This window comes from Gibbsiella greigii, assembly GCF_039540155.1.
Classification (GTDB): domain Bacteria; phylum Pseudomonadota; class Gammaproteobacteria; order Enterobacterales; family Enterobacteriaceae; genus Gibbsiella; species Gibbsiella quercinecans.
The window spans coordinates 115344-173014 of record NZ_BAABEM010000049.1; the positions used below are offsets into that span (position 1 = coordinate 115344).

At 58.7% G+C, this 57671-nt stretch carries 48 protein-coding genes (1 of these 48 only partly in view); 22 read left to right on the top strand and 26 right to left on the bottom strand.

The genetic code is table 11. The features are described from left to right. Positions 1-115: 115 nt before the first annotated feature. The 3 genes from msrQ to acuI all read right to left on the bottom strand — a co-directional run bounded on the left by msrQ (position 116) and on the right by acuI (position 2839). A complete protein-coding gene (gene msrQ / locus AC559G_RS21565) occupies positions 116-715 on the bottom strand; it encodes a protein-methionine-sulfoxide reductase heme-binding subunit MsrQ (protein WP_498914594.1) in 600 nt (199 codons plus the stop codon). A 1-nt stretch (position 716) separates the two neighbouring features. Then, entirely contained in the window at positions 717-1718 is a 1002-nt protein-coding gene (msrP, locus tag AC559G_RS21570; protein ID WP_438597686.1) for a protein-methionine-sulfoxide reductase catalytic subunit MsrP, read from the bottom strand. Positions 1719-1861: 143 nt separating this feature from the next. Beyond that, positions 1862-2839, bottom strand: a complete 978-nt coding sequence (gene acuI / locus AC559G_RS21575; RefSeq protein WP_498914597.1) for an MDR family oxidoreductase — start codon at positions 2837-2839, stop codon at positions 1862-1864. Between the two features lie 336 nt (positions 2840-3175). On the opposite strand from acuI, the gene csrD reads away from it, so the two are divergent. From csrD to tldD, 9 genes are all read left to right on the top strand, one after another. Next, positions 3176-5107: an RNase E specificity factor CsrD gene (csrD, locus tag AC559G_RS21580; RefSeq protein WP_498914599.1), complete on the top strand. Its 1932-nt coding sequence runs from the start codon at positions 3176-3178 to the stop codon at positions 5105-5107. A 321-nt stretch (positions 5108-5428) separates the two neighbouring features. Continuing rightward, positions 5429-6472, top strand: a complete 1044-nt coding sequence (mreB, locus tag AC559G_RS21585; protein WP_003855260.1) for a rod shape-determining protein MreB — start codon at positions 5429-5431, stop codon at positions 6470-6472. Between the two features lie 94 nt (positions 6473-6566). After that, a complete protein-coding gene (gene mreC, locus AC559G_RS21590) occupies positions 6567-7550 on the top strand; it encodes a rod shape-determining protein MreC (RefSeq protein WP_095846938.1) in 984 nt (327 codons plus the stop codon). Continuing rightward, complete coding sequence (gene mreD / locus AC559G_RS21595; protein ID WP_095846939.1) at positions 7547-8035, top strand: rod shape-determining protein MreD; 489 nt, start codon at positions 7547-7549, stop codon at positions 8033-8035. The genes mreC and mreD overlap by 4 nt, the downstream gene beginning before the upstream one ends. A gap of 8 nt (positions 8036-8043) precedes the next feature. Further along, positions 8044-8628, top strand: a complete 585-nt coding sequence (locus AC559G_RS21600) for a Maf family protein (protein ID WP_438597713.1) — start codon at positions 8044-8046, stop codon at positions 8626-8628. A gap of 33 nt (positions 8629-8661) precedes the next feature. Then, a complete protein-coding gene (gene rng / locus AC559G_RS21605) occupies positions 8662-10131 on the top strand; it encodes a ribonuclease G (RefSeq protein ID WP_438597712.1) in 1470 nt (489 codons plus the stop codon). Positions 10132-10247: 116 nt separating this feature from the next. Next, a complete protein-coding gene (gene yhdP, locus AC559G_RS21610) occupies positions 10248-14063 on the top strand; it encodes a YhdP family protein (RefSeq protein WP_498914603.1) in 3816 nt (1271 codons plus the stop codon). Then, complete coding sequence (nit1, locus tag AC559G_RS21615; RefSeq protein ID WP_498914605.1) at positions 14060-14920, top strand: carbon-nitrogen hydrolase family protein; 861 nt, start codon at positions 14060-14062, stop codon at positions 14918-14920. Before yhdP ends, nit1 begins: the two co-directional genes overlap by 4 nt. A gap of 7 nt (positions 14921-14927) precedes the next feature. Beyond that, positions 14928-16373, top strand: coding sequence for a metalloprotease TldD (tldD, locus tag AC559G_RS21620; RefSeq protein WP_438598252.1), 1446 nt, complete (start codon positions 14928-14930; stop codon positions 16371-16373). Positions 16374-16520: 147 nt separating this feature from the next. On the opposite strand, the gene treC is transcribed toward tldD, so the two are convergent. From treC to treR, 3 genes are all read right to left on the bottom strand, one after another. Next, positions 16521-18185 carry an alpha,alpha-phosphotrehalase gene (gene treC, locus AC559G_RS21625; protein WP_498914607.1) on the bottom strand — a complete coding sequence of 555 codons (1665 nt, stop codon included), beginning with the start codon at positions 18183-18185 and terminating at the stop codon, positions 16521-16523. Positions 18186-18255: 70 nt separating this feature from the next. Further along, positions 18256-19671: a PTS trehalose transporter subunit IIBC gene (treB, locus tag AC559G_RS21630; RefSeq protein ID WP_498914609.1), complete on the bottom strand. Its 1416-nt coding sequence runs from the start codon at positions 19669-19671 to the stop codon at positions 18256-18258. A 133-nt stretch (positions 19672-19804) separates the two neighbouring features. Then, positions 19805-20752, bottom strand: coding sequence for a trehalose operon repressor TreR (treR, locus tag AC559G_RS21635; protein WP_498914611.1), 948 nt, complete (start codon positions 20750-20752; stop codon positions 19805-19807). Between the two features lie 403 nt (positions 20753-21155). Here treR and mgtA point away from each other — a divergent pair, with 403 nt between their 5' ends. Next, positions 21156-23864 carry a magnesium-translocating P-type ATPase gene (gene mgtA / locus AC559G_RS21640; RefSeq protein ID WP_498914613.1) on the top strand — a complete coding sequence of 903 codons (2709 nt, stop codon included), beginning with the start codon at positions 21156-21158 and terminating at the stop codon, positions 23862-23864. A 20-nt stretch (positions 23865-23884) separates the two neighbouring features. On the opposite strand, the gene AC559G_RS21645 is transcribed toward mgtA, so the two are convergent. Genes AC559G_RS21645 through dtnK form a run of 3 tightly spaced genes read right to left on the bottom strand, consistent with a single transcriptional unit; the run spans position 23885 to position 26889 of the window. Next, a complete protein-coding gene (locus AC559G_RS21645) occupies positions 23885-24649 on the bottom strand; it encodes a DeoR/GlpR family DNA-binding transcription regulator (protein WP_438596483.1) in 765 nt (254 codons plus the stop codon). A gap of 7 nt (positions 24650-24656) precedes the next feature. Beyond that, positions 24657-25637 (bottom strand): D-threonate 4-phosphate dehydrogenase, encoded by a 981-nt coding sequence (locus AC559G_RS21650; RefSeq protein WP_498914614.1) that lies wholly within the window; start codon positions 25635-25637, stop codon positions 24657-24659. Beyond that, positions 25630-26889 (bottom strand): four-carbon acid sugar kinase family protein, encoded by a 1260-nt coding sequence (gene dtnK / locus AC559G_RS21655; RefSeq protein ID WP_498914615.1) that lies wholly within the window; start codon positions 26887-26889, stop codon positions 25630-25632. Before dtnK ends, AC559G_RS21650 begins: the two co-directional genes overlap by 8 nt. A gap of 190 nt (positions 26890-27079) precedes the next feature. Here dtnK and AC559G_RS21660 point away from each other — a divergent pair, with 190 nt between their 5' ends. The 4 genes from AC559G_RS21660 to AC559G_RS21675 all read left to right on the top strand — a co-directional run bounded on the left by AC559G_RS21660 (position 27080) and on the right by AC559G_RS21675 (position 31619). Further along, positions 27080-28228 (top strand): iron-containing alcohol dehydrogenase, encoded by a 1149-nt coding sequence (locus AC559G_RS21660; protein ID WP_498914617.1) that lies wholly within the window; start codon positions 27080-27082, stop codon positions 28226-28228. Positions 28229-28246: 18 nt separating this feature from the next. Further along, entirely contained in the window at positions 28247-29131 is an 885-nt protein-coding gene (locus AC559G_RS21665; RefSeq protein ID WP_498914619.1) for a dihydrodipicolinate synthase family protein, read from the top strand. 49 nt (positions 29132-29180) lie between these two features. Further along, positions 29181-30131: a phosphoglycerate dehydrogenase gene (locus AC559G_RS21670; protein ID WP_498914621.1), complete on the top strand. Its 951-nt coding sequence runs from the start codon at positions 29181-29183 to the stop codon at positions 30129-30131. 168 nt (positions 30132-30299) lie between these two features. Beyond that, positions 30300-31619 (top strand): MFS transporter, encoded by a 1320-nt coding sequence (locus AC559G_RS21675; RefSeq protein WP_438597031.1) that lies wholly within the window; start codon positions 30300-30302, stop codon positions 31617-31619. Between the two features lie 45 nt (positions 31620-31664). Here the strand turns inward: AC559G_RS21675 and AC559G_RS21680 are convergent, their stop codons facing one another. Further along, positions 31665-32393, bottom strand: a complete 729-nt coding sequence (locus AC559G_RS21680) for a proteasome-type protease (RefSeq protein WP_279027318.1) — start codon at positions 32391-32393, stop codon at positions 31665-31667. A 313-nt stretch (positions 32394-32706) separates the two neighbouring features. Between AC559G_RS21680 and dalD the strand changes: the two genes are divergently transcribed. Together dalD and AC559G_RS21690 are read left to right on the top strand one after the other, a co-directional pair. After that, on the top strand, positions 32707-34098 hold the full coding sequence (gene dalD, locus AC559G_RS21685) for a D-arabinitol 4-dehydrogenase (protein ID WP_498914623.1): 1392 nt from the start codon (positions 32707-32709) through the stop codon (positions 34096-34098). 12 nt (positions 34099-34110) lie between these two features. Further along, positions 34111-34560, top strand: coding sequence for a SemiSWEET family sugar transporter (locus AC559G_RS21690; protein WP_438597028.1), 450 nt, complete (start codon positions 34111-34113; stop codon positions 34558-34560). A gap of 44 nt (positions 34561-34604) precedes the next feature. Here AC559G_RS21690 and AC559G_RS21695 read toward each other — a convergent pair whose 3' ends face one another. From AC559G_RS21695 to pyrB, 6 genes are all read right to left on the bottom strand, one after another. Further along, positions 34605-35405 (bottom strand): transglutaminase family protein, encoded by an 801-nt coding sequence (locus AC559G_RS21695; protein ID WP_498914625.1) that lies wholly within the window; start codon positions 35403-35405, stop codon positions 34605-34607. Next, positions 35402-36331 carry an alpha-E domain-containing protein gene (locus AC559G_RS21700; RefSeq protein WP_498914627.1) on the bottom strand — a complete coding sequence of 310 codons (930 nt, stop codon included), beginning with the start codon at positions 36329-36331 and terminating at the stop codon, positions 35402-35404. Before AC559G_RS21700 ends, AC559G_RS21695 begins: the two co-directional genes overlap by 4 nt. After that, positions 36325-37761 carry a circularly permuted type 2 ATP-grasp protein gene (locus tag AC559G_RS21705; protein ID WP_279025966.1) on the bottom strand — a complete coding sequence of 479 codons (1437 nt, stop codon included), beginning with the start codon at positions 37759-37761 and terminating at the stop codon, positions 36325-36327. Before AC559G_RS21705 ends, AC559G_RS21700 begins: the two co-directional genes overlap by 7 nt. A 308-nt stretch (positions 37762-38069) precedes the next feature. Beyond that, on the bottom strand, positions 38070-38456 hold the full coding sequence (ridA, locus tag AC559G_RS21710) for a 2-iminobutanoate/2-iminopropanoate deaminase (protein ID WP_095846960.1): 387 nt from the start codon (positions 38454-38456) through the stop codon (positions 38070-38072). Positions 38457-38581: 125 nt separating this feature from the next. Then, positions 38582-39046 carry an aspartate carbamoyltransferase regulatory subunit gene (pyrI, locus tag AC559G_RS21715; protein WP_095846961.1) on the bottom strand — a complete coding sequence of 155 codons (465 nt, stop codon included), beginning with the start codon at positions 39044-39046 and terminating at the stop codon, positions 38582-38584. Positions 39047-39059: 13 nt separating this feature from the next. Beyond that, positions 39060-39995, bottom strand: a complete 936-nt coding sequence (gene pyrB / locus AC559G_RS21720) for an aspartate carbamoyltransferase (protein WP_346082451.1) — start codon at positions 39993-39995, stop codon at positions 39060-39062. 36 nt (positions 39996-40031) lie between these two features. Here pyrB and AC559G_RS21725 point away from each other — a divergent pair, with 36 nt between their 5' ends. Beyond that, positions 40032-40178, top strand: coding sequence for a hypothetical protein (locus tag AC559G_RS21725; RefSeq protein ID WP_165907062.1), 147 nt, complete (start codon positions 40032-40034; stop codon positions 40176-40178). 152 nt (positions 40179-40330) lie between these two features. Here the strand turns inward: AC559G_RS21725 and AC559G_RS21730 are convergent, their stop codons facing one another. Both AC559G_RS21730 and argF read right to left on the bottom strand, forming a co-directional pair. Further along, positions 40331-41899 (bottom strand): ABC transporter substrate-binding protein, encoded by a 1569-nt coding sequence (locus AC559G_RS21730; RefSeq protein ID WP_498914630.1) that lies wholly within the window; start codon positions 41897-41899, stop codon positions 40331-40333. A gap of 227 nt (positions 41900-42126) precedes the next feature. Then, positions 42127-43146, bottom strand: coding sequence for an ornithine carbamoyltransferase (argF, locus tag AC559G_RS21735; RefSeq protein ID WP_498914632.1), 1020 nt, complete (start codon positions 43144-43146; stop codon positions 42127-42129). A gap of 162 nt (positions 43147-43308) precedes the next feature. Here argF and rraB point away from each other — a divergent pair, with 162 nt between their 5' ends. The 3 genes from rraB (at position 43309) to AC559G_RS21750 (ending at position 45949) form a co-directional block, all read left to right on the top strand. Next, positions 43309-43734 carry a ribonuclease E inhibitor RraB gene (gene rraB / locus AC559G_RS21740; RefSeq protein ID WP_498914633.1) on the top strand — a complete coding sequence of 142 codons (426 nt, stop codon included), beginning with the start codon at positions 43309-43311 and terminating at the stop codon, positions 43732-43734. A 98-nt stretch (positions 43735-43832) separates the two neighbouring features. Continuing rightward, positions 43833-44615, top strand: a complete 783-nt coding sequence (miaE, locus tag AC559G_RS21745) for a tRNA isopentenyl-2-thiomethyl-A-37 hydroxylase MiaE (protein WP_498914634.1) — start codon at positions 43833-43835, stop codon at positions 44613-44615. Positions 44616-44929: 314 nt separating this feature from the next. Then, positions 44930-45949: an acyltransferase family protein gene (locus AC559G_RS21750; protein ID WP_498914636.1), complete on the top strand. Its 1020-nt coding sequence runs from the start codon at positions 44930-44932 to the stop codon at positions 45947-45949. Between the two features lie 119 nt (positions 45950-46068). Here the strand turns inward: AC559G_RS21750 and AC559G_RS21755 are convergent, their stop codons facing one another. The 4 genes from AC559G_RS21755 to pepA form a co-directional block, all read right to left on the bottom strand. Next, complete coding sequence (locus AC559G_RS21755) at positions 46069-46542, bottom strand: GNAT family N-acetyltransferase (protein ID WP_498914654.1); 474 nt, start codon at positions 46540-46542, stop codon at positions 46069-46071. Between the two features lie 249 nt (positions 46543-46791). Beyond that, a complete protein-coding gene (locus tag AC559G_RS21760) occupies positions 46792-49668 on the bottom strand; it encodes a valine--tRNA ligase (protein ID WP_498914638.1) in 2877 nt (958 codons plus the stop codon). A gap of 13 nt (positions 49669-49681) precedes the next feature. Further along, positions 49682-50134, bottom strand: coding sequence for a DNA polymerase III subunit chi (locus tag AC559G_RS21765; RefSeq protein WP_095846970.1), 453 nt, complete (start codon positions 50132-50134; stop codon positions 49682-49684). A gap of 262 nt (positions 50135-50396) precedes the next feature. Further along, positions 50397-51908 carry a leucyl aminopeptidase gene (pepA, locus tag AC559G_RS21770; RefSeq protein WP_095846971.1) on the bottom strand — a complete coding sequence of 504 codons (1512 nt, stop codon included), beginning with the start codon at positions 51906-51908 and terminating at the stop codon, positions 50397-50399. A gap of 281 nt (positions 51909-52189) precedes the next feature. Between pepA and lptF the strand changes: the two genes are divergently transcribed. Further along, positions 52190-53284 carry an LPS export ABC transporter permease LptF gene (gene lptF / locus AC559G_RS21775; RefSeq protein WP_498914640.1) on the top strand — a complete coding sequence of 365 codons (1095 nt, stop codon included), beginning with the start codon at positions 52190-52192 and terminating at the stop codon, positions 53282-53284. Next, positions 53284-54354, top strand: a complete 1071-nt coding sequence (lptG, locus tag AC559G_RS21780; protein WP_279025947.1) for an LPS export ABC transporter permease LptG — start codon at positions 53284-53286, stop codon at positions 54352-54354. The genes lptF and lptG overlap by 1 nt, the downstream gene beginning before the upstream one ends. A 71-nt stretch (positions 54355-54425) precedes the next feature. Here the strand turns inward: lptG and AC559G_RS21785 are convergent, their stop codons facing one another. From AC559G_RS21785 to AC559G_RS21800, 4 genes are all read right to left on the bottom strand, one after another. Continuing rightward, complete coding sequence (locus AC559G_RS21785; protein ID WP_095846974.1) at positions 54426-55190, bottom strand: DeoR/GlpR family DNA-binding transcription regulator; 765 nt, start codon at positions 55188-55190, stop codon at positions 54426-54428. Between the two features lie 165 nt (positions 55191-55355). Next, complete coding sequence (locus AC559G_RS21790) at positions 55356-55757, bottom strand: VOC family protein (protein WP_498914643.1); 402 nt, start codon at positions 55755-55757, stop codon at positions 55356-55358. A gap of 1 nt (position 55758) precedes the next feature. Then, positions 55759-57090, bottom strand: coding sequence for a sugar MFS transporter (fucP, locus tag AC559G_RS21795; protein WP_498914644.1), 1332 nt, complete (start codon positions 57088-57090; stop codon positions 55759-55761). Then, positions 57087-57671, bottom strand: partial view of a xylulokinase gene (locus AC559G_RS21800; RefSeq protein ID WP_498914646.1) — the 3' end only. It continues 945 nt past the right edge of the window; the window shows 585 of its 1530 coding nt (coding positions 946-1530); the start codon falls outside the window, past its right edge; it ends in the stop codon at positions 57087-57089. Before AC559G_RS21800 ends, fucP begins: the two co-directional genes overlap by 4 nt.

Genomic DNA, 57671 nt, shown 5'->3' on the forward strand with positions numbered 1-57671 from the left:
ACCCCCTTGGATACAAGAGGATTGAGAACTATTGGATTATGAGGGATAGAACACAGAAAAGTTCCCATGGCAAAACGGGAATTTTTACCGTCAACAAAGCAGGCCCATAAAGGGTTTACCGTAGCCAGCCTGTGAATTTGCGGTAACGCAGCAGGAGTAACCCCAGCGCGAACAGGGCGTAAATCACCGGTTGCGGCGAGAGGATTTTCACCGACCATAAATAGTGAACCGGCGCCAGGATCGCGGCAAGATAGACGAAGTTATGCAGTTTCTGCCAACGCGGTCCCAGTCTGCGTATGGCCCACTGTGTCGAAGTGGCGGCCAGCGCCAGCAGGATTAACCAACCGATCATACCCAGCGTCAGGTAAGGCCGGCGCACCAGTTCACTGCCGAGCATGGCGACATTGCTCAGCCCCAATTCAAGAGCCGCATAACACGCCAGGTGCAGCGTGGCCCAGGCAAAACACCACAGGCCGACCAGCCGGCGGCAGCGCATCAGCAGCGGCTGGCGGCTATAGCGCGCCAGCGGGGCGATCAACAAGGCCGCCAGTAGCAGTTTCAACGCCATTCGGCCGGTAAAATGCTGGATATCCTTGGCCGGATCGGCGCTGAAGCCGCCCTGATTCACCGCCAGCAGCAGCCAGAAAAACGGCAGCAACGCCGCCAGGTGAATGGCGGCCTTAATCCATTTGATGTGGGTTGGGGTTAAACGCACGTTAGAAATTCTCCCGCAGATCCATACCGCGATACAGCGCCGCCACCTGGTCGGCATAGCCGTTGAACAGCAGCGTCGGCTGGCGTTTGACGTCCAGAATGCCGCCGGCGCCGATAAAACGCTCGGTGGCCTGCGACCAGCGGGGATGATCAACGTGTGGGTTCACGTTGGCGTAAAAGCCGTATTCATTCGGTGCAGACAAGTTCCAGGTGCTGGGCGGCCGATCGCGCGTCAGGCTGATGCGTACGATCGATTTTATGCCTTTAAAGCCGTATTTCCACGGTGTTACCAGGCGCAGCGGGGCGCCGTTTTGCGGCGGCAGCGTTTTGCCGTAGACGCCTACGGCCAATAACGCCAGCGGATGCATCGCTTCATCCAGGCGCAGCCCTTCAACGTAGGGATATGGCAAGCCGCCGCCGATAAAGCGGTCTTTCTGCCCCGGCATTTGCTGCGGATCGTACAGCGTCTGGAAGGCCACATAGCGGGCATGGCCGTTCGGTTCGGCCAGTTGCAGCAGTTTGCCCAGTTCAAAACCGATCCACGGCACCACCATCGACCAGGCTTCCACGCAGCGCATACGGTAAATGCGCTGTTCCAGCGGGAAACGGGCGATTAGCCCGTCAATGTCCAGCGTCATCGGTTTGCCGACTTCACCGTCGATCTTTACCTGCCAGCCGGCGGTTTTCAGTTCGCCGGCGTTGGCCGCTGGATCGGCCTTGTCCAGGCCAAATTCGTAGAAATTGTTGTAGCCGGTCACCTTGTCTTCCGGCGTTAACGCCAACTGGGCCTGCCATTCGGGCGGTTGGCTGAACGCCAGCGCTTTGCCGGGCGGCGCTTTTGGCCGATCGTGGCCTTTGAACCACGATCGCCAATCCGCCCGCGCACTGTTGGGCAACGCCAGCGCCGCGGCGGAAATGCCGAGCGCCTTGAGCACCTTGCGCCGTTGTTGGAACACGCTTTCCGGTGTGACATCCTTTTCCGTCAAGATACGCGGTTTGTTCATGGAATTTCCTCCTGATATCCCATAAGCATGGTGTGAAAACCGGGCTTCTGCGAGCCGCCTGGCGAAAAATTCCGCCTGACGTTCGGGGTAAACAGGGGAGAGTGCAGGGCGCATAGGTTCTGCGCCCTGCTGGGAGGGGCAATCTAGCGGATGTTAACCAGCGTGCGGCCGGTGACCTTATTGGCCAGCAGATCGGCCGCGGTGGCAGGCACTTGGTCAAGTGAGATTTCCCGGGTGGCCTGCTGGTAGAAACTTTCCGGCAGGATACCGGCCAGGCGCTCCCAGGCGGTCTGGCGGCGGTGCAGCGGCGTATGCACGGAATCCACACCCTGCAGGCGCACATTACGCAGGATGAACGGCATCACCGTGGTGGGCAGTTGATAACCGCCGGCCAAGCCACAGGCGGCAACGGTGCCGTTATAGTTCATCTGCGCCAGCACGCAGGCCAGGAGCTTATCGCCGACGGTATCAATTGCCCCGGCCCACAGCTGTTTTTCCAGCGGGCGTGGGGCTTCAATGTAGCCGCTGCGTGCCAGCACTTCTTTGGCGCCGAGGGCTTTCAGGTAATCGGTATTGCTGTCGCGGCCGCTGATGGCGGTAACGTGGTAGCCCAGCGCGGCCAGAATGGCGATCGCCGTGCTGCCCACGCCGCCGCTGGCGCCGGTGACCAGCACATCGCCGCTGTCGGGGTGGACGCCGCCTTCTTCCAGCGCCATCACGCACAGCATCGCGGTGAAGCCGGCGGTGCCGATAATCATCGCCTTGCGTTCATCCAGCCCCTGCGGCAGCGGCACCAGCCATTCGCCCGAAACCCGCGCCTGCTCCGCCAGGCCGCCCCAGTGGTTTTCCCCCACGCCCCAGCCGGTGAGCACGACACTCTGGCCTTCTTTAAAGCGCGGATCCTTACTGCTATGAACCGTACCGGCAAAATCAATGCCCGGCACCATCGGGAAGTGGCGAACGATTTTGCCCTTGCCGGTGATGGCCAGTGCGTCTTTATAGTTTAAGCTGGACCAATTAACGTCGACCGTTACATCGCCTTCCGGTAGTTGATCGCTGCTGATATCCCGAATGTGCGCCAGCGTTTGATCGTTTTGTTGCTCTAATAATAGTGCACGCATGTCACGCTTCCTCTTGGTGTGCGTTCCTGAATGAATGACCGAATTTGATTTATCGACTATATGCATCTAGCTAACGGATACTCTGATTAAGAACAAAGAAAGGCACATGCGCAAAGTCTAAAAAATAGGCTATTGTCAGCTCATCAGGGTATCTATCCAAAATAATTCGAGTTGCAGGCAGGCGGCAACGCAGCGAAACCCCAGGAGCTTACTGGCGTAAGTGACTGGGGTGAGCCAGGAAAGCCAACACACCTGCAACTTGAAGTATGAAGGATATAAGCGTTATGTGCCTTAACGGCTGCATACTTCATAAACCATAGTGGATAGGGCACAGGGATGCGATTTACCACCAAACTTTCGGCATTGATCACCTTGCTGGTTGCGCTGGCGATGTTGCTGATGCTGATTGGCTGTTCATACAGCTTTTTTTACGTTACCCAGGATCGGCTGGCGCGGCGTTTCGACGCGCTGGTGACGGCGCTCGATCAGAAAATGCTGCTTGAGCCGCCGAACGAACAGGCGTACTGGCTGCCGTTGGTGATGCGGCCGCTGGGCGTAGTGGCGATCAGCATCGACACCGCCAAAGGCAACCTGTTGTCGTATCATCTGCCGGCGTTCGATGACGCCCCGCTGCCGCTCAGCGGCTATCGGCAGGCCGCCCTGGCGCTGATGCATTACCCCGGCGCCACCCTGCATATCTCCTACCTCGATCCCTACGACAGCGATGTTCGCAATTTACAATCCACCACCGCAGTGACGTTGGCGATTATCACCATGATTATTATCCTGCTGTTCAGCCTGCGCTGGCTAGGGGCGCAGGCCGAAGGGGAAGACCGCCTGGAGCGGCGCGCGCGCCGCATCCTCAACGGCGAGCGGGAAACGGTGATGCGTGGGCAGGAGGGGGAATGGCCGTCCAGCGTCAGTGGGGCGCTCGATCGCCTGCTGGCGGATTTGATGGAATCACGTGAAGAGCGCAGCCGCGTCGATACCCTGATCCGCGCCTTTGCCGCCAGAGATGCCATGACCGGCCTGAATAATCGGTTGTTTTTCGATAACCAATTGGCGACCCAGTTGGAGGTAGACAATGCCTACGGCGTGGTGATGATGATCCGGCTGCCGGATTTTGAAACGCTGCGGGAAACCTACGGTAACACCCAGGTTCAGGAATTGATCTATTCGGTGGTCAATCTGTTGTCGACGTTTGTGCTGCGTTATCCGGCGGCGCTGTTGGCGCGCTATTTTCACAGCGATTTCACCGTGCTGTTGCCCCACTGCACATTAAAAGACGCCGGCGGCATTGCCGCTCAGTTGGTGCATGCCACCGATGCGTTGCCGGCCACAGAGATTATTGATCGCCAGGCGTTTATGCATATCGGTATCGTCGCCTACGGCAGCGGCCAGGCGGCCGAACAGGTGATTGATCGTGCCGAACAGGCGGCGCGTAACGCCACGTTACGCGGCGGCAACGGTTGGTTTGTCTACGACAGTCAGGTGCCGGAAAAAGGCCGCGGCAGCGTTAAGTGGCGCACCTTATTGGCCCAGGCGCTGGCGCAGCAGAGCGCCCGGTTTTACCAGCAGCCGGCGATCACGCTGGCAGGCAAGGTGGATCACCGCGAAATCGTCAGCCGGATCCATGATGGCGATCAGGCGCTGTTACCCGCCGAATATATGCCAATGGTGCAGCAGTTTGGGCTAACGGAAAGTTACGATCGCCAATTTCTCAGCCGCATTATGGCGCTGTTGAGCCGCTGGCCGGATGAAACGCTGGCGTTTCCGCTGTGCGTGGACTCTTTGTTGCGCAAGCCGTTTCAGCTCTGGCTGCGTGATACGCTGCTGCAATGCGAAAAAAGTCGTCGGCGGCGAATAATGATTGAACTTGCTGAGGCAGATCTCTGTCTACACATAGATCGCCTGCGCCCGGTGCTGCGTTTGCTCGCCGGGCTAGGCTGCCGGCTGGCGGTATCCCAGGCGGGTTTAACCGTCGTGAGCACGTCTTATATCAAGTCGTTGCCGGTCGAATTGGTCAAGCTGCACCCGGGGTTGGTGCGTAATATTGATAAACGCGATGAAAATCAGCTATTTGTTCAGAGCCTGACCGGGGCCTGCGAAGGAACGCGGGCGCGGGTGTTTGCCACCGGCGTACGTACGCGCCGTGAGTGGGAAACGCTAAAAGAAAAAGGGGTGCTCGGCGGCCAAGGCGATTTTTTCTCGCCGCTGGCGCGGGCCGACGGCAAGGATAAAAAATATTCGCGTCGCTTTCATGTTTAATCTGAATTTTGGGCAGGTTTTAACGTAGAATAGCCTGTCCTTTCCTGGTGAAAGTTGGTGGGCGCTTACCACCCGAGACAATCAGGGAAAATGTTAGATTTTATGAGCTGTGTTACGCCGTTTTATGCGCTGGCAAGGGAGCAAATTGGACCATCCTTCAAGGATATCAGGCCTTCTTCCACATCCGTGCAGGCGAGCAAAAATAATACAGACTATTTTTCACCGAAGCAGAACGTTTTTGCGCCTTGTCGCTGCTTCGTGTGGTTGGTAAAGTAGGCGGATTTTATTTTCCGCCCCCAGCTTGCAGGATTATCCTTTAGTATGTTTAAGAAATTTCGTGGCATGTTTTCCAATGACTTGTCCATCGACTTGGGTACGGCCAATACCCTGATTTACGTGAAAGGGCAAGGCATTGTACTGAATGAACCCTCGGTGGTTGCCATTCGCCAGGATCGTGCCGGCTCGCCGAAAAGCGTCGCGGCCGTGGGTCATGATGCTAAACAAATGCTGGGGCGTACGCCTGGCAATATCGCAGCCATTCGCCCGATGAAAGACGGCGTCATCGCCGATTTCTTCGTGACGGAAAAAATGCTGCAGCATTTTATCAAACAGGTTCACAGCAACAGCTTCATGCGGCCAAGCCCGCGGGTGCTGGTGTGTGTGCCGGTCGGCGCCACCCAGGTTGAGCGCCGTGCTATCCGCGAGTCTGCCCAAGGGGCCGGCGCGCGCGAAGTCTTCCTGATTGAAGAACCGATGGCGGCCGCCATCGGCGCCGGCCTGCCGGTTTCCGAAGCCACCGGTTCGATGGTGGTGGATATCGGCGGCGGCACGACCGAAGTCGCTGTCATCTCGCTCAACGGCGTGGTCTATTCTTCCTCCGTGCGCATTGGCGGCGATCGCTTTGATGAAGCTATCATTAACTATGTGCGCCGCAACTACGGCTCGTTGATCGGTGAAGCCACCGCCGAGCGTATCAAACATGAAATCGGCTCTGCCTACCCGGGTGATGAGGTGCGCGAAATCGAAGTGCGCGGCCGTAACCTGGCGGAAGGCGTGCCACGTGGTTTCACGCTCAACTCCAATGAAATCCTGGAAGCACTGCAGGAACCGTTGACCGGCATCGTCAGCGCGGTAATGGTGGCGTTGGAACAGTGCCCGCCAGAGCTGGCTTCCGACATCTCTGAACGGGGCATGGTCCTGACCGGCGGCGGCGCGTTGCTGCGTAACCTGGATCGCCTGCTGATGGAAGAGACCGGCATTCCAGTGGTGGTAGCGGAAGATCCGCTTACCTGTGTCGCACGCGGCGGCGGCAAGGCGTTGGAAATGATCGACATGCATGGCGGTGATTTGTTCAGCGAAGAATAATCAGCTCCAGGAAGGAGGAATCGTATTGGGTGAATGCATTGCGCGGGCATCTTGTACGGTTCCTCCTTCTGTTGTCGAGGAACTCGCATAATTTATGAAGCCGATCTTTAGCAGGGGCCCGTCCCTGCAACTACGACTTTTTCTGGCGGTGATCGCCGCTATTGGGCTTATCGTCGCCGACAGCCGGCTTGGTACGTTCGCCAAAGTGCGCACCTACATGGATACCGCCGTCAGCCCCTTCTACTTTTTGGCCAATGGGCCGCGTAAGGTGCTGGATGGCGTTTCTGAAACGCTGGCTACCCGCCAACAGTTAGAGCTGGAAAACCGTGCTCTGCGGCAGGAACTGCTGCTAAAGAACAGCGATCTGCTTCTTCTTGGCCAATTCAAACAGGAAAACGCCCGTTTGCGTGAGCTGCTGGGTTCGCCGCTGCGCCAGGATGAACACAAGATGGTCACCCAGGTGATCTCGACCGGTTCCGATCCTTACAGCGATCAGGTGGTGATTGATAAAGGCGCCGATAACGGCGTGTATGAAGGCCAGCCGGTGATCAGCGATAAAGGCGTAGTGGGCCAGGTGGTGGCGGTGGCGAAAATGACCAGCCGCGTGCTGCTGATCTGCGATGCTTCCCATCTGCTGCCGATCCAGGTGCTGCGCAACGATATTCGCGTCATCGCGGCGGGCAACGGCTGCGCTGACGATCTGCAACTGGAACACCTGCCTGGCAATATCGACATCCGGGAAGGCGACGTGCTGGTGACTTCCGGGCTGGGCGGGCGTTTCCCCGAAGGGTACCCGGTTGGGGTGGTCTCTTCGGTCAAAGTGGATAACCAACGCGCCTATACGGTGATTCAGGCGCGCCCGACCGCCGGGCTGCAACGCCTGCGCTATCTGCTGCTGCTGTGGGGGGCGGATCGCAATGGCGATATGCCGATGTCGCCAAGCGAAGTGCATCGGGTGGCGAACGAGCGCCTGATGCAGATGATGCCGCAGGTGCTGTCGCCGGCCACCATGGGGCCACCGCCGCCTGCACCGGCGCCAGGGGCGGTTTCATCGCCGCCGCCCGAGGTGGTTCAATGAATAGCTACCGCAGCAATGGGCGCTGGATTATCTGGCTGTCGTTTCTGGTGGCGCTGGTGCTGCAAATCATGCCGTGGCCGGAACAGATTTATATGTTCCGGCCTTCTTGGCTGGCCCTGATCCTGATCTACTGGGTGATGGCGCTGCCGCACCGGGTGAACGTCGGCACCGGCTTTGTGTTGGGGCTGATAATGGATCTGATCCTCGGTTCGACGCTGGGCGTGCGTGCGTTGGCGCTTGGCATCATTGCCTATCTGGTGGCCTTCAAATACCAACTGTTTCGTAATATGGCGCTGTGGCAGCAGGCGCTGATCGTGGTGCTGTTGTCGCTGGCGATGGACGTTGTTGTCTTTTGGGCTGAGTTTTTAGTGATCAACGTCTCTTTCCGCCCAGAGGTATTCTGGAGTAGTGTGGTAAACGGTGTTTTGTGGCCGTGGCTGTTCCTGCTGATGCGTAAGATTCGCCGCCAGTTCGCTGTACAATGAGGGCATTAATGACATCGCTTTATCTGGCTTCCGGCTCCCCACGCCGGCGTGAATTGCTAACCCTGCTGGGGGTTCCGTTTGAAATCTTGCTGACCCATACCGCGGAGCAGCGTGTGGCGGGCGAAGCGGCCGAAGCCTATGTGCGGCGGCTGGCGCAGGAGAAGGCGCAGGCCGGGGTGGCGCTTGCAGCGCAAGATTGGCCGGTGCTGGGGGCGGATACCATCGTGGTGCAAAATAACCAGGTGTTGGAGAAACCGCGCGACGCGGCGCATGCCGCCGAGATGCTGGCTGCGCTTTCGGGCTGCCAGCATCAGGTGATGACCGCCGTGGCGATTGCCGATCGGCAGCATCTGCTGTGCCAACTGGTGGTGACGGACGTGACGTTCCGCGCCCTGTCGCAGCAGGATATTGCCGATTATATTGCCACCGGCGAGCCGATGGATAAAGCGGGTGCCTATGGGATTCAGGGAAAGGGTGGTTGTTTCGTCAAAACGATAACCGGGAGTTATCATGCGGTGGTGGGGTTGCCGCTGGTCGAAACACATGAGCTGCTCAGTAATTTTGTCGCATTACGAAGTGTAAGAACCGGTTGATGAGCATGTGCGGCCGGTTCCGGGGAGAAGACAATGACAGCTGAGCTACTGGTTAATATCACACCGGCGGAAACGCGGGTTGCCTATATAGACGGCGGCATCCTGCAAGAGATCCATATTGAGCGTGAATCCAAGCGCGGCATAGTCGGCAACATTTATAAAGGGCGCGTCAGCCGCGTGCTGCCCGGCATGCAGGCGGCGTTTGTGGATATCGGCCTGGAAAAGGCCGCCTTCCTGCACGCCTCCGATATCATGCCGCATACCGAATGCGTGGCCGGCGAAGAACGCAAGAATTTCCACGTGCGCGATATCGCCGAGCTGGTGCGCCAGGGGCAGGATCTGGTGGTGCAGGTGGTGAAAGATCCACTGGGCACCAAGGGCGCGCGCCTGACCACCGATATCACTCTGCCGTCGCGCTACCTGGTGTTCATGCCGGGTGCGGCGCACGTTGGGGTATCGCAACGCATTGAAAGCGAAGCCGAACGCGAACGCCTGAAAAGCATCGTGGCGGACTACTGCGATGAGCTGGGCGGGTTTATTATCCGCACCGCCGCTGAAGGCATCGGCGAGGAAGAGCTGGCGCAGGACGCCGCGTTTCTCAAACGCCTCTGGACCAAAGTGGTCGAGCGCCGTAAACGCAACCAGACCCGCTGCATGCTGTACGGCGAGCTGGCGCTGGCGCACCGAATCCTGCGCGATTTCGCCGGTGCGGCGCTCGATCGCATCCGGATCGACTCGCGCCTGACGTTCGAGCTGCTGGTGGAGTTCACCGCCGAATACATCCCGGATATTACCCGCAAGCTGGAGCTGTATACCGGCACGCAGCCAATCTTCGATCTGTTCGATGTGGAAAACGAGATCCAGCGGGCGCTGGAGCGCAAGGTTGAGCTGAAATCCGGTGGCTATCTGATCATCGATCAGACCGAGGCGATGACCACCATCGACATCAACACCGGCGCCTTTGTCGGCCACCGCAATCTGGATGAGACCATTTTCAACACCAATATCGAGGCGACCCAGGCGATCGCCCGCCAGTTGCGGCTGCGCAACCTGGGCGGGATCATCATCATTGATTTCATTGATATGAGCAATGAAGACCATCGCCGCCGCGTGCTGCACTCCCTGGAGCAGGCGCTGAGTAAAGATCGGGTAAAAACCACAATCAACGGCTTCTCTCAGCTAGGATTAGTGGAAATGACGCGGAAACGGACGCGTGAAAGCATTGAACATGTGCTGTGCCACGAATGTCCTACCTGCAACGGCCGCGGTACGGTGAAAACGGTCGAAACCGTCTGCTATGAAATTCTGCGTGAGATTGTGCGGGTGCACCATGCTTACGATTCCGATCGCTTCCTGGTGTATGCATCGGCGGCGGTCGGGGAAGCGCTGAAGAGCGAAGAGTCGCACGCGCTGGCAGAGGTGGAGATTTTCGTCGGCAAACAGGTAAAAGTACAAATCGAACCGTTGTACAGCCAGGAGCAGTTTGACGTTGTGATGATGTAAACCCGTCCATCACCCTCCTGTGGCGCCTTGCGCCCGGGCCGAACGGCGCGCGAGCCGGTTATGTGCAGCTTTAAACAGTAACAACCGTTGCCAGGCAGCGGAGCAAGGAGAAATGCGTGAGGCGACTGCCTGGTATTCTGTTAGCAACGGGCGCCACTTTACTTGTCGCTGTGGCGCTGTTGATCAGCGGCCTGCGCCTGGTGTTGCCCGCGCTGAACGATTACCGGCCCCAACTGTTGCAACAGGTTGCCGCCTTCACGGGGCAGCCCGTTCAGGCAAGCTTTATTGAGGGGCATTGGGAATCGTTCGGCCCACGCCTGGAAGTGCGCGATATCAGCACCACATTCCCGGCCGGCAGCCTGCAGGTTGGGCGCGTCACGCTGGCGCTGGACGTTTGGCAGTCGTTGCTGCACTGGCGCTGGCAGTTTCGCGATCTTACCTTCTACCAGCTCCAGCTCGATCTCAACACCACGCTGGGCGGTGAGGGCGACAAACGTGAAACCCTCCAGCCGGGCACCGTCAGCGATCTGTTTTTATATCAGCTCGATCATTTTGACTTGCGCGACAGCCGCGTCTCTTTCCTTACTCCTTCCGACGCCCGCGCCGCTTTCGACATTCCCCGTTTAACCTGGCTCAACAGCCGCGAACGCCACAGGGCGGAAGGGCAGATTGGCCTGTCCTCCTTCAACGGCCAGCACGGTGTGGTGCAACTGCGCCTGGATCTGCGCGACAACAAAGGGCTGTTGGATACCGGCACGGTGTATCTGCAGGCCGACAATATTGATATGAAGCCGTGGTTCAGCCGCTGGCTGCGCAGCAATACCGGGCTGGAAAGCGCCAATTTCAATCTGGCGGCCTGGCTGAAGGTTGAAGGCGGCGAAGTGTACAGCGGCAATGCGTTGCTGAAACAGGGCAGCGCCAGTTGGCAGGTGGGCACCCAGCCGCACCGCCTGGAGGTGGATAATCTGGCGCTGGCGTTGAGCCGCCAGGGCAAAGGTTGGCAGTTGGACGTGCCGCAATTAAATCTGGCGACTGACGGCGAGAGCTGGCCGCAGGGGCGGCTCTCTGCGCTGTGGCTGCCGGAAGACACGCAACTGCTTGGCCCGGATCAGCCTGAGGAGCTGCGCCTGCGCGCCAGCGGCATTACGCTTGAGCGGTTAACCCCGCTGCTGCCGATGTTCTCCTTCCTTAGCCCAGAGGTGCTGCAACGTTGGGATGTGATGCAGCCGAAAGGCCGGCTTGATGCGCTGGCGCTGGATGTGCCGCTCAAACAGCCCGAAAAAAGCCGCTTCCAGGCTCGCTGGCAGGATGTGAGCTGGCAGCCCTGGCAGCGTTTGCCGGGGGTGAACCATTTTGCCGGCGCGCTGGCCGGCGGCGTGGAAAGCGGCCGCCTGACGATCGATCTGAACAACAGTACGTTACCGGTGGGCGATATGTTCCGTGCGCCGCTGGAAGTGAGCCGCGCCAGCGGCGCGCTGACCTGGCGATACGGCGATAGCGGCTGGGAATTGGCGAGCGAAAACCTCGATGTGAAGGCCAACGCGCTGTGGGTGAACGGCAATTTCCGTTACCAGCAGCCGGCGCAGGGCGAGCCGTGGTTGAGCATTCTGGCCGGTATCCGCCTGTATGACGGCGCGCAAGCCTGGCGCTATTTCCCCGAGCCGTTGATGGGTACCCATCTGGTGGACTACCTGAGCGGCGCGATTCAGGGCGGCCAGGTGGACAACGCATCGCTGATTTATGCTGGCAACCCGCACCACTTCCCATATAAAAAGCACGAAGGGCAATTTGAGGTGTATGTGCCGTTGCGCCATGCCACCTTCCAGTTCCAGCCGGGTTGGCCGGCGCTAAACGATCTGGCGATTGACCTCGACTTTGCCAACAACGGCCTGTGGATGCACGCGCCGCAGGCCCGGTTGGGCAAGGTGGAAGGGCGCGATATCAGCGCGGTCATCCCGGATTACCAGCAAGAGCGGCTGTTTGTGGATGCCGAACTCGCCGGCGCCGGGCCGGATGTGCATGACTATTTCAAACAGACGCCGTTGGCGACATCGGTCGGCTCGGCGCTGGATCAACTGCAGGTTAAGGGCGATGTCAGTGGGCGCTTACATCTTGATATTCCCCTCAACGGCGGGCATACCGATGTGCAGGGCGAAGTGGCGCTGAACAATAACGCGCTGTTGGTGAAGCCCCTGGGCAGCACGCTGGAGCAGGTGAGCGGCAAATTCCGCTTTGATAACGGCAACCTGACCAGCGATACCCTGAGCGCCAATTGGTTCGGGCAGCCGCTGGCGATAGATTTCAACACCCAGGAAGTGGAAAAAGACTACAAAATCAACGTTGGGCTACAGGGCGACTGGCTGCCGGCTAAATTCCCAGGGTTGCCGCCGGCGGCCGCCGAGGCGTTGCAAGGCAGCGCACCTTGGCAGAGCAAGGTGGCGATCAGCCTGCCGCATGGCGGTGGCGCCAACTATGACATCGGCCTGGAGGCGGACTTCAAAAAAGTAAGCAGTCACTTACCTTCTCCACTGGATAAACCTGCGGGCCAATCGTTGCCGCTGAGCGTCAATGTGGAGGGCGGCCTGAATGGTTTCCGGCTGAGCGGCCGCGCGGGCAAACAAGAGCATTTCAACAGCGAATGGCGCTTCCCGGGCAATCAGGTGCAACTGGTGCGCGCCGCATGGCGCAGCGACGGCGGCGGTACCCCGGCCTTGCCGAGCAGCCCATCGTTGAGCCTGAACCTGCCGCCGCTGGACGGTGAAAAATGGCTGGCGCTGTTGGCACCGGCGTTGCCGACGAGCGGCGGCCGCAGCGGCACCGCCGGCAGCTTCCGCTTTCCGACTACGGTCGCGCTGCATACGCCCCAACTGCTGCTGGGCGGCCAGGCTTGGCATCGGCTAACGCTGAGCGCCGCACAGCGCATCGGCGGGCTGGAGATCGCCGCCAAGAGCGATGAAGTGGATGGCAGCCTGCTGAGCGCGAATAATGGCCCGTGGCGCGCCAACATTCAGTACCTTTATTACAATCCGCAGTTCAACGGCGGCAGCGGGCAGGCCGCGCAAGGCGGTTCCCCATCCGCCATGGATAACGTGTCATTCCGCAATTGGCCTTCGCTGATGTTGCGCTGCCAGTCTTGCTGGATACTTGGCCAGAACCTGGGCAAGGTGGAAGCCGATATACAAAACCAGGGGGATACCCTGGCGTTGACGCATGCTTTGATTGATACCGGCAAAGGGCGAATGACCGCCACCGGGCTGTGGAAGCAAAACAGCCAGGAAGAACGCACCGCGCTGAAAGGCAAACTGTTGGGCGGCAATATTGACGATACCGCCACCTTTTTTGGCATCACCACGCCGCTGAAGGGCGCACCCTATGATGTGGATTTCGATCTGTATTGGCACGGCAAGCCGTGGCAGCCGCAGGTAGCCACGTTGAGCGGCACGCTGCAAGCGGCCCTGGGCAAAGGCGAAATTGAAGATATTGGCGGCGGCCGAGCCGGCCAGCTGCTACGGCTGGTGAGTTTCGATGCGTTGCTGCGTAAGCTACAGTTTGATTTTAGCGACACCTTTGGCAAAGGCTTCTACTTTGATTCCATCCGCAGCACCGCGTGGCTGAAAGATGGCATAATGCATACCGATAATTTATTGGTCGACGGGCTGGCGGCGGACATCGCCATGAGCGGCCAGATTGATCTGGTGCAGCGCCAGATCGATATGGAAGCGGTGGTGGCGCCTGAAATCTCCGCCACGGTGGGCGTGGCGACCGCGTTTGTGATCAACCCGATCGTTGGGGCGGCGGTGTTTGCCGCATCAAAAGTGCTGGCCCCCCTATGGAATAAAATTTCGCTGATTCGTTACCACATTGTCGGCAGCCTGGATCAGCCGAAGATCGATGAGGTATTGCGTAAGCCAAAGGAGGATAAGACGCCATGAAAAAAGCCAACGTTGCGTTGTTACAACTGTGTAGTGGCGATCAGGTGCGGGATAACCTGGCGCAGATTGAGCAGCAGATCAAGCATCTCAAAAGCGGGATTAAGCTGGTCATGACGCCGGAAAATGCGCTTTTGTTTGCCAACTCGGCGGCTTATCGCCAGCATGCGGAACCGGCCGGTGACGGTCCCTTGCAGCAGGCGGTGCGCGATATCGTCCGCCGCTACGGCGTGTGGCTACTGGTGGGTTCAATGCCGTTGATCAGCGGCGAAGACCCGGCCCGCATTACCACCAGTAGCCTGTTGTTTGACGACCAAGGCGAGATCCGGGGCCGTTACGACAAGCTGCATATGTTTGACGTGGACATCAACGATGCCCATGCGCACTACCGCGAATCAGACACTTACCAGCATGGTCAGCACCTGACGGTGGTGGACACCCCGGTGGGGCGCCTGGGCATGACGATATGCTACGATTTACGTTTCCCGGCGCTGTATCAGGCGCTGCGCGCGCAGGGTGCGGAGCTGATTTCCGTGCCGGCGGCCTTTACCCGCGTCACCGGTGAAGCTCACTGGGAAATTTTACTGCGTGCCCGGGCGATTGAAACCCAGTGCGTGATTCTGGCGCCGGCGCAGGTGGGCCGCCATAGCGCGACGCGCCGTACCTGGGGCCACTCGCTGGCCGTGGATGGCTGGGGCAAAATTCTGGCCGAAAATCCGGACTCGGTCTCGGCACTAAACGTGTGCGTTGATACAGCAGCGCTGCAAACTATCCGTGCGCAGATGCCGGTGCTGCAACATAACCGATTCCAGACGGCGCTGGTTGCGCCGGCTGATAACCCTTTCGCCAAAAAAGAGTGAAAATACTATGAGCCTGACGTTTGTCAGTGAGCAGTTACTCGCTGCGAATAAGTTGAGTCATCAAGACCTGTTCTCCGTATTGGGTCAACTGGCAGAACGCCGACTTGATTACGCCGATCTCTATTTCCAGTCCAGCTACCATGAAGCCTGGGTGCTTGAAGACGGCATCATCAAAGATGGTTCTTACAATATCGATCAAGGTGTTGGGGTGCGTGCGGTCAGCGGTGAAAAGACCGGTTTTGCCTATGCCGATCAGATCACCCTTAACGCCCTCAACCAGAGCGCCGTCGCCGCGCGCAGTATTGTGCGCGACAGCGGCAACGGCAAGGTGCATACCCTGGGCGAAATCAGCCATCAGGCGCTGTATCCGCTGCTTGATCCTTTGCAGAGCCTGCCGCGTGAAGAGAAAATCGCGCTGTTGCACCGGGTAGACAAGGCTGCGCGCGCGGCCGATGCCCGCGTGCAGGAAGTCAGCGCCAGCATCACCGGCGTGTATGAGCAGGTGCTGGTCGCGGCGACCGACGGCACGCTGGCGGCAGACGTGCGCCCGCTGGTGCGCCTTTCCGTCAGCGTGCTGGTGGAGCAGGACGGCAAGCGCGAGCGCGGCGCCAGCGGCGGCGGCGGTCGTTTCGGCTATGACTATTTTCTGGAAACCGTGGACGGTGAAGTGCGCGCCGACGCCTTTGCCAAAGAAGCGGTGCGCATGGCGCTGGTGAACCTTTCCGCCATCGCCGCGCCGGCAGGCACGATGCCGGTAGTGCTCGGCGCCGGCTGGCCGGGCGTGCTGCTGCATGAGGCGGTCGGTCACGGTCTGGAAGGCGACTTCAACCGCCGCGGCACCTCGGTGTTCAGCGGCCAGATCGGGCAGTTGGTGGCTTCTGAACTGTGCACCGTGGTGGATGACGGCACCCTGCAGGGCCGCCGCGGTTCGCTGGCGATCGACGATGAAGGCGTGCCGGGGCAGTACAATGTGCTGATTGAAAACGGTATCTTGAAAAGCTATATGCAGGATAAGCTCAACGCGCGCCTGATGGGGGTTGCGCCAACCGGCAACGGCCGCCGTGAATCCTACGCGCACCTGCCGATGCCGCGTATGACCAACACCTATATGCTGGCGGGCAAATCCACCCCGCAGGACATCATCGAAAGCGTGGAGTACGGGCTGTATGCGCCGAACTTCGGCGGCGGGCAGGTGGATATCACCTCCGGTAAGTTCGTGTTCTCGACGTCGGAAGCCTATCTGATTGAGAAAGGGCGCATCACCAAACCGGTGAAAGGCGCCACGCTGATTGGTTCAGGTATTGAAGCCATGCAGCAGATTTCGATGGTTGGCAACGATCTGGCGCTGGATAAAGGCGTCGGCGTCTGCGGCAAAGAAGGGCAGAGCCTGCCGGTCGGCGTCGGCCAGCCGACGCTGAAGCTCGATACGCTGACGGTAGGCGGCACGGCGTAGCGCCTCCCCCCTCACCCTGTCCTTCTCCCCAAAGGGGCGAGGGGACGGAATCTGACAGTGAAGTGCCTTTATTTACCACGAGCACGGACAGCCCCCTCGCCCTGTGGGAGAGGGTTGGGGTGAGGGGAAGGGAGGTCAAGGCGATCACTACTCTTCCAGAACCCACCACACGGCTTCGAACGGCCGCAGGGTTACTGCGTGCGGATGCTCCGGCGCATCGGCGTAGTTGCATACCAGCCGGCGCCACTGTTCGTCCAGCGCGATCCCTTCCGCCTCTAGCGCCAGCGGCGCCCGGCTCAGGTTGGCGGCCACTAGCAGGCGCTGGCCGTTCCAGCGGCGCTGATAACACCAGAGCGCTGGGTGCTGCGGCGCCAGATCCTGATAGTCACCCAGCGTCAGCAGCGGGTACTGCTTGCGCAGGGCGATCAGGTGGCGATAGGTATAAAATACCGAATCAACGTCGGCCAGCGCCGCTTCCGCATTGATCTCCTTATAGTTCGGCGCGCAGCCAATCCACGGCGTGCCGCGGGTAAAGCCGGCGTGCGGCGCGGCGCTCCATTGCATAGGCGTGCGGCTGTTGTCGCGTGATTTACTGGCAAGTATCGCCAGCAGCGTATCGCTGTCCTGCTCCTGAGCGCGCAATTCAGCATACATATTCAGGCTTTCTACATCGCGATACTGCGCGATGTTGCTGAACTCCGGGTTGGTCATACCCAGTTCTTCTCCCTGGTAGATATACGGCGTGCCCTGCATACCGTGCAGCACCATCGCCAGCATCTTGGCGGCGGGCACGCGCAGCGCGCCGTTATCGCCAAAGCGCGACACAATGCGCGGCTGATCGTGGTTACACCAGAACAGCGCATTCCAGGCGCGGTTATGCATGCCCTGCTGCCAGTGGCGGAAAATCCGTTTCAGCTCCACATAATCCGGCGCCGCCAGCGTCCACTTTTCGCCGCCGGCGTAGTCCACCTTCAGGTGGTGGAAGTTGAAGGTCATCGACAGTTCTTCGCCGCTGCTGGCGGCGTACTGGCGGCAATGTTCCAGCGTGGTGGAAGACATCTCGCCCACGGTCATCAGCCCATTCGGCTGGAACACGTCCCGGCTCATTTCCTGCAAGAACTCGTGGATACGCGGGCCGTCGGTATAGAAGCGGCGACCATCGCCTTGTGGATCGCTGGGGAAATCCTGCCGTTTGGACACCAGATTGATCACATCCAGGCGCAAACCGTCGACCCCCTTATCCGCCCAGAAGCGGCAAACCTTTTTCAGCTCTTCGCGCACCGGCGGGTGTTCCCAGTTCAGATCGGCCTGTTCGGTGGCGAACAGGTGCAGATAATACTGCCCGCTGGCTTCGTGCCATTGCCACGCCGGGCCGCCGAACTTGGAGCGCCAGTTGTTGGGCAGCGCTTCGCCTTCACCGTCGCGCCAGACATAGAACTGGCGGTAGGGGCTGTTGCTGTCCTGCGCAGCCTTGAACCACGGGTGTTCGGTTGAGGTGTGGTTGAACACCATGTCCATCACGATGCGGATGCTGCGTTGGTGCGCGGCCGCAACCAGCCGTTCAAAGTCCGCCATGGTGCCGTAGGCCGGATCGATAGCGCAGTAATCCGCCACGTCGTAGCCGTTATCCACCTGCGGAGAGAGATACACCGGCGTCAGCCAGATAGCGTCGACCCCCAGTTCCTGCAGGTAGTCCAGCCGTTGAATTACGCCGGCCAGATCGCCATAGCCGTTGCCGGTGCTGTCCTGGAAACTTTTTGGGTAGATTTGATAGATGACACCGTTTTGCCACCAGGGGATTGGGTTGCTCATAACTGATTACCTTTTGACTGTTACAGCGGGCCCGTGCCAGCCATGTGGCGCAGCGGGCCCCTCCATTCATTTAGACCGGCAGTTCCCCGCGGCGGGCTTTACGTTTGTAGATCATGATGGTCAACAGCAGTGGAATGACGATCGCCACCAGCATCGCCAGCGAGAATACCAGCCAGAACTGCGGTTGAATCGACAGGATGCCCGGCAGGCCGCCTACGCCGATGCCGTTGGCCAGCACGCCGTCCAGGCCGCAAATCAGGCTGGCGACCGCGGAGCCGATCATCGCGCACAGCATCGGGAAGCGATACTTCATGTTGATCCCGTACATCGCCGGTTCGGTCACGCCAAGGTAGGCGGAGATGGCCGCCGGAACCGAGACTTCACGCTCGTTGGCCTTGCGGCTGATGATGATGATGCCCAGCACCGCGGAAGCTTGCGCAATGTTGGAGATGGCGATCAGCGGCCACACCGGGGTGCCGCCCATGCTTTGGATCATCTGCATATCGATCGCCAGGGTGGTCTGGTGCACGCCGGTAATCACCAGCGGCGCGTAGAGGAAACCGAACAGGGCGGCGCCGATTGGCGCGAAGCTGCCGGTCATCACCGCTTTGACCGCCCAGGCCACGCCGTCGCCGATCATGCGGCCGAACGGGCCGATCAGCGCGTGTGCCAGGAACACGGCCAACAACAACGAAACAACGGGCACTACCACCAGATACAGATAATCCGGGATCAGTTTCTTCAGCCGGGTTTCGATCCAGGCCAGCGCCATCCCGGCCAGGATGGAAGGGATCACCTGTGCCTGGTAGCCCACTTTCTCAATGGTGAACCAGCCGAAGTTCCACGCCTCCGGAAGTTGCATACCGAGCTGATAAGAGTTCATCAACTGTGGCGATACCAGAGTGATACCCAGCACGATGCCGAGCACCGGGGTGCCGCCCATTTTTTTCACCGTCGACCAGCAGATGGCCACCGGCAGGAACATGAAGATGGCTTCGCCCAGCAGCCACAGGAAGTCGTAGATGGTTTTCCACGCCGGGTGCATCTGCGCCAACGTTTGGCCGCTGGACATCGGAATATCGCCGATAACGTTCCGGAAGCCCAGGATCAAACCGCCGCTAATCAGTGCCGGCAGCAGGGGGAAGAAGATCTCGGCGAAGTGTGAAATGGTGCGTTCGGTCAAGGTCATATTCTGGCGTGCCGCCGCCTTGGCCTGTTCTTTATTGGCTTCGCTGACGCCGGCGCTGGCGATCAGCGCCTGGTAGTAATCACCCACTTCAGGGCCGATGACCACCTGAAACTGACCGGCGTTGGTGAAGCAGCCTTTGACCATCGGTAACGTTTCAATTTCTTTGGGTTTGGCTTTCTCCGGATCGTTAAGGACAAAGCGCAGCCGGGTAATACAGTGGCTCACGGTCGCGATATTTTCACGGCCGCCCACCAGGACTATCAAACGATCGATATCCTTCTGTTTTACTTTGCTCATTATGGAATACCTTTTTTATGGATCATGCACAGAGGTATGACGGATGCTCAAAGCTTACTCGTTTGGGTTTTTTATTAAATGGGAACGTTCCCGGTTTGAGCTAAAGATCACAAAATCAGCCTGATGGCCTCCCTCATGACAGTCTGCTTGGCACCACAATACGTTGGATCGCCAGCTCGTCGCTGAGCTGGCCGAGCAGCTGCTGCGCCGCCTGTTGCCCGGCGCTGCCGTAACCGAACTCCACCGAAAGCGTCTCTGGAAACAGGAAGCTGAGCAACGGGGTGTTGCCGATGGCGCACACCTGGATGGTGGTGATTTGCTGTTGTTGCAGGTATTTGATGGCGCCGAGGGCGATGCTGTCGGAGGCGCACACCAGCGCGCTGGTTTCCGGCACGATCACCTCGGCGGCATGCTGAAAGCCGTTTTGGTAGCTGAGTTCGCCCAGTGCGGCGCGTGGCTCGATGTTGTGCTGGCGGCAGGCGGCAAGGTAGGCTTCGTAGCGGCGCTGGCCGGTGGTGGCATCGCTTTGGTGCACGCCCAGGTAGCTGATATGCCGGTGACCCTGGCGGCGCAACCGCTCCATCAGTAGGTTGACGGCGCCGGCGTCGTCATAGCAAACAGAAGAAAAACCCTCGTACTCCCGTACCATCACCACCATTTTTTCCTGCCAGGGCTGCAGCATGGCGGCGGTGAGCCCGGTAAAACCGAACAGGATCACGCCATCCACGTTGCGCTGCGCCAGCACGTGCAGATGCTCCTGCACCAGGTGGGTTTCAAACTGGCTTTCCATGACGATCGGATCAAACCCATGCTGATACAGCAGCGGCAGCATGGTGCGCACCGCCTGGTTTTCCGACGGCGAGTCCAGACGGGAAACGATAATTCCGACCACTTTATCGCTCTGGCCGCGCATGGCGCGCGCCGACTTGGACGGGGTAAATCCCTGTTGGCGGATCACCGCCTCCACCCGTTCGCGCGTGCGTGGGCTTACGCTGCCTTCGTTGTTCAGCACGCGGGAGACGGTGGATTTACCCACGCCGCTCAGGCGGGCGATATCTTTGATTGTCAGTCGGTTTTGCATGGTTTACTTATCGTTGAGGTTAAAAGGCGTAAACTCGCAGCCAATAATGATTGCCTGCCAGAATAACGCATTTTTTCAGCGTGATCCTTGCGTAAAACCGGGCTTTCTTTATCGCGTATACGCCGGCTGGGCCGGGTATGCAGTGTGTCACTTACCGGAGGTCATTACCTTAAATGGATCCCGATCCTACCCCCATAAGCGCCGATTCGGCTATCCGGTAAAACCCCTCGCTTTTGCGCTGCTGTTTTACCGGTGAATAACACGGTAACCGGCAGCGCACGTTCTGCGTTCGCTCCTGTTGCTATCGACTGAAAAAGCCCGCCCGGGGCCGGCGTTTGCGCGCCTGTACCGCCGGGTTTACTGAACCCGCAGCCATAGGGCTGTGGGCGATGAGGCACGAACGATGAAACTGAAAACTTTGCCACGCCGGCTGCTGGGGCTGTTCAGCCGCAGCCTGCCGCGCCGTTTGGTGCACCGCGATAGCCTATTGGACAGCGTCAGCGCCGGCAGCCATGAAATGCAGCACGCCCTGGCCGAACAACGGCTGGCCTGCGCGGCCGCCACGGCCACCCAGCTTTACGAACGTTTCCACAGCCACCCGGAAGGCATCACCGAAGCCGATGCGGCGCGTGCGCGCCAGCAGCACGGCGAAAACATCGTTGACGATCAGCAAAAAGAGGCCTGGTGGCAACACCTGTGGCACTGCTATCGCAACCCTTTCAACCTGTTGTTGACCGCACTGAGCATGATCTCCTATGCCACCGAGGATCTGACCGCGGCGCTGGTGATCGCGCTGATGGTGGTGATCTCGACGCTGCTTAACTTCATCCAGGAAGCGAGATCCAACAGAGCGGCCGATGCGCTGAAGGCGATGGTCAGCAACACCGCCACGGTGATCCGCAGCGACGCGCTGACCGGCAAAAGCGAGCAGGTGGAGTTGCCAATTGCTCAACTGGTGCCCGGCGACATCATCAAACTGGCGGCCGGCGATATGATCCCGGCGGATCTGCGGCTGCTCACGGCGAAAGATCTGTTCATTAGCCAGGCGGCGTTAACCGGCGAATCGCTGCCGGTGGAAAAAAGCGCCGCGCCACGAAACCTGGCGGACGATCCGCTGGAATGCCAGAACCTGTGCTTTATGGGCACCAACGTGGTGAGCGGCACGGCGCTGGCGTTAGTGATCGGCACCGGCGGCAACACCTATTTCGGCCAACTGGCGCAGCGCGTTACCAGCCAGGATGAGCAGCCGAATGCCTTCCAGAGTGGGATCGCCAAGGTGAGTTGGCTGCTGATCCGCTTTATGTTGGTGATGACGCCGATCGTGCTGTTGATCAACGGCTATACCAAGGGTGACTGGTGGGAAGCGGCGCTGTTTGCGCTGTCGGTGGCGGTGGGGCTGACGCCGGAAATGCTGCCGATGATCGTCACTTCCACCTTGGCGCGCGGGGCGGTGAAGCTGTCGCGGCAGAAAGTGATCGTCAAACGCCTGGATGCGATCCAGAACTTTGGCGCCATGGATATTCTGTGCACCGATAAAACCGGTACCCTGACGCAGGACAAAATTGTGCTGGAGCGCCATACCGATGTGTTTGGCGAAAACAGCGCGCGGGTGCTGCATTACGCCTGGCTGAACAGCTTTTACCAGACCGGGCTGAAAAACCTGTTGGACGTGGCGGTGCTCAGCTGCGCGGAGGTGAACGGCCAGCCGCAGGCGCTGCAACAGTACCGCAAAGTGGATGAAATCCCGTTTGATTTTGAACGCCGCCGCATGTCGGTGGTGGTGGCGAAAGACGCGCAATACCACGAGTTGGTGTGCAAGGGCGCGCTGGAAGAGATATTGGCGATCTGCAGCCATGTGCGCCATAACGATGAGGTGATCCCGCTGAGCGATACGCTGCTGGCGCGGATCCGCCGTATTACCGACGATCTTAATCAACAGGGGCTGCGCGTGGTGGCGGTGGCCAACAAGCTCCTGCCGGCGCAAAGCGAAGAGTACGGTGTGGCCGATGAATCGGATCTGATCCTCGAAGGTTACATCGCCTTCCTCGATCCGCCGAAAGAGAGCACCGCGCCGGCGCTGGCGGCGCTGAAGCAAAACGGCGTGACGGTGAAGATCCTGACCGGCGACAATGAGCTGGTGGCGGCGAAAGTCTGCCAGGACGTGGGGCTGCAGGCCGATCGCGTGCTGCTTGGGCGCGAAATCGAACGGATGGACGATGTCGAATTGGCGCAGGCGCTGGCTGATACCACGCTGTTCGCCAAGCTGACGCCGCTGCACAAAGAGCGCTTGGTGCAGCTGTTACGTAAGCAGGATCACGTGGTGGGCTTTATGGGCGACGGCATCAACGACGCCCCGGCGCTGCGGGCGGCCGATATCGGCATCTCGGTGGATTCAGCGGTGGACATCGCCAAGGAAGCGGCGGATATCATCCTGCTGGAAAAAAGCCTGATGGTTTTGGAGCAGGGGGTGATCGAAGGGCGCCGCACCTTCGCCAATATGCTCAAGTACATCAAGATGACCGCCAGTTCCAACTTCGGCAACGTGTTCAGCGTGCTGATCGCCAGCGCTTTCCTGCCGTTCCTGCCGATGTTGCCGCTGCACCTGTTGATCCAGAACCTGATGTACGATATTTCGCAGATCGCGATCCCGTTCGACAATGTGGACGACGATCAGATCACCCGGCCGCAGCGCTGGAACTCCGCCGATCTTGGGCGTTTTATGGTGTTCTTCGGGCCGATCAGTTCGATCTTTGACGTGCTGACCTTTGCCCTGATGTGGTGGGTGTTCCAGGCCAACACGGTGGAGATGCAGACGCTGTTCCAGTCCGGCTGGTTTGTTGAAGGGCTACTGTCGCAAACGCTGATTGTGCATATGATCCGCACGCGCAAGATCCCGTTCCTGCAGAGCCGCCCGTCGTGGCCGCTGCTGGTCACCACGCTGCTGGTGATCGCCACCGGGGTTGGGTTGACCTTCTCGCCGCTGGCCGGTTTCCTGCAGTTGCAGGCTCTACCGCTGGGGTATTTCCCGTGGCTGATCGTGATTTTGGCGGGCTATATGGTAATGACTCAGTGCGTGAAAGGCTGGTTTGCGCGCCGCTACGGCTGGCAGTAAGCACCGCCGCTGCTGGCGGTTTAGCTTGCCGCCAGCGCCAGGGTAAAGCCTTTATCCTGCAATGCCTGCTGCAGTTCGGGCTTGAGGTGGTTGTCCGTGACCACATCGGTCAGGGTTTCCAGCGGCGCGACGCAAAACAGCGACCAAGAGCCGTATTTGCTGCTGTCCGCCAGCAGCACCCGGCGGCGCGCGTTAGCCAGCAGATCCTGCTTCAACCCGGCCTTTTCTTCCGTCGGGGTGGTGATGCCTTTCTCCAGGCTCCAGGAGTTGCAGCTGACGAAGGCGATATCGGGATTGATGCCGCGCAGCAGCCGGCGGCCATGCTCACCGATGCACGATTGGCTGCTGTCATCAATGCGCCCGCCGATGATGGTGACTTCGATTTGTTTGAATTCCGACAGGAATAGCGCAATGTGCAGATCGGCGGTGATCACCCGCAGCGGCAGGTGCGTGAGCTGGCGCGCCAGTTCAAGCATGGTGGTGCCGGCGTCCAGTATGATGGCATCGCCGGCTTTGACAAACGCCACCGCGCGTTGTGCGATGGCCTGTTTTTCCGCCAGATTGCGCTGCATCTTTTCTACCGTCGTGGGTTGCGCAGGGATAAAGCGGTTTAACGTTACCCCGCCGTGCGTCCGGCTGATCACCCCTTCGCGGTCAAGTTTTATCAGATCACGGCGGATAGTGGCCGGTGAAGCTGAAATGGCAGTAACCAGTTGATCAACGGTGACCAGATTATGGCTTTTCAGATAGTCCATAATCTGGTCGAGGCGGCTTTGTCCCTTCATACCTTTCCTAGGCAAGTTGCATGGCAAGTTTGATCGAGATTGCCATGCTCTCAGACTTCGCTTTGCCTGTCCAGGCGATATCAAATGCGGTGCCGTGGTCGGCCGAGGTGCGGATAAACGGCAGCCCGGCGGTGATGTTCACCCCGTCATAAAAACCCAACAGCTTGAGCGGAATGTGCCCCTGATCGTGGTACATCGCCACCACCATGTCGTATTGCCCCTCGTAGCATTGCAGGTAAACGGTATCCGGCGGGCACGGGCCATAGGCATCAATGCCACGCGCTTGCATGGCCTGGATCGCCGGCCCGACAATGGTGATCTCTTCATCGCCGAACAGGCCGTTTTCCCCGGCGTGCGGGTTCACGCCGGCGACGGCGATGCGCGGCGCAGTGTAGCCCACGCGCTTGAGGAAGGTATCGGCCATGCCGATAACGGTTTCCACCCGTTTGCGGCTGAGGGTATCCAGGAATTTGCGCAGGGCGATGTGGGTGGTGACGTGGATCACCTTCAGCCGGTCGGTATACAGCACCATGGCGTAATCTTTGCTGTGGGTCAGTTTGGCCAGCAGTTCGGTGTGGCCGGGGTAAAGGTGGCCGGCCGCGTGCAACGCCTCTTTATTGAGCGGCGCGGTGGCGATGGCGTCTACCTCGCCGGCCAGCGCCAGTTCGGTGGCGCGCTTGATGCAGCGGTAGGCCAGATCGCCGCCTTGCCGTTGCACCCGGCCTGGCTGCAGGCTATCCGGCTGCGCCAGCGGCTCGTCGATCACGTTTATGATGCCGGGCGTGAAGCGGGCGTCGGCCATGCCGCCAAGCAGTCGCAATTCCGCTGGCGGCGTAATGCCCATGCCGATGATGCGCCGCAACGTGGCGGCACAGCCCACCACCACCGCCGGTGCGCCGGCAAGCTCACCCTGCGCCAGCGACTTGATGATAATTTCTGGCCCGATGCCCGCCGGATCGCCCATGGTGACTGCAATAGTTTTACTCACTCGACTTCTCCTCAATGAAACGGATGACTTCTACCAGGGTATTTTCATCACCAAAGCCACCGGCTTTAGTCATAACCAGCAAATTGTGCCGGGCATTCAGCAGATGGCCCCAGGGCACACAGCCCGCCACCTGCCCATGAATCTGAAAGCCGTTGGCGCCCAGCCCGCGGGCGACCGCCAGCGCCACGTCGCCGCCGGAAAGGTACAGCCCGGCTGGCGTTTGTATTTCCAGGACTTCCTGGGTCAGTTGGGCCAGCAGCGTGCACAGATCTTCCCCCAGCCGGCGGCGCGTGATCCGGTGCTGCCGGCACAGTTGATCAACGGTTTGCCGTTGCGCCGCCTGTCGGCTGGTGCGGATCACGCAGTGCCGGCCTTGCGCCAGCGCCTGAAGCACGGCGCTGCGCCAGTACGCCAACTGTGGCCAGCCCTGGAACATCGCTTCGATATCGATATCCACCAGCGTGATGGCATGGCTGGCGTTCAACTCTGCGATTTGCCGCTGCGCCATTTCGCTCATTGAGCCGATCACCGCCAACAGCGGAGCGGGGCGGCGGTCGGCCAGCAGCCTGCCCAGAGCATCGCTCAGGCCGGTTGCGCCGATCAGCAGAGGCCGCTGGGGCAAGCGGGCCGCCGCCAGCATGAGGCGTTGCAGATCGTCATCGGTTTCGGCATCGACGATGACAAAACGCGCGTGCTGTTGCTGCAACTGCGCCAGCGCCGCTTGCAGTTCGCCGCCGCGCACCGCCGCCAATGGCAGATGGCTGCAGGGCAGGGCGCTTTGTTGTTTCAGGCGCTGCTGAATGCTGGCGGTGGTGATGGGCGTTTTGGGATCGCTGGCGAATTCCGTTTCCGTTAATAAACTACCGTGGATCAGGCAGTTGCCGCCGCGGGTGATTCGCCCAAGCCGGGGTACCGCCGGGGCGATCAACGCCATTGGCGCGCCGCTGGCCAACAGCGCGGCTTCCGCTTCGGCGCCCAGATTGCCGCGCAGCGTTGAATCGATCTTCTTGAACACCCAACCCAACCCCTGCGGCCAGCCGGCCAGCGCCTGGCGAACGCGCTGCGCCGCTTCTTCGGCCGTGGCGGCCCGGCTGTCGGTGCTGATCACCCGCACCCCCTGCGTTTGCGCGGCGGCCGCCTGTGGCTCAAACAGCACCCTGACCTGGGCGCCGGCGCTGGCAAGCCCGATACCGGCATCGTTTGCGCCGGTGAAATCATCTGCGATGACCAGTACCGGTGTGTTCCATTGCATCGTGATCCGCCTTGTTCGTATTACGCCGTGATTGATTATATTCAATCATAATTGATTATATGTGAGCAAGTTCAAATTAATCAATATCGAGATGGCCTATAAAATAAGCACGGCACGCAGTAAAGATGGCGTGATTTTGAGTAAATAAAATCACCGTTGCCCAATGGGGCCGGGAGGAGAGTCGGTAATAATGAATATCAACAGCACCCTTATCAGCGGCTATCAGGCGCTTAATGACATTGGTTACCTGTTAACGGGAAAGCGCAGCGTACTGCTGGTGACGGACCGGAATATTGCCCGTATCCCTGCCGCCCAAGCGTTTATTGCGCAGGTTCGCGCCGGCGCGGGGCATTTGGTGGTGGTGGATAGCGTGCCGCCGGAGCCGAGCCAGCATGATGTCGCCGCCATTTTGCAGCAGTTGCCGGTGCAAGAGGCGGATCTGGTGATTGGCATCGGCGGCGGCAGCGTGCTGGACGTTGCCAAACTGCTGTCGGTGCTGTGCATTGCGCAGGCGCCAACGCTGGAGGCGTTGTTGGCCGGGGAAAAGCCGCTCAGGCGCGCCACGTCGCTGCTGATCCCCACCACGGCCGGCACCGGCTCGGAAGCCACTCCAAACGCTATCCTGGCGATCCCGGAAAAAGAAACCAAAGTCGGCATTATTTCACCGGTTATGCTGCCGGATTACGTGGCGCTGGTGCCGGAACTGACCACCAGCATGCCGGCGCAGATTGCCGCTTCAACCGGCATTGATGCGCTTTGCCACCTGATCGAATGCTTTACCGCCACCGTCGCCAACCCGGTGAGCGACAACTATGCCCTGATCGGCATGAAGAAACTGTTCGCCAGCTTGGAAACCGCCGTGGCGCAGCCGGGCAATCTGCAGGCCAAACTCGACATGCTGTGGGCCTCTTATTACGGCGGCGCGGCGATTGCCCATGCCGGCACCCACCTGGTGCACGCCATGTCCTATCCGTTGGGCGGCAAGTACCATATTCCCCATGGCGTTGCCAACGCCATCCTGCTGGCGCCCTGCATGCGTTTCGTGCGCCCGGCCGCGGTCAGCAAGTTCGCCGTGGCCTATGACCTGATCCCCGATGCCGATGCCTCTCTAAGCGAGGAGCAAAAATCCCACGCGCTGGTGGCCTATTTCGCCGATCTGGTCAAACGCCTGCAGTTACCCGCCAGTCTGGAAGCGCTCGGCATTGGCAGCGACCATCTGCCGTATCTGGTGGAAGCGGCGCTGGACGTTCAGCGCCTGATGAAAAATGTCCCATCCAAGGTCAGCGCCGATGATGTGCGCGACGTCTATCTGACGCTGTTCCCGGCTAAAAATACCTGACAGAAACCGAGGAAAACCATGACCAGAAAAATAGAGGGCGTACTCACCGCCATTGTCACCACCTTTGATCACCAGGGGGCATATAACCCAGCGGCGATGTGTGTGCAGATCCGCCGCCAGTTGGCCGCCGGCAACGGGATTTTCTGCGGTGGCACCAACGGCGAATTCTTTGTGCTGAATGAAAAAGAGAAGCTGGCAGTGACCCAGACCTGCGTGGAGGAAGTGAACGGCCAGGCAGCGGTGGTCGGCCATATCGGCGAGATCTCCACGCGTGAAACCATTCATCTGGGTAAACAGGTGGCTGCGCTTGGGGTGGATGCTGTATCGGTGATCACCCCGTACTTTGTGCCGCTCAAGCAGGAAGAGCTGATTTATCACTACCAGAAAATCGCCGATGCGGTTCCGGTGCCGGTGTTTCTCTACAACATCCCGGCGCGCACGGGCAACACCTTGCAGCCGGAAACGGTGCGCCAACTAGCGCAACACCCAAACATTATCGGCATCAAGGACAGCGCCGGCAGCTACGACAGCCTGAAAGGCTTCCTGCAGGCGGCCGAAGGCATCAGCGGCTTTAATGTGCTGAACGGGCCGGATTCGTTGATCCATCAGGGCTTTGTCGACGGTTGCAGCGCCTGTATCTCCGGGCTGGCCAACGTGGCGCCTGATGAAATCAATGCCATTTGGGCGCATTTCCAACGTGGCGATATCGCTGCATCGCGCCAGGCGCAGGAAAACGTCACCGGCTTGCGCACCGATCTGTACAGCGTGGCGTTCTCGCCGGCGGCAGTGAAAAAGGCGCTGGTGCTGCTCGGCCATGAGGTGGGCGAAAGCCGCTATGCCGTGCGCTTTAGCGAGCAGGATGAACAACGTATTCGCCAGATTGTGCAGCAGTATTTGCAATAACGGCGGCAGCGGCGCTGTGGCGCCGCCTTACCACGATGAGGATGCAACGATGAAAGTCATCTGTACTTCGCCTTCTTTCGCCAAATACGATCCCGCACCGATCGAAACGTTGCGCGAATGGGGCTTTGAACTGGTCATGCTGCCGGCGGATGCGCCGCTGTCCGCGCTTGAACCGCACCTTGCCGAGACGGTGGCGATGATCGTCGCCTTCACCGACGTTAACGCCGCGCTGCTGGCGCGGGCGCCAAAGCTGAAAATTGTGTGTAAACATGGGGTCGGCGTGGACAATATCGATCTGAACGCCACCCGTGAACGCGGGGTTTACGTCACCAACGTGCCGGATGCCAATAAGCATGCCGTGGCCGATTTCGCTTTCACGTTGATCCTGGATGGCGCCCGCCAGGTGACCCAGGCGGCGCAGCAAACCCGCGCCGGTACGTGGCCGCGTATTTTCGCCACCGACGTGTACGGCAAAACGCTGGGCATTGTCGGCCTGGGCAACATCGGCAAGCAGGTGGCGCTGCGCGCCAGCGGGTTCAACATGCGCGTGCTGGCGTTTGATTTTTATCGCGATGAAGCCTTTGCTGGTGAACACGGCGTGGAGTTCGTTGATTTGGCGCAGCTGACCGCGCAAAGCGACTTTATTACCCTGCATACGCCATTAACCGAGGATACCCGCAACCTGTTCAACGCCGCGCGTTTTAAACAGATGAAGCCATCGGCTTTTCTGATTAACGTATCGCGCGGCGGCATTGTTAATGAGCAGGATCTTTACCAGGCGTTGTTAAATAACGCCATTGCCGGCGCCGCGGCGGATGTTTTTGAACAGGAGCCGCTAAATAATCACCCCTTGTTCACACTGAATAATTTTATCCCCACGCCGCATATTGCGGGATATACCGACGGTGCAATCAGCGCCATTGGCGAACGCTGCGTGCAGCAAATTATCCAGTGTATTAATCAAGGGGAGCGCCCCGTTCATATTATGAATTCACTGTAAATAGCGCGACCAGAAAAATAATAAGAAGGCGGAAGCGCTTTCTTATTAACGCTGAAAATATTTTTAGCCAATACGGCCGGAATAATTCAAGCAGCAGCATGGTGAATGCCGCCGCCAGGTTAATTATGCCGGGAATACTCCGATTTCTTATTTACTGGCCCGATAACAATGAATACAACAGCAACCCAAACCCGCATTCGTTGGTGGGTCGCCGGCCTGATGTGGCTGGCGATCGCTATAAATTATATCGACCGCACGGTGCTTTCCGCCGCTGCGCCGCACCTGATTGATGAGCTCAAACTGTCGCCGGAAATGATGGGGTTCATTATGGCCGCGTTTTTCTGGTCATATTCACTGCTGCAAATTCCCGCCGGCTGGTTTGCCGATCGCTACGGCCAAAAGAAAGGGTTGGGCCTGGCTGTGGGCTGGTGGTCTATCGCCACGGCGGCGATGGGGCTGGCCACCGGCTTTAAATCCCTGCTGGCGCTGCGCCTGGCGCTTGGCGTGGGCGAAGCCGCGGCCTACCCCAGCAACGCCGGCATCGCGGCGCGCTGGTTCCCGGATCGCGAGCGCGCCACCATTTCCGGGCTGTTTGACAGCGCGTCGAAATTTGGCGGCGCGGTGGCGATGCCGCTGATCGTGTGGATGATTTTCGTGGTGGACTGGCGCATGACGTTCCTGATTATCGGCGCCGTCGGCCTGCTGTGGGTGATCGCCTGGTATTTCATTTACGCCGAGAACCCGGAAGACCACAAGCTGATCAGCCAACAGGAAGTGCGCTATATCCGCGACGGCCAAAAGCAGCACCACGGCGATAAAAGCGTGCTGCCAATGCGCTGGTACAAGCTGCTGCGCTATCGCAATATCTGGGCGATGTGCCTGGGCTTTTTCACCATCAACTACACCTCTTATTTCTTTATTACCTGGCTGCCGACCTATCTGGTGCAGGAAAAGGGGATGGATTTCATCAAGATGGGGATGGTTGCCGCGCTGCCGCTGCTGAGCGGGATGGTGGTGGAAGTGATCGCCGGTTGGGCATCTGATCGGGTGGCGCACAGCGGCAAACTCTCGTTGACCGCCACGCGCAAACTGTTTTTAACCATCGGCCTGCTGATGGCGTTGTGCATCGGTTTTGCCCCGTTTACCGATTCGGTGTTTATGACGGTCTTCCTGCTGTGCGTGGCGAAATCCGGCACCACCGTGGCGGCTTCGCAGGTATGGGCGTTGCCCGGCGACGTGGCGCCGAAAAACAGCGTTTCCATCGTGGCCGGTTTGCAAAACACCGTGTCCAACTTTGGCGGCGCGATCGGCCCGATTGTGACCGGGGCGATTGTGGCGGCTACCGGCTCTTTCACCTACGCGCTGGTGTTCTCCGCCGCGCTGGTGGTGTTGGGGATACTGAACTACCTGTTCCTGATGGGGAAAGTTGAACCGATCAGCGAAGACAAGGCGCAGGGTGTACCGCTGGCCACCACCCACCACGCCTAACAGGCAACGGTAACGGGCCGGGCGTGGGGCGCCCGGCCCAAACAGTTACAGCACCAGCGGCGGCAACTGTTTGAAAATACTGACCAGGCCTTCCCCCCAGCCTTTGCGAATGGTGCTGAAATAGGGGTGGTTTTCGGTAATGCGGTACTGTTGGGCGGCGCTGAAGCTATCGCGCGGATAGATCATGACATCCAGCGGCAGGCCGACCGACAGGTTGCTGCGCAGCGTGGAATCCATCGAGATGAGCGCGCACTGCATGGCCTGTTCCAGCGGCGTATCGTAATCCAACACGCGATCGATAATCGGCTTGCCGTACTTGCTCTCGCCAATCTGGAAGTAGGGCGTGTCATGTGCCGATTCAATGAAGTTGCCCTGCGGGTAGATATTGAACAGCCGCATCTCTTCGCCCTTGATCTGGCCGCCGAGCAGCAGGCTGCAGCTAAAATCGGTGGCGGTGCCGTTTTGCTGGGCGCTGCTGTCGCGTTGGATCACCTCCCGCACCGTTTCCCCCACCAGCGTTGCCGCATCGTACATGCTGCGCACGGTCAGCATACTGTGCTGATCCGGATCCTGGCTGCGGCGCAGCAGCAGGCTGATGATGCTTTGGGTGGTGGCCAGGTTGCCGGCGCTTTGCAGAACCAGCGTGCGCTCGCCGTCTTGCTGGAACACATGCAGTTTACGAAAGGTTGAAATATGGTCGACCCCAGCGTTGGTGCGTGAATCGGAAGCAAACACCAACCCGGATGACAAACCCATGGCCACACAATAGGTCATACAACAGTCCCTCAAACAAGGTGTTACACCGCGCGGCGGTGGATGCCGGTGCCTGCAGACGCCGCGCGCCGCAGGCTTTGCGCACCGGAAAACGATACCGTTAGCCTGCCGTAATCCAGGCTATTCGGCAAGGGGCTGCGGACAAATAATGTTCAGCCGCTAGCTGGTTGATATACGGTAATAAATTCAATATATTCCACGGATATTTTCCCGCTTGGCTGCTGTTTATTTGGCCATTAATTTTATTTTGTGAAATAAATATGCTAACGTTAACAACATGACTGAATCTGTCCATTAGGATTAAGGAGCAAGTTTGACTGTAGAAAATAAGCGAACGTGGTTACATCTTGGGGCCGGCGCATTTCATCGAGCGCATCAGGCGTGGTATTTGAATCAACTGAGGGAGAATGGGGAAACAGACTGGCATATGGCGTTGGCGAATATTCGTAACAGCGCCACGCAGGAAATGCTACAACACCTCCACCAACAGCAAGGCCGCTACACGCTGGAATCAATCTCACCGCAGGGTGAATTCAATTATCAAACCATTTCCGCTATTAAAGACATTATTCTGTGGGATGAAGGCATCCGCTCCGTTATTAAATGTGGTGCACAGGCGTCAACCAAAATAATTTCTTTTACCGTCACTGAAGGCGGCTATTTCCTGGATGATGACGGCCACCTGGATATTACGGATAAAGCGGTTGCCGCGGATTTGCGTGAAGAAGGGGAAACCCGCACGCTGTACGGCGCGTTGAGTAAAATTCTGCGTGCCAGAATGGCCCAGGAGAGCGGCCCGGTAACGCTGCTGAGCTGCGATAACCTGCGCAACAACGGCGAGAGCTTCTACCGCGGCCTGATTGAGTTCGTGCAGGCGCAGAACAATAGCGCGCTGGAAGCCTGGATTCGCGCCAACACGCGGGCGCCGAACAGCATGGTGGACCGCATCACGCCGAAATACGATCCGCAAATCAACGAGCGTTTGGCGCAGCAGGGCATTGAAGACCTCGCCCCTCTGACCTGCGAAACCTTCTCGCAATGGGTGATTGAGGATGATTTCATCGCCGGCCGCCCGGCGCTGGAGAAGGTGGGCGTGGAATTTACCGAACGCGTCACGCCGTATGAAGAAGCGAAGATTCGCATCCTCAACGCCAGCCATAGCGGCATTGCCTGGGCCGGGGCGCTGGTGGGCAAGAAATATATCGATCAAAGCATTGCCCTGCCGCAGGTGGACGCCTGGATCCGTGCCTACGTGCTGGACGACGTGGCTGCGGCGTTGCATCCCGCCGCCTTTGATTTGACAGAGTATTGCGATACCACGTTGGAGCGCTTTGGCAACCGTTGGGTGCGCGATACCAATCAGCGCGTCTCTTCAGACAGCATCGCCAAAATGCATGAGTTTATTGTCCCGACGCTCAAGCAGCGTTATCAGCAGGGGGAAACCCCGCGTGCGGCGATGATCCTGCCGGCCCTGTTCTTCTTGTTTATGCAGGCGCGCCAGCAGCAGAAGCTGCCGTTTGACTATCAGGATCGGGCAATCGACAGCGTGGATTTCGATGCTATTTTCGCTGCGGATGACGCTCTGCTGGCCTACGCCAGCAATAAAAAACTCTTTGGTTCACTGGCGCAGAAAAAAGAACTGATAAGCGATCTGCGTGATGCCGTTGCTGAGGTTAAGCGATGGTTGAGTAGCCAGAAAAAATAACAGAGGCATAATATGAAAAGTATTCTAATTGTTGTTTTTACCATTGCTGCGGCAATGCTTTCGATCATTTTCCTTTCGCCGTGGCCGTTTGCGCTGGGGACGTTGGCGGCCTGGGTCACCACCGGTTCCTTCTGCCTGCAGGTGTTGCACATCATAAAAAACAAAGACACCACCGGTATTTCGCTCGGGATGTACGCGGCGCTGTTCTTCGGCGTTTCCTGCTGGACTTACTACGGCTTTAAAATGCATGACGTGCCGGTCATGTCCGCCAACGGTATCACTGCGCTGCTGGCGTTTGCGGTGATTGTGCTGAAGCTGTATCACGAAAAAGCGTTGGTGATTACGCTGCCCGGTAAAAAAAACAAAGCCCCACGCCCGCAAATTCGCTCGCTGAACTGGAGCCATAACGCCACGCCGCCGGCGATGATTAAACGCCGCGGGCTGGAAGATAAACTCAGCTGATTTCTGTTAATGGCGCCCCAGCGGGCGCCATTATCTTTTCCCCTCTACTGTTCGTGCTCATCCGGCAACATTTGCACTGCAGCCGCGGTTTGCATATTTTCGCTGCCGCCGCCCAAGCGCACGCCGCGTACCGGGCAGGCATCTAGATAGTCTATCCCGACCGCCAGTTTCAGGTGCTTGTGCGGCAGGCAGGTGTTGTTGGTGATGTCGAAACAGTGCCAGCGATCGTTGAGCCAGGCTTCGGCCCAGGCGTGGGTGGCAACGTGCGGCGAGTCGTCGTTATACAGATAGCCGCTCACATAGCGGGCGGGGATGTTCAGGCTGCGGCAGCAGGCGAGGAACACGTGGGTGTGATCCTGGCAAACGCCCTGGCCGACGGCGAACGCTTCGGCGGCGCTGTCGGTGACGTTGGTGGTGCCTGGGCTGTAAGGCATTTTCAGCAGCAGCTCGCTCATCAGGGTTTCCAGGCTGGCCAGCGCGTCCTGCGGCTGGTAATAGCGCTGGGCGAAGGCGCGGATCGCGCTGTCCGGCTGGGTCAGCGGGCTGTGGCGCAGGTACACCAGCGGTGAAAGATGGCCGACCGCCTGATCCGCGGCGCTGTCTTCAATCTCGACCACGCCGTGCGCCTGAATGGTGATGGCCTGGTGCGGCACGTCCAGCGTCAGCACGTGCAGTACATTGCCAAACGCATCGGTGGTGCGCACCGCGTTTTCCGGCAGCGTTAGCTGCCAGGATATGATGCGCTGATGCTGCGAATCCTGCGGCGTCAGGCGCAGGTATTGGGTGCTGCGCCGTACCTGCTGGGCATAGGTGTAATGGGTGCTGTGCTCAATGTTCAGTCTCATTGTGCCTCCAGATAGGTATGGTGAATGCTTTCGGCAATCTGGTTAATCTGTGCCAGGAAATCGTTCAGCCAGGTGTGCAGGCCGATCGCATTCAGATCCTGGATACTGCTAAAGCGCAGTTCCGCCAGCAATGTATGCGCCAGGCGGCGCGGCCCATTGGAGCGGGTGCCGCCGATTTGTTCCAACTGCTGCACCATATCGCCGACGCAGGCCAGCAGTGAGCGCGGGATTTCATTGCGTAAAATCATCAGTTCGGCAATGGTGTCGCGGCTAAGCTGCTGCTTATAAATACTGTGGTAGGCTTCGCGCGCGCTGACCGCCCGCAGCAGCGTGTCCATCCGGTAATACTCGCGCACCGGGTCGTCATCGGCTGCCTGCAGTTGGTTTTTTACATCCAGTAAGCGCGCGGTGCCGTCCGCCCGCTCCAGCAGGGTGCCCAGGCGGATAAAGTACATGGCGTCGCTGCGCAACAGGGTGCCGAAGATGGCGCCGCGGAACAGATGGGCGCGCTCTTTTACCCAGTCGAAAAAGCTGTCTGCGCCGACGGAGCCGATGCCCTGGCGGCGGATCAGCTTCATTTCGATCCAGGTGGCGTTAATGCACTCCCATACTTCCGATGACAGGCTGCCGCGCACCGCATGGGCGTTGTTCCAGCCCATCTGCAGGCAACTGTAGATGCTGCTGTGGTTGCGGTTGTCCAGCGCGAAGAAGCTCACCAGATTCGCCATGGTGATTTCAGTATAGGCCGCCGCGTAAAGTTCTCCGGTGTTGGTCAGGTTAAGGGGCACTTTTAAATCGTGGTTTTCGCTGCCGCGGGTCGGCATCATCGACAGTTTGTTGGTGACGTCCAGTACCCGGGCGATGCTTTCGGCCCGTTCCAGATAGCGGGCCATCCAATAGAGTTCACTGGCTGTGCGGCTCAGCATGCGTCATCCTCCAATACCCAGGTATCTTTTGTTCCTCCCCCCTGCGACGAGTTGACCACCAGCGAACCCTCCGCCAGCGCAACGCGCGTCAGGCCGCCCGGCACCAGGCGGATCTCGGCCCCGCTTAAGGCAAAGGGGCGCAGATCGATATGGCGCGGCGCCAGGCCCTCGTTGACGAAGGTCGGGCAGGTGGACAGCGCCAGCGTGTGCTGGGCGATGTAATTGTGCGGTTTGGTTTGCAGCAGGGTGCGGAAATGCGCGATCTCGTCCTTGGTGGCGGCCGGCCCAATCAACATGCCGTAACCGCCGGCGCCGTGGACTTCTTTCACCACCATTTTTTCCAGATTGGCCAGCACGTAGGAAAGCTCGTTCGGGTGGCGGCACTGCCAGGTGGGCACGTTGTTGAGGATCGGCTCTTCCTGCAGATAGAAACGCACCATTTCCGGCACGTACGGGTAGATGGATTTGTCGTCGGCCACGCCGGTGCCGATGGCGTTCGCCAGCACCACGTTGCCGGCGCGATAAACCGACAGCAGCCCCGGCACGCCGAGCATCGAATCCGGGCGGAACGCCAACGGATCAAGGAACGCATCGTCAACGCGGCGGTAAATCACATCGACCTTGCACGGCCCTTCGGTGGTGCGCATAAACACCACGCCGTCTTTCACAAACAGATCGGCGCTTTCCACCAGCTCCACCCCCATTTGCTGCGCCAGGAAGCTGTGCTCGAAATAGGCGCTGTTGAAGCGGCCCGGCGTCAGCACGACCACGGTCGGATCGTTGACGGGGGAGCTTTCACGCAGGGTTTGCAGCAGATAGGACGGGTAGCGTTCCACCGGGCGGATACGCTGCTGGGCGAACAGCTCCGGATACAGGCGCATCATCATCTTGCGGTTTTCCAGCATGTAGGACACGCCGGACGGGGTACGCAAGTTGTCTTCCAGCACGTAGTACTGGCCGTCGCTGTTGCGCACCATATCCACGCCGATGATATGCGCATAGATGTTGCGGTGCAGATCGACCCCTTGCATACAGGGCTGGTATTGGTCGTTGGCCAACACCTGCTCCGCCGGGATGATGCCCGCTTTCAGGATATGTTGTTGGTGGTAGATATCATGCAGGAAGGCGTTGAGCGCCTGTACGCGTTGGCGAATGCCGCGATCGAGCATCGCCCATTCGCCGGCCGGGATAATACGGGGCACGCTGTCGAACGGGATCAGCCGCTCGGCGCCGTCGTCCTCGCCATAGACGTTGAAGGTAATTCCCACACGGTGAAACAGCAGTGCAGCTTCTTCTTTTTTACGTTGAATGGCCTTTTGGTCGGCCTGTTGCAGCCAATGCCAGTAAGCTTCGTAGTGGCCGCGGTGTTTCCCCTCAGCCAATAACATCTCATCAAAAAACGGTGAAGCAGAAAGGTCTATATTTAGCATCCATCACCTCGTTGGCATTCCAGGCTGTAGAAGGATTCAGCATAAAATGTGCCAAAATGTTTTCGGAGTGAAAAAGGGCGCTAACACCGTGAAAAAGACCGTATCAAGCACGTTTATGGTGCGCGGCCTCCGCGCTGCGCGTTAAAACGGGGCAGCTTGGCGGGGCATAGGGTTAACTACGGTCGCTGATGGCGCACCCTGGACAGCAAAAAAGATCTCATTGCCGGCAGATGCACAACGATAGGCCGTTGGCGGGGGGATTGCACGGCCGGCGCGGCCAGCCGTGGGGGCACTGCGGATTAGCGCTATTAGCGGCGAACCGCGATCGCTTCGATTTCGATTTTTACGTCTTTTGGCAGACGGGCCACTTCCACGCAGGAGCGGGCCGGGAACGGCGCGTGGTGCTCGGTAAAGAAGGCTTCATAAGCGGCGTTAACCGTGGCGAAGTCGTTAAGATCTTTCACGAAAACGGTCGTTTTCACGATATCCGCCACTTTCAGGCCGGCGGCTTCAACGATCGCTTTCACGTTTTCCAGCGACTGGCGCGCCTGAGCGGTAACGTCTTCGGCAACGGCGCCGGTTTTCGGATCGACCGGGATCTGGCCGGAGGTCATGATCATGCTGCCCAGATCCACACCCTGTACATAAGGGCCAATCGCTGCGGGGGCTAATTCGGTGCTGATATTACGAGACATTTTCTCTCCTGATTAACGGCGTCTTTAATGTAGAAAACGCATTATATACACGTCATCGTTCAAGTTGCATGTGCGTTGGCCGGGGCAACCGCCGGCGGTGGACGCATCCTCCGTCGGCAGTTTGATCAATCCGCTTGCAGAACCACCTGATGTTCAAACTCTTTTTCGCAGTAGCGGCATTTGAGGTGCACGTCGCCTTCCCGTGACTTCACGCTGAAGCTGGACGACACCGGCTCGCTGCGGCTGATGCAGTTGCTGTTGGGGCAGGTCAGCACGCCGTCGATGTGATCCGGCAGGCTGAGCGTCAGTTTGCGCACCACTTCGTAATTGTCGATGCGGTTAACCGTGGCCTTCGGCGCGTACATCGCCAACTGGTTGGCCTGCTGCTCGGTCAGGAAGGTGTTCTCGATCTTGATAAGATCCTTGTGCCCCAGCGCCTTGGAAGGCAGGTTCAGGCCGATGGTGATGCGCTGGTCGGTCGCGGTCAGCTTGAACAGGGTGAGCAGTTTAAAACCGATCTGCGCCGGGATGTGGTCAATCACCGTACCGCATTTGATCGCTTCAACCTGGAGTTTGTTATCGTGAGTCATTACGTTTCTCCCCTTAAAAAGCCAATTCTTCGTTTAACACCAGCGCCAGCAACGCCTGGCGGGCAAAAATACCGTTGCCTGCCTGCTGGAAATAGTAGGCATAGGGCGTTTTGTCCACGTCGGTGGTGATTTCATCAATGCGCGGCAGCGGGTGCAGCACTTTCAGGTTGTCGCGCGCGCCGTGCAGATCGGCGGCGCGCAGAATGAACTGCGCCTTCACGTTGGCGTATTCGGAAGGATCGAGCCGCTCTTTCTGCACACGCGTCATGTACAGGATATCCAACTCCGGCACCACTTCTTCAATGCTTTCATGCAGGCTGTAGGCAATGCCTTTCTCTTCCAGCATTTGCAGGATATAGCCCGGCATCGCCAGCGCTTCCGGCGCGATAAAGTAGAAGCGGTTGCCTTGGAATTTAGCCAGCGCCTGGGCCAGCGAGTGCACCGTGCGGCCGTATTTCAGATCGCCCACCATCGCGATGTTGATGTTGTTCAGGCGGCCCTGCGTTTCCTGGATGGTGAACAGATCCAGCAGCGTTTGCGTCGGGTGCTGGTTGGCGCCATCGCCGGCGTTGAGCACCGGGATACCGCCGGCGAATTCAGACGCCAGGCGTGCGGCCCCTTCCTGCGGATGGCGCATCACGATGGCGTCGACGTAGGTGCTGATGACCGAGATGGTGTCGGCGAGCGTTTCACCTTTTTTGCCCAGCGAGGTGTTGCTGCTGTCGGAAAAGCCGACCACCGACGCGCCCAGGCGCTGGATGGCGGTTTCGAACGACAGGCGGGTGCGGGTCGAGGCTTCGAAGAAACAGCTGGCGATCACTTTGTGGCGCAGCAGCTCCGGCTGTGGGGTGGCTTTCAGACGGGCGGCGGTGCGCAGCGCCAGCTCCAGCTCCTCGCGGCTGAGATCGTTAATAGAGATGATATTCTTATGATACAGCGGGTTGGCCATTTTCACTCTCCTCGACTCGTGCCCGTGGCGCTGGGCGTGTTGAACAAACTGTCTTTTTCAGGCAAAAAAAAGCCCCTCAACGAGGGGCTTGAAGCGATCGGTTTAGCCACAGGAGAAATAACGGCAGCAGGCCGCCGAACGGCAGCCGGTTTTGTCGGTTATGGCGAACAAAACACACGCTGATAGTCATACTTTCTCCTGGCAAATTGTCGCGCATTATACGCATGCTTTTCGCGACTGCAAGCGCTAAAACGCGCATTTTTGCCCACGAGCAAACGATTGGCTCCGATTTGACTCACCTTAACGAATACAACAGTACTCGGCGCGCGGCTGGGCTATTTACTGACGCGATCGTAGTAGACCATATCGGCATTCAGGCCCTGCTGGTAGCCTTTAACGTTATCGCGCAGCGCCACTTCGGTTTTGGCCTGATCGATAAACACATAAGGTGAGCTGCGTTGCAGCGCCTGCTGCAGTTCAGTATACAACGCGGTGCGCTTGGCCGGATCGGCCTCGGCCACCGCGGCCAGCGTTTGCTTGTTCAACTGCGGGATCTGCCAGCCGTTCAAACCGGCGACCGTGCTGGCCTTGCCGTCGTTATAGGCAAAGGCGCTGGCGTTGGAATGGGCGTCGAAATAGTCCGGTATCCACAGGCGGATGGCGGCCTGGTGCTGCCGGGCGCGCACCCGCGCATACACCTGGCTGCCGGCGGCCGGCAGCAGTTCGACCTTCACACCACCCGCGGCGAAGCTGGCCTGCAGGGCTTCGGCAATGGTGATGAACGGCGGTTTGTTTTCCACGTCCAGCGTGAAGGCGGCGTGGGTGATGCCGGCTTTGGCCAGGATGGCCTTGGCTTTGGCCGGATCGAAACTGAACGGATTTTCTTCCAGCGCGCCGGGCATGCCGATCGGCAAGAAGCTCTGGTGAACGAAATACTGGCCCTTCAGCAGATCCCGGGTGATGCCCTGGTAATCCACCAGGTAGCGCGCCGCTTCCCAGAACGCCGGGTTTTTCAGCAGCGGATTGGCGGCGTTGCCGGTGTTGAACGCCAGATAGTTAAGTTCGGCCGAGGGGATCTCCAGCACCTTGACCCCCGGCTGGCTCTTCAGCGTGATGGTTTGATCCGGCCCCAGTTCGCGGGCAATGTCGGCGTCGCCCTGCTGGATGAGCAGGCGGCGGGTGGCGGGATCCGGCACGTTTTTAATGATGATGCTGTGCAGCAGCGGCTTGCGGCCTGGGGTGGCCGGGTTGGCATCCAGCACAATCGCCTGGTGCGGCTGGTAAACGCGCATAGTGAACGGGCCGCTGCCGGCCGAGTGCATTTTCAGCCAGGCATTGCCGTAGTCGCCGCTTTTCACGTTGTGCTGCACGGTTTTGCTGTCGATGATGGAAGCAATCGGCGTGGAGAGGATATTCAGCGCCACCGCCGGGCTGACATCGGCGCTCCAGTGCAGTTGCAGCGTGTGTTGGTCGATTTTCGTTAATTGCGCGTCAATGTTATCTGGCTGCCAACCCAGCACGTTGAGGATAAACGCCGGGGATTTATTCATCTTCACCGCGCGGCTATAGGAGAAGATCACGTCGTCGGCGGTCAAGGGGTTGCCGGAAGTGAAAACCGCCTGTGGGCGCAGCTTGAAGGTTAATGTTTTCGCCGCCGCGTCCGCCTGCCAGCTTTCCGCCAGCACCGGTGTGATTTTCGCCGGGGCGTCGCGATCGGCCTGGACCAGCCGTTGGTAAAGGCTGGGGATGGTTTGGATGCTAGACAGTTCGTTGGCTTCGGCCGGATCGAGGCTGACGATATCATCAAGCGATTGCGCCACCACCAACGTGGTGGGCGGCGTGGCGGCCAGCGCATGGGCGGAAAGGCCGACCAGGATCAACAGAAGCAGCGTTTTGGCTTTCATAGATGAATATCCCCTGAATGCTGTGCAGAGTGCGCAGTAAGACGTATTTTTATCATTGGGTTACCAGGCGGCCTGGCGGCCGCATCCCACGGTAGAATTTTGCTCTGTGTCTGGCAAAGGCCAAACGGGTATTTAATATGCTAAAAAGCGATAACGCTTGGCAGGGGAAGTGGGCAGGGCAGTGGCAAACGGGGTATGGGCCTGGCCCGCACCCCGCTAAAGGGGGCTTACAGCGTTTGGCTTAGCGTGGCGACCATCACCGCTTTGATGGTGTGCAGGCGGTTTTCCGCCTGATCGAACACCACGCTGTGTTCGGATTCAAACACCTCGTCGGTGACTTCCATGCCGCCGTGCAGGCCGTACTGTTCCGCCATCTGTTTGCCGATGGTGGTTTTATCGTCGTGGAACGCCGGCAGGCAGTGCAGGAATTTCACCGCTGGGTTGCCGGTCTGCTGCACCATGGCCATGTTCACTTGATAAGGCCGCAGTTGCTGAATGCGCTCCTGCCAGACTCCTTTCGGTTCGCCCATGGATACCCACACATCGGTATACAGGAAGTCCACGCCTTTCACGCCGATGGCAATCTCATCCGTCAGAGTGATTTTGCCGCCGGTCTGCTGCGCCAGCGCCTGGCACTCGGCAACCAGTTCGGCTTCCGGCCAGCAGGCTTTCGGCGCCACCAGGCGCAGATCCATCCCCACCAGCGCCGCGGCTTCCATCAGAGTGTTGCCCATATTGTTGCGCGCATCGCCGATATAGGCGAACTTGACGTCCGCCAGGGTTTTGCCCGGCAGGTGTTCCTGCACGGTGAGCAGATCCGCCAGCAGCTGGGTCGGGTGGAACTCGTTGGTCAGGCCGTTCCACACCGGCACGCCGGCATAGTGCGCCAGGGTTTCAACCAGTTCCTGGCCGTAGCCGCGGTATTGAATACCGTCGTACATGCGGCCAAGCACGCGCGCGGTGTCTTTCATGGATTCCTTATGGCCGATCTGGCTACCGCTTGGGCCGAGGTAGGTCACCTGGGCGCCCTGATCGTATGCGGCAACTTCGAAAGAGCATCGGGTGCGGGTTGAGTCTTTTTCGAAGATGAGCGCGATGTTTTTATTCTGCAGGTGGCGGGTTTCCTGGCCCTGTTTTTTCGCCTGTTTCAGATCGGCCGCCAGCTTAAGCAGCGCCAGGATCTCGGCGGGGGTGAAATCCATTAACCTTAAAAAATGACGTTTATAAAATGGGTTCATCGTGCTCATATCCGGGTATCCCTGCAGTTTAAGTTGAATTAAAATTCACTTTATATGTATGAATATTCAATTTCAACCCCGCGATGGAAATCTTTCACGTTTATCGTGCAGCGGCGGCGGCGGTGTGGGAAAATAGCGCCGATAACGGCCATTTGACTTGAGGATATAGGCATGGCAAACCGCGCATTGCTGGAAGAACAACGTGAAGAAACCCGCCTGATCATCGAAGAACTGCTGGATGACGGCAGCGATCCCGATGCGCTCTATACCATCGAGCATCATCTTTCCGCTGAAAAGTTCGAGGTGCTGGAACAGGCTGCGGTTGAGGCGTTTAAGCTGGGCTACGAAGTGACCGATGCCGAAGAGCTGGAAGGGGAAGATGGCGTTTTGCTGATGTGCTGCGACGTGATCAGTGAAATTGGCCTGAATGCCGATGCTATCGATCAGCAAGTGGAACAGTTGGTGCAGTTGGCCGAGAAAATTGGCGTCAACTACGACGGCTGGGGCACTTACTTCGAAGATCCGAACGGTGAAGACGGCGAGGACGACGACGACGGCGACTTCATCGACGAAGACGACGACGGCAAACGCCACTGATTACCGCCGAGGCTTTCAGGCATCAGGCCGCGTGCCCAGAGCCTGAAGGGTAAAACATTATTCTGTGGGCCGGCCAACGCCGGCCTTTGCTAACCCCGATGACATACCAATCACTTTTAACCCCCATTCTGAACTTCCTGCATTGCGAAACCCCAGACGCCTGGGTTGCCGCCGCGCGCCGCCCGGAAAACCTGCGCCTGCTGCTGACCGACCATATGGTGTGCGAGCTGAAAGCGGCGCAGACCGGCATGTGGCTGATCCGCCGCTATGTGGCGGATAAAGAGAGCGGGGACGCGCTGTTGGCATTGCTGAAGCCCTACGAGGCCTTTGTGCACGAAGAGCAGGGCGAGCCGGAAACCCTGTTCCGCCAAAGCAATTTCACCAAGAAGATCCTGCCGAAAAACGGCTCGGCCTACGGGCAGGATCTGGTGGATAAGATGGTGCTGCTGATTAAAGAAGAGCTGCATCATTTTTCCCAAGTGTTGGGCATTATGCAGGCGCGGCAGATCCCGTATCGCAAAATCACCGCCAGCCGTTATGCCAAGGGGATGATCCGCGAAGTGCGCACCCACGATCCGGCGACGCTGATCGATAAACTCATCTGCGGCGCCTATATCGAAGCGCGTTCCTGCGAGCGTTTCGCTCGGCTGGCGCCGCACCTGGACGATGAGTTGAACCGCTTTTATGTTTCGTTGCTGCGTTCTGAAGCGCGCCACTATCAGGATTATCTGGCGCTGGCGCAGCAGATTGCCGGCGAGGATATCAGCGAGCGCGTTGCGCATTTCGGGCGGCTGGAGGCGCAGCTTATTCTGGCGCCGGACAGCGAGTTCCGTTTTCACAGCGGCGTGCCGGCGGGGGCTGATGGCCGGGCGCTGGGGTAACGCCGGTTTCGCATACCCTGCCATGCTGTTGGCGTGTTGTCCGCGCCTATTCTGGCCGCTGTGCCAGAATAGGCAGTGGTGCTGCCTGCAACGCAAATTATTTTGGCTATAGCTACCCGGAAATAGGGATGATAATTAATTAACGGTTTTAAACGCCCGGCTAATTTATTGTTTAATAGTATAATGTTTATTTTTAATGGGATTATTCTTAATATCGCCGCGAGTGGGTATATTTATCAGGAATGAAATCGGTGGAATGAGACATTGCATATGGTACGATACCCCTACAGGGACATATTGTTACGGTACTATCAATGAATATCTCAAAAGGGAAATCCAACTATTTAAAGGGCATTGCGATTATATTAATGCTGGCCCACCATCTTTTTTCTTTTCCTGACAGAATCAGCCCCGAGGTATCAATAAATTATATAGGAATACTGCCAGGTACCGATATGTATATTGAAACCTATCTTGGCTTGTTTGGGCGCATCTGCGTTGCGATGTTTTTATTCCTTTCTGGCTATGGTTTTTCTTTACGGCGAGATGTCTCCGCTAAATATATTTTTGGTAAGTTGAAAAATCTCTATATTAGTTATTGGCTGGTTATTTTTATTTTTGTGCCAATCGGGATAATATTTTATCCTGGCCCGGTTTTCTCAACGTCAATCACCACATTTATTGAAAACCTGATCGGGATAAAGTCCACTTACAATGGTGAGTGGTGGTTCTTTAGGCTTTACGTATTGTATCTGCTTTCTCTGCCGTTATTGATTAAACTAAATAACTATACATTATTGTTGGTGATGTTCTTGGCTGCGGGTATTGGTAAGGTCTTAACCAGCCATGATTTGGTGCCGTTGTTTATCAGCGATTACTTTGTCTGGCTATTGCCATTTGGCCTTGGCATGATTTTTGGACGTGCTAATGACTTCCCTAAGAACGCATTAATCGCAAAGGTTCTGAATAAGATCGAAACCATGCCGGCTATTTGGCTGTTTCTCCTGACGGCGATTGCTTTCATCTTATTGAAGAACCTGGGCTTGATCCTCGCAACGCCGTTATTTATTAGTGCGTTGATGAAGTCCTCTGAAAAAATAAATGCAACGTTGTATGGCGTTGTTGATGCGCTTGGCCGGCACTCAATGTATATGTGGCTTACCCACAGTTTTTATTGTTACCACTTTGCGCAGAAAGCGATTTTCTACCCGATGTATACGCCATTAATACTCATGCTATTGATCGCGGTTTCATATCTGACCAGCGTTGTGCTGGCCCATATTGAACGTATGATCAAAAGGCCGTTCGTGGCCAACATGGATACCGCAGGTTGAACATCAGCCGTTGTGAGCCATCGCCAGGAGCGCCGGGTTAGGCTGCTTAGCCTAACCGGCGGAAATCACGCTCCCGAGAAGCATTTGGGCTTCAGCGCGGGGAGCGTGCTCTTTGAAGGCTACAGCGTTTTCAGCATCGTGACTTCGCAGTCGCTGTGCCCGGTGGTGCCCATGGCGTGCTCGATATGCGCAAAGCCCAGATGCTGATACAGGGCAATGGCCTGCGTCAGGCTGGCGGTGGTTTCCAGGTAACAGCGGCGGAACCCCTGTTCACGGGCAAAGTCCAGCGCCTGCAGCGCCAGGCGTTTTGCCAGGCCTTTGCCGCGCAGCACCGGCAGAAAGTACATCTTTTGCAATTCGCACACGTCAGGCTCGCCGCCCTGTAACGGGGCCACGCCGCCGCCGCCGGCAACCCGCCCGTCGATCTCAACCACCCAGTAGGCGCTGCGCGGCCGACTGTAGAGCTGATAGAGCGTGTCCAGATCGGGATCGGAAACGGTATAGCCTTTATCCGCCGTCAGGCCGTGCTCGGCGGAAACGTCGCGAATGACTTGAGCAATAGCGGCATTGTCTGCTGCCGTAATCGGGCGCACCCGCAGGCGCGTAGAGATTGCTGTGGTCATATCTTTATACTCACTTGCCAATAATCGTGAAAACCTGTCGCGATGGCAGGGCAAAACACGCCGGGGCCGCGCCCAAGCGTGTTCTACTATAGCAATGCTTTGTAATAACATTGAAACCCGGCCAGATGCAATGGCGGCAAGCCGCCGCTGCGGGCCAGGCTCTCTGCTGATGCTAACCGTTGCCCCGCACCCTGTGCGGGTGAAGGGCAAGGGTGCGGCTTACAGGGCGGCGATGGTCGCCTGTTGTTCCTGCAGTTTCACTTTGCCTTCTTTGCAGGCCGCCAGACGATCGCGCTCTTTATTCACCACCGCTTCCGGCGCGCGGGCGACGAAGCTTTCGTTCGCCAGCTTGCCTTCGATCGCGGCGATTTCGCCGTCCAGCTTGGCCATTTCTTTCGCCAGGCGCGCGATTTCCGCATCCTTATCGATAAAGCCCGCCATTGGGATCAGCAGTTCGGCGCCGTCCACCAGTTTGGTGACGGAAACCGGGCCTTTCTCGCCGGCCGGCAGCAGGGTGATGGACTGCAGGCGCGCCAGCTTCTCGATAAAGCTCTGGTTTTCCTGCACGCGGCGCTGTGCATCGGCGTTGGCGTTGCGCAGCAGTACGTCCAACTGCTTGCTCGGCGCGATGTTCATCTCGGCGCGGATGTTGCGCACCGCGGTGATCGCCTGCTTGATCCACTCCAGATCGTCCAGCGCCTGCTGGTCTTCCTGGGCGGCGTCGTAGGCCGGGAACGGCTGCAGCATGATGGTGTCGGCGGTGATGCCTTTCAACTGCTTCACACGCTGCCAGATGGTCTCGGTGATGAACGGAATGATCGGGTGCGCCAGGCGCAGCAACGCTTCCAGTACGGTGATCAGCGTGTGGCGGGTGGCGCGCTGTTCCGCTTCGCTGCCGTTGCCCAGCACCGGCTTGGTCAGTTCCAGATACCAGTCGCAGAACTGGTTCCAGGTGAACTCATACAGGATGCCGGCGGCGATATCGAAACGGTAGCTGTCCAGCGCTTCGCGGTAGGCTTTCACCGTGCGGTTGAACTCCGCCAGCACCCAGCGATCCGCCAGCGAAAGCTGCATCTCGCCGCCGTTAAAGCCACAATCGTGCTCTTCGGTGTTCATCAACACAAAGCGGCTGGCGTTCCACAGCTTGTTACAGAAGTTGCGGTAGCCTTCCAGGCGCTTCATGTCCCAGTTGATGTCGCGGCCGGTGGAAGCCAGCGCCGCCAAGGTGAAGCGCAGGGCGTCGGTGCCGTGCGGCTCGATACCATTCGGGAACTGCTTCTCGGTGCGCTTACGGATTTTTTCCGCCAACTGCGGCTGCATCATGTTGCCGGTGCGTTTTTCTAGCAGGTCCGCCAGCGAAATACCGTCCACCATGTCGAGCGGATCGATCACGTTGCCCTTGGACTTGGACATTTTCTGCCCTTCGTCGTCGCGGATCAGGCCGGTCATGTACACGGTTTTAAACGGCACCTGCGGCTTGCCGTTTTCATCTTTGATGAAGTGCATGGTCAGCATGATCATGCGGGCAATCCAGAAGAAGATGATGTCGAACCCGCTCACCATCACGTTGGTTGGGTGGAAGGTTTTCAGCGCTTCGGTCTGCTCCGGCCAGCCGAGGGTGGAGAAGGTCCACAGGCCGGAAGAGAACCAGGTGTCCAGCACGTCTTCGTCCTGGTTCAACTGAACGTCGGCACCCAGGTTGTTCTCGCGGCGCACTTCTTCTTCGTTGCGGCCGACGTACACTTTGCCGTTGGCGTCGTACCAGGCCGGGATACGGTGGCCCCACCACAGCTGGCGAGATATACACCAGTCCTGGATATCACGCATCCAACTGAAGTACATGTTTTCATACTGCTTCGGCACGAACTGGATTTCGCCCTGTTCCACGGCTTCCACCGCCACTTTGGCCAGTGGCGCGGTGCGCACGTACCATTGGTCGGTCAGCATCGGTTCGATGACCACGCCGCCGCGATCGCCGTACGGCACGGTCAGATCGTGCGGTTTGATCTCGGCCAGCAGGCCAAGTTCGTCGAAGGCGGCCACGATGGCCTTACGGGCGGCAAAGCGCTCCAGGCCGCGGAACGGGGCCGGGATCTCGCTGCTGTAAAGCTGGCTGGCTTCGCCCAGGGTATCGAACACTTCGGCTTCCTGGCGGATGTCGCCGTCGAAAGTCAGAATGTTGATCATCGGCAGGCCGTGGCGCTTGCCCACTTCGTAGTCGTTGAAGTCGTGCGCCGGGGTGATTTTCACGCAGCCGGTGCCTTTTTCCATATCGGCGTGTTCGTCGCCGACGATACGAATGCGGCGATTGACCAGCGGCAGGATGATCTCTTTGCCAATCAGATCCTTATAGCGTGGATCTTCCGGGTTAACCGCTACGCCGGTATCGCCCAGCACGGTTTCCGGGCGGGTGGTGGCGACGATCAGGTAATCCTTGCCTTCGGCGGTTTTCGCGCCGTCGGCCAGCGGGTAACGCAGGTGCCACATCGACCCTTTGGACTCGCGGTTTTCCACTTCCAGATCGGAAATGGCAGTGCGCAGTTTGGGATCCCAGTTCACCAGGCGCTTGCCGCGATAAATCAGATCTTCGTTATACAGGCGGACAAACACTTCTTTCACCGCGTTGGACAGGCCTTCGTCCATGGTGAAGCGTTCACGCTCCCAGTCCACGGAGTTGCCGAGGCGGCGCATCTGGCGGGTGATGGTGCCGCCGGATTCCGCCTTCCACTGCCAGATTTTGTCGATGAACGCATCGCGGCCGTAGTCATGACGGGTTTTGTTCTCTTCCGCGGCGATTTTGCGTTCAACCACCATTTGGGTGGCGATGCCAGCGTGGTCGGTGCCCGCCTGCCACAGGGTGTTTTTACCCTGCATGCGCTGGTAGCGGATCATGGTGTCCATGATGGTTTGCTGGAAGGCGTGGCCCATGTGCAGGCTGCCGGTTACGTTCGGCGGCGGGATCATGATGCAGAAGCTTTCCTGGCTGGTATCGCCGTTCGGCTTGAAGTAACCCTGGCTTTCCCAGTGATCGTACAGCTTCTGTTCGATCTGGGTTGGATCGTATGCGGTGTCGAGTTGACTGTTTGTCTTTTCCATTTTATTTCGTAATTCAGTGAGTTGGCGGCGTTGCCGTGGTCAAGTGGAAGCCGACGCTGCGATAGGCTTTGTAACGTTCGCGCGCCAACTGTTTCAAGGTGTCCTCGTAAGGGACGAAGTCTACCACTTCATGGAAAGCGGTAGCAAAATCTGCAAACTGCGGCTGCAGGTTAATCAGCAAATCGCGCGGGGCATTGCCGCGTTTGCCGGGCCAGCACAGCTCGACCGGCGCGCCGGCATACGGGCCTTCGCCGGCCAGATTGTGCGGCACGAATTCATGCGGCTCGCGTTGCCACAGCGCTTCGTCCAGGCGCTGGGCCTGTTCCTGGCTTTCACAGGCGATCAACACCCGTTTGCCGGCGCGCCATCTTTCTGCGGCAACGGCGCAGGCCACGGCTTCATGGGCGCTGAGCGCGCCTGCGGGCTGGTCGTGTTCGAAGAGATAGAACGTTGCCTGTTTGCTCATTAGCTCATTTGCCGTTAGAAAAAAGTAGGGGCGCAACTTGTGCGCCCTTCGGGATCTGCATGACGGCGATTATACTCGTTATACTTCAAGTTGCAGGTGTGTTGGCTTTCCTCGCTCACCCCAGTCACTTACTGGAGTAAGCTCCTGGGGATTCACTGCGTCGCCGCCTTCCTGCAACTCGAATTATTTAGAGTATATATACCCAATGGATTTCAAGTTGCAGCCAACAACGCGGCGGCCTGAAACCCACGGAGTATCGGCATCACTCGTCGCCGTTAAGCCCCGCACGGTTCAGCAGGAACTGCGCCAGCATCGCCACCGGGCGGCCGGTGGCGCCTTTGGCCTTGCCGGAGCGCCAGGCGGTGCCGGCGATATCCAGGTGCGCCCAGCTGTATTTGCGGGTAAAGCGCGACAGGAAGCAGCCTGCGGTGATGGCGCCGCCTGGGCGGCCGCCGATGTTGGCCATATCAGCAAAGTTGGAGTCCAGCTGTTCGTAGAACTCGTCCGCCAACGGCAAACGCCATGCGCGGTCGCCGGCCTGCTCGGACGCGCCGATCAGCTCGTGCGCCAGCGGGTTATGGTTGGACATCAGCCCGGTCAGGTGGTGGCCCAGCGCGATCACGCAGGCGCCGGTCAGCGTGGCGATGTCGATCACCAGTTCCGGCTCAAAGCGCTCGACGTAGGTCAGGGTGTCGCACAGCACCAGGCGGCCTTCGGCGTCGGTATTCAGCACTTCGACCGTTTGGCCGGACATGGTGGTCAGCACGTCGCCGGGGCGATAGGCGCGCCCGCCGACCATGTTTTCGCAGCCGGCCAGCACGCCGATCACGTTCAGCGGCAGGTTCAGCTCCGCCACCACGCGCATCACGCCGTAAACCGTGGCCGCGCCGCACATGTCGTACTTCATTTCGTCCATGGCTTCGGCCGGTTTGATCGAGATACCGCCGGAATCGAAGGTCAGTCCTTTGCCCACCAGCACGATCGGCTTAGCGTCCGGGTTCGGGTTGCCCTTATATTCCACCACGGACATCAGCGATTCGTTTTGCGAACCGGCGCCGACCGCCAGATAGGCGTTCATGCCCAGCTCTTTCATCTGTTGCTCGCCGATGACGCGGGTGGCGATATGGCTGCTGAAGGCATCCGCCAGTTGGCGCGCCTGCGAAGCCAGATAGCCGGCGTTGCAGATGTTCGGCGGCATGTTGCCGAGATCTTTGGCGGCCTTGATGCCGGCCGCGATCGCCAGGCCATGCTGGATGGCGCGCTCGCCGCTGGTCAGTTCGCGGCGGGTCGGCACGTTGAACACCATTTTGCGCAGCGGGCGGCGCGGTTCGATCTTGTTGCTTTTCAACTGATCGAAGGTGTAGAGCGTTTCTTTGGCGGTTTCCACCGCCTGGCGCACCTTCCAGTAGGTGTTGCGTCCTTTGACGTGCAGCTCGGTCAGGAAGCAGACCGCTTCCATTGAGCCGGTGTCGTTGAGGGTGTTGATGGTTTTCTGGATCACCTGTTTGTACTGGCGCTCATCAAGTTCGCGCTCTTTGCCGCAGCCGATCAGCAGGATACGTTCAGAGAGAATGTTAGGCACATGGTGCAGCAGTAATGTCTGCCCGACTTTGCCTTCCAGTTCGCCACGGCGCAACAGGGCGCTGATATAACCATCACTGATTTTGTCGAGTTGTTCTGCGATAGGTGACAGGCGGCGCGGTTCAAAAACACCGACGACAATACAGGCGCTGCGCTGTTTTTCCGGGCTACCGCTTTTTACACTGAACTCCATGCACTCTCCTGAATCTTAAAGACAAAGGCGGGCGCTACGGCTAGAATGACCAACTCCGTAACGATCTCCCGCCATTGAGTTAACTGTGTGTGTTAACCTGAACGGCGAAAATTTCTCTGTTTTGGCGACTATAGGCGCGTTCCTATAGGACACACAAACAGCTTGATGTTGTAATACTATTTTAGCTGTGAAGGTTGCCATATGATGAGAATAAATGGCGGATTAGCGAAGAAACTATCGATTTTCCTGCAAAAAGACAAGTTTTCACAGGCGTAATAAGCGTGATTATCATTAGATATCTGGTACGGGAAACGCTCAAGAGCCAAATCGCGATTCTGTTTGTCCTGCTTCTGATCTTCATTTGTCAGAACCTGGTCAAGGTGTTAGGCGATGCGGTGGACGGCAGTATTCCGACAAATTTAGTCATTTCCCTGCTTGCATTGACCATCCCGAAGATGGCGCAGCTAATTCTTCCTTTAAGCCTGTTCCTCGGTTTGTTGATGACGCTTGGGCGGCTCTACACCGAGAGTGAAATTACCGTTATGCACGCCTGCGGCCTGGGGAAACGCACCCTGGTGGCAGCTGCGATGGTGCTGGCGCTGCTGACCTCGCTGCTGGCGGCGGTGAATGTGTTTTGGGTGGGGCCGTGGGCCACCGGCTATCAGGTGGAGGTGCTGGCGGAAGCCAAGGCCAACCCGAACATCGCCGGGCTGGCGGAAGGCCAGTTCAAGCCGCTGCAGGACGGCAACGCGGTGCTGTTTATCGGCAACGTTAAGGGCAACACCTTTGATAACGTATTTATGGCGCAGCTGCGGCCCAGCGGCAACCAGCGCCCTTCCGTGGTGGTGGCGCAGCATGGCGAAATCAACCAACTGAAAGACGGTACGCAGGTGGTGACGCTGGACAAAGGCTCGCGCTTTGAGGGCACCGCGCTGCTGCGCGATTTCCGCATTACCGATTTCACCGATTACAAGGCGGTGGTGGGCCACCGCGCCGTGACGCAGGGTGAACCCCAGACCGAGCAGATGTCGATGCGCGCGCTGTGGCATTCCGACGATCCTGAAGCGCGCGCCGAGTTCCACTGGCGCCTGACGCTGGTGGTTTCCGTGGTGCTGATGGCGTTGATGGTGGTGCCGCTCAGCGTGGTGAACCCACGCCAGGGGCGCGTGCTCAGCATGTTGCCGGCGGTGCTGCTGTATTTGGTGTTCTTCTTGTTGCAAACCTCGCTGCAGTCTAACGCCGGCAAAGGCAAACTCGATCCGCTGCTGTGGTTGTGGCTGGTGAACGGCGTTTACCTGGTGATCGCCCTGGGGCTGAACCTGTGGGATACCGTGCCGATGCGCCGAGTGCGCGCGCGCCTGAGAGGAGCCGCCTGATGTTTGGTGTATTGGATCGCTATATTGGCCGGACGATTTTCAACACGATCATCATGACCTTGTTCATGCTGGTTTCGTTGTCCGGCATCATCAAGTTCGTCGATCAGCTGCGCAAAGTGGGGCAGGGTGACTATTCGGCGCTGGACGCAGGCATGTATACCCTGCTCAGCGTGCCGAAAGACATTGAGGTGTTCTTCCCGATGGCCGCCCTGCTGGGGGCGCTGCTCGGCCTGGGGCAACTGGCGACGCGCAGCGAACTGGTGGTGATGCAGGCTTCTGGCTTCACCCGCCTGCAGATCGCCGGTTCGGTGATGAAAACCGCTATTCCGCTGGTGCTGCTGACCATGGCGATTGGCGAATGGGTGGCGCCGCAGGGCGAACAGATGGCGCGCAACTACCGTGCGCAGCAGATGTACGGCGGCTCGCTGCTTTCTACCAAGAACGGGCTGTGGGCGAAAGACGGCAACGACTTTATTTTTATCGAGCGAGTGGCGGGCGAAAAAGAGCTGGCCGGGGTGAACATTTACCACTTTAACGATCAGCGCCGGCTGGAAACGGTGCGCTACGCCGCCACCGCCACCTTTGAAGACGGGGTGTGGAAGCTAGCGCAGGTGGACACCTCCGATCTGACCAACGACAAGCTGGTGACCGGCAGCCAGACGCTGACCGGCGAATGGAAAACCAACCTGACGCCGGACAAGCTGGGCGTGGTGGCGCTGGAACCGGATTCGCTCTCCATCAGTGGGTTGTATAACTACGTGAACTACCTGAAGGTGAGCGGCCAGGAATCCAACAGCTACCAACTGAACATGTGGAGCAAAATCTTCTCGCCGTTTTCCGTGGCGGTGATGATGCTGATGGCGCTGTCGTTTATCTTCGGCCCGTTGCGCAGCGTGCCGATGGGCATCCGCGTGGTCACCGGTATCAGCTTCGGCTTTCTGTTTTACGTGCTGGACAGGATCTTCGGCCCGCTGAGCCTGGTGTATAACATGCCGCCGGTGCTGGGCGCACTGCTGCCGAGCATGCTGTTCCTGCTGATCAGCGTGTATTTGCTGCTGAAGCGGCGCTAACGTAGCGTGTTTTAATAGAAAAGGCGCGGCCGCAAGGGCGTGCCTTTTTTGATCGCGGGCGGCGGGCGTGCTTATGCCTGTTCGATGCTCAGCAGCGCAATACCGGCTTCCTGATATTCTTCGGCGTTTTCCGGCAGCCGATCGAGCACCACGGTGTCGATTTGCGCCGCGGTGGCAAACTGCGCCAGCGAGGTATTGCCCAGCTTGCTGTGATCGCAAACCACGATCACCTGGTTGGCATGTTCCACCATGCTGCGCTTGGTTTCCGCCAGCATGATATCGGCCACGCAGGCGCCCTGCTTCAACGACAGGGCGTTAACACCCATAAAGGCTTTATCGATGTTCAGCGAATCCAGCAGCGAGCGGCCGCTAATCGCCACCGCACAGTGGTAGCCTTTTTTGACGATGCCGCCGAGCAGCACAATTTGAACGGACTCCACATCTTCCAGGCTCTTGGCGATAATAAAATCATTGGTGATCACCGTAATATTGCGGCGCTGGCGGATGTGGCGGGCGATTTGCAACGTTGTGGTGCCGGTATCAAGCACGATGATATCGCCATCTTCCACCAGGCTGGCGGCCAGTTGGCCGATTTGCTCTTTGGAGGAGAGGTTGACCTCTTCACGCTGATCCGAGCTGATTTCGAAGCTGGCGCGGGTGCGCAAGATGGCGCCGCCGTGGGTGCGGGTGAGCATACCGGCGTCTTCCAGAATACGCAGATCGGTACGGATGGTGGCGCCAGATACATTGAAACGCTCGCTCATCTCGCTGACGGACAGCTTGCGTTTTTCTTTCAGGATAGCGAGAAGTTTTTCCTGGCGTTCCTCTGCGTACATACCCTTTCCCTGCCTGCTGAACGATGTGCGGATTAATATAACCCGCACATGCGTTGCTGGCAAAAGCGCTGTTGCCGCTAACCCTGGGAAGAGGGGAGTTAGCCATAGCCCCGTACCTACTCCCTCTCCCTCTGGGAGAGGGTTGGGGTGAGGGGGAAGGGGAAGCTACAGCGGCTGATTAAACTCCACCCGCTCCCCATCTGGCCCGGCGATCATAAAGTAGCGCACGCCGTGGCTACCGCTGGGTTGCAGCGCCGGGCCTTCCGTCAGCGGATAGCCGAGCCGTTCCACCCACAGCTGCGCCGTCGCTAAATCGCTAACCCGCAGTGCCACATGGTCAATGCCAAAGCAGGCCGCGTTGCGCGCCAGCCCCGGCCAGGGCAACTGATACAGTTCCAGTATCAGCTCACCCAGCGCCAGAAAACGCACCTCAACCGTGCCCTGCGGCTCCTCAATGGCCAATGACTGGCGCGTGGTAAAACCCAGCGAATGATAAAAGCGGGTCGCCTGTTCGATATCCGCACTGCGCAGGCCAACGTGCGCCAGGCCGGTAATCAGATTCGCCATACTAAATCCCCTTTTTTACACAGTAGAAACCGTAGAAGGCGACGTAGGCGAAGCAGACCAGCGGCACGGCGAAGGCGATCTGCATATTGCCGCCGTGGGCATCGGAAATGATCCCCATGATCAACGGCACCACCGCGCCGCCGATGATCGACATCACCACGATCGAGCCGGCGATTTGCGTTTCTTCCCCCAGCCCCTTGATGGTGAGGCCGAAGTTGGTCGGCCAGCACAGCGCCATACAGAAATTGGTGCCCATGATGGCAACCACGGCAACCAGGCTTTGAATGCTGACGGCAAACAGCAACAGGAACACGCAGAGCGAGCAGAACACGCCAAGCAGCAACGCCGGGTTGAATTTCTTCATCAGCGCGGTGGTGACTACCTTGCCGGCGCAGTAGCACACCAGCGTGGCCAGCAGCCAGTAGGTGGCGGAGTGCTCGGTCGTGCCCTGTTCGATGATCTGCACAAAGCGGATGGTGAAGCTCCACAGCCCCACCTGCGCGCCGACGTACAGGAACTGCGACAGCACGCCGAAGCGAAAGCGCGGCAGCGCCAGCAGGATTTTCAGCGACTGCATCAGTGGCTTGCCCACGCCGTTGTGCGCGCGTTGTGTTTTGCAAGCGGGGAACTTGACCGCCACGAAGATCAGCGCCAGCACCACCAGTACGGCGCCGATGATCAGGTATGGCGTTACCACCTGCGACACCATTTGCGCGCGCGTGGCCTCGGCCTGTACCAGCGGCATTTGCAGCAGTTCGGCGTGAGAGGGATCGTTTTTGCCGAATACCAACTGCTGGCCGATCAGCACGCCGAAAATGATCCCCAACGAGTTGAAGATCTGCGAGAAGTTAATGCGCTGGGTAGAGGTTTCCAGCGGCCCCAGCAGGCTGGAGTAGGTATTCGCCGAAGTTTCGAGGAACGACAGGCCGGTGGCGATGATGCCGAGGCAGGCCAGGAACGCGCCATAGGTCATCATCATTGCCGCCGGGATAAACAAGAAACAGCCCAGCGCATACAGGCACAGCCCGATGACGATCGCCACTTTGTAGGAATAGCGTTTGATCACCGCGGCGGCGGGCAACGCCATCAGAAAATACCCGAGGAAGAAGATCGATTGCACCAGCGCGGTTTGCGTATCGGAGAGATCGAAACCCTTTTTGAACTGGGCGATCAGGATATCGTTCAGGTTGCCGGCCATCCCCCACAGGGCAAACAGGCAGCAGACCAGCATCAACTGCAGCCAGGGCGTGGCGGGCAGGTAGGCGCTGCGGTCGATGCTTTCCGCCGCGGCGTGCTGCGCCGCCTCGCTTTTGTTAATCAGAGAGTCGCTCATTGTGGTGTTCCTTTATCCGCAGAAAAAGAGAACGAGCTAATAACGTCAAGCTGTTCGTAGAGAGGCTGCGCCTGGTGGTAGAGCCGTTCGAACAGCTCAAAGCAGCGCATATAGTGTTCGTGCTGCCGGGGATCCGGCATAAATTCCCGTTCAACGCTGACGGTGCGCTTCACGCCTTCGGCAAAACTGTTGAACAGGCCGACACCAACGCCGGCGATGATCGCACAGCCGGTGGTGCCGTTTTCCTGGTTGCGGGTTTGCAGCAGCGGCAGGTTATAGACCGAGGCTTTGATTTGCAGCCACAGCGCGCTGCGGGCGCCGCCGCCGGAGGCAATGATCGCCTCTGGCGATTGCGCGCAGCGCTGCAATTGCTGCAGGTTGCGCAGCGAGGCCAGCGCCACGCCTTCGAGCACGGCGCGGTAGAGGTGCCCTTGCCGGTGTTTGCGCTGCAGGCCGAAGAACTGCGCGCGTGAATTGGTGTGCGCCGCCAGGCGTTCGCCGGTGAGGTAGGGCAGAAAAATCAGCCCTTCGGCCCCAGGGGCGATCTCGGCCGCCAGAGCGAGCATTTGCTGGTGGCTGAG

What these genes read in the sequence shown, in the direction of transcription:
- msrP (WP_438597686.1), bottom strand. Translation starts at nt 1,718, where the DNA reads ATGAACAAACCGCGTATCTTGACGGAAAAGGATGTCACACCGGAAAGC.
- acuI (WP_498914597.1), bottom strand. Translation starts at nt 2,839, where the DNA reads ATGCGTGCACTATTATTAGAGCAACAAAACGATCAAACGCTGGCGCAC.
- csrD (WP_498914599.1), top strand. Translation starts at nt 3,176, where the DNA reads ATGCGATTTACCACCAAACTTTCGGCATTGATCACCTTGCTGGTTGCG.
- mreB (WP_003855260.1), top strand. Translation starts at nt 5,429, where the DNA reads ATGTTTAAGAAATTTCGTGGCATGTTTTCCAATGACTTGTCCATCGAC.
- mreC (WP_095846938.1), top strand. Translation starts at nt 6,567, where the DNA reads ATGAAGCCGATCTTTAGCAGGGGCCCGTCCCTGCAACTACGACTTTTT.
- mreD (WP_095846939.1), top strand. Translation starts at nt 7,547, where the DNA reads ATGAATAGCTACCGCAGCAATGGGCGCTGGATTATCTGGCTGTCGTTT.
- AC559G_RS21600 (WP_438597713.1), top strand. Translation starts at nt 8,044, where the DNA reads ATGACATCGCTTTATCTGGCTTCCGGCTCCCCACGCCGGCGTGAATTG.
- rng (WP_438597712.1), top strand. Translation starts at nt 8,662, where the DNA reads ATGACAGCTGAGCTACTGGTTAATATCACACCGGCGGAAACGCGGGTT.
- nit1 (WP_498914605.1), top strand. Translation starts at nt 14,060, where the DNA reads ATGAAAAAAGCCAACGTTGCGTTGTTACAACTGTGTAGTGGCGATCAG.
- tldD (WP_438598252.1), top strand. Translation starts at nt 14,928, where the DNA reads ATGAGCCTGACGTTTGTCAGTGAGCAGTTACTCGCTGCGAATAAGTTG.
- treC (WP_498914607.1), bottom strand. Translation starts at nt 18,185, where the DNA reads ATGAGCAACCCAATCCCCTGGTGGCAAAACGGTGTCATCTATCAAATC.
- treB (WP_498914609.1), bottom strand. Translation starts at nt 19,671, where the DNA reads ATGAGCAAAGTAAAACAGAAGGATATCGATCGTTTGATAGTCCTGGTG.
- treR (WP_498914611.1), bottom strand. Translation starts at nt 20,752, where the DNA reads ATGCAAAACCGACTGACAATCAAAGATATCGCCCGCCTGAGCGGCGTG.
- mgtA (WP_498914613.1), top strand. Translation starts at nt 21,156, where the DNA reads ATGAAACTGAAAACTTTGCCACGCCGGCTGCTGGGGCTGTTCAGCCGC.
- AC559G_RS21645 (WP_438596483.1), bottom strand. Translation starts at nt 24,649, where the DNA reads ATGAAGGGACAAAGCCGCCTCGACCAGATTATGGACTATCTGAAAAGC.
- dtnK (WP_498914615.1), bottom strand. Translation starts at nt 26,889, where the DNA reads ATGCAATGGAACACACCGGTACTGGTCATCGCAGATGATTTCACCGGC.
- AC559G_RS21660 (WP_498914617.1), top strand. Translation starts at nt 27,080, where the DNA reads ATGAATATCAACAGCACCCTTATCAGCGGCTATCAGGCGCTTAATGAC.
- AC559G_RS21665 (WP_498914619.1), top strand. Translation starts at nt 28,247, where the DNA reads ATGACCAGAAAAATAGAGGGCGTACTCACCGCCATTGTCACCACCTTT.
- AC559G_RS21670 (WP_498914621.1), top strand. Translation starts at nt 29,181, where the DNA reads ATGAAAGTCATCTGTACTTCGCCTTCTTTCGCCAAATACGATCCCGCA.
- AC559G_RS21675 (WP_438597031.1), top strand. Translation starts at nt 30,300, where the DNA reads ATGAATACAACAGCAACCCAAACCCGCATTCGTTGGTGGGTCGCCGGC.
- AC559G_RS21680 (WP_279027318.1), bottom strand. Translation starts at nt 32,393, where the DNA reads ATGACCTATTGTGTGGCCATGGGTTTGTCATCCGGGTTGGTGTTTGCT.
- AC559G_RS21690 (WP_438597028.1), top strand. Translation starts at nt 34,111, where the DNA reads ATGAAAAGTATTCTAATTGTTGTTTTTACCATTGCTGCGGCAATGCTT.
- AC559G_RS21695 (WP_498914625.1), bottom strand. Translation starts at nt 35,405, where the DNA reads ATGAGACTGAACATTGAGCACAGCACCCATTACACCTATGCCCAGCAG.
- AC559G_RS21700 (WP_498914627.1), bottom strand. Translation starts at nt 36,331, where the DNA reads ATGCTGAGCCGCACAGCCAGTGAACTCTATTGGATGGCCCGCTATCTG.
- AC559G_RS21705 (WP_279025966.1), bottom strand. Translation starts at nt 37,761, where the DNA reads ATGCTAAATATAGACCTTTCTGCTTCACCGTTTTTTGATGAGATGTTA.
- ridA (WP_095846960.1), bottom strand. Translation starts at nt 38,456, where the DNA reads ATGTCTCGTAATATCAGCACCGAATTAGCCCCCGCAGCGATTGGCCCT.
- pyrI (WP_095846961.1), bottom strand. Translation starts at nt 39,046, where the DNA reads ATGACTCACGATAACAAACTCCAGGTTGAAGCGATCAAATGCGGTACG.
- pyrB (WP_346082451.1), bottom strand. Translation starts at nt 39,995, where the DNA reads ATGGCCAACCCGCTGTATCATAAGAATATCATCTCTATTAACGATCTC.
- AC559G_RS21730 (WP_498914630.1), bottom strand. Translation starts at nt 41,899, where the DNA reads ATGAAAGCCAAAACGCTGCTTCTGTTGATCCTGGTCGGCCTTTCCGCC.
- argF (WP_498914632.1), bottom strand. Translation starts at nt 43,146, where the DNA reads ATGAGCACGATGAACCCATTTTATAAACGTCATTTTTTAAGGTTAATG.
- rraB (WP_498914633.1), top strand. Translation starts at nt 43,309, where the DNA reads ATGGCAAACCGCGCATTGCTGGAAGAACAACGTGAAGAAACCCGCCTG.
- miaE (WP_498914634.1), top strand. Translation starts at nt 43,833, where the DNA reads ATGACATACCAATCACTTTTAACCCCCATTCTGAACTTCCTGCATTGC.
- AC559G_RS21750 (WP_498914636.1), top strand. Translation starts at nt 44,930, where the DNA reads ATGAATATCTCAAAAGGGAAATCCAACTATTTAAAGGGCATTGCGATT.
- AC559G_RS21760 (WP_498914638.1), bottom strand. Translation starts at nt 49,668, where the DNA reads ATGGAAAAGACAAACAGTCAACTCGACACCGCATACGATCCAACCCAG.
- AC559G_RS21765 (WP_095846970.1), bottom strand. Translation starts at nt 50,134, where the DNA reads ATGAGCAAACAGGCAACGTTCTATCTCTTCGAACACGACCAGCCCGCA.
- pepA (WP_095846971.1), bottom strand. Translation starts at nt 51,908, where the DNA reads ATGGAGTTCAGTGTAAAAAGCGGTAGCCCGGAAAAACAGCGCAGCGCC.
- lptG (WP_279025947.1), top strand. Translation starts at nt 53,284, where the DNA reads ATGTTTGGTGTATTGGATCGCTATATTGGCCGGACGATTTTCAACACG.
- AC559G_RS21785 (WP_095846974.1), bottom strand. Translation starts at nt 55,190, where the DNA reads ATGTACGCAGAGGAACGCCAGGAAAAACTTCTCGCTATCCTGAAAGAA.
- AC559G_RS21790 (WP_498914643.1), bottom strand. Translation starts at nt 55,757, where the DNA reads ATGGCGAATCTGATTACCGGCCTGGCGCACGTTGGCCTGCGCAGTGCG.
- fucP (WP_498914644.1), bottom strand. Translation starts at nt 57,090, where the DNA reads ATGAGCGACTCTCTGATTAACAAAAGCGAGGCGGCGCAGCACGCCGCG.